This window comes from Rhizobium leguminosarum bv. viciae USDA 2370 (assembly GCF_002008365.1).
GTDB classification, from domain to species: domain Bacteria; phylum Pseudomonadota; class Alphaproteobacteria; order Rhizobiales; family Rhizobiaceae; genus Rhizobium; species Rhizobium leguminosarum.
This window is the reverse complement of the sequence record NZ_MRDL01000001.1, coordinates 283,773-340,325: the sequence shown is the minus strand read 5'-3', so window position 1 is coordinate 340,325 and position 56,553 is coordinate 283,773. Positions and strand designations below refer to the sequence as shown.

Sequence of the window (56,553 nt, the reverse complement as noted above, 5' to 3'; positions counted from 1 at the left end):
GCCAGGACACCTTCCTAACCGGCCAACAGGAGCAGACCGCCACCTCCGGCCAGCCGGCCGCCCCCTTTTTCAAGGCGCGGATCCTGCTTGCCGATACCCGGCTGAATGCCACAGATGTGCCGGTGCGACTGCTTCCCGGCATGACTGTGACCACCGAAATCAAGGTCGGCAACCGCACGGTGATCTCCTATTTCCTGTATCCGCTGCTGCGTGGCCTCGACAACGCAATACGCGAACCTTAGGACGTGATGGATCAGTCTCCCCGGACTGGGATCGCGAGTAAGATTCAAGGCAGAAATTTCGCGTCTCAAAGCCGCGGCCTGTCGCGCCCGCATGTTCGTGAAGTCGGATCTGCCCGGCTTTCGGCGTTAACTTCGATCGATTGGGAATGAGTGTCGCAATGATTCACGACGTCTGCATTATAGGCGGCGGCATAGTTGGTCTTGCCACCGCCATGGCCGTTCTGGAAAAGCGGCCCGGTGCAAGTGTAGTTCTCCTTGAAAAAGAGCCTGGCTTGGCCGTCCACCAGACAGGGCACAACAGCGGCGTCATCCACGCGGGAATCTACTATGCGCCAGGCAGCTTGAAAGCGCGCCTTTGTCGGGAGGGGGCCGATGCCATCAAGGCGTTCTGCAGGGAGAAGAGTGTACCTTATGAACAATGCGGAAAACTGGTGGTTGCCACCAACGAGCTCGAACACCGCCGCCTGAAGGACCTGGCCGAACGGGCAAAGATCAACAACATCGATATCGAATGGCTCGATCGGAATACGCTGAAACAACGCGAGCCCATGGTCGAAGGCGTCGCGGCAATTTTCGTTCGGGCGACGGGTATCGTCGACTACAAGGCTGTGTGCGTCGCCATGGGCGCTCATCTGACCGCTCAGGGCGTGGAAATCGAATTGAATACGCAGGTTTCCGCGATCCGAGAAACCTCGGATCTCGTCGAGATTGCAGCGGGTGAGCGTCAATGGCGGGCCAGACAGCTGATCGCCTGCGCCGGTCTGCAGTCCGACCGCATCGCCAAACTTGCGGGCCTCAAGATCGATCATCAGATCATACCGTTCAGGGGCGAATATTTCCGCCTGCCGCCGTCGCGGAATGGACTGGTCAGGCACCTGATCTATCCGGTGCCCGATCCGTCGCTTCCATTCCTTGGCATTCATGTCACCAAGATGATCGACGGCAGCCTTACCGTCGGACCCAATGCGGTTCTGGGAATGGCGCGCGAGGGGTATCCGAAATTCAGCATAAACATCTGGGATCTCCGCGAGTGTCTCTCGTTTCCGGGCCTATGGCGACTTCTCTGGAAAAACGCAGGCGCCTCCGTGCGTGAGTTCAGGGACTCGCTGTGGCGGACAAACTATCTGGAAGCGTGCCGCAAATACTGCCCGTCGCTGACACTCGAAGACCTTCAGCCGATGGAAGCGGGCATCAGGGCCCAGGCCGTGATGCGGGACGGGCGTCTGGAGCATGATTTTCTGTTCCTAAAGACGGGTCGCATGCTGCACGTCTGCAATGCGCCGTCGCCGGCAGCCACGTCGTCGATCCCGATCGGCCGGGATATCGCCGACAGGTGCTTTTCCGCCGGCTGAAGAAACCGTGAGGGAAACCGGATGACGTTCAAGACAAGATTTCTCGACATCGGGATGAACGATGCCGGTCGCTCCGACCGCGGAGCCAGCAGGAGGACGAACTCGTTCCAGGTCAGGACTGGATAGGGGGATCTTGCATTAGCTTCGATGCGACCGGCGCCATGCCGCTTGTCCGGCTCCGGGTGGCAGCCTCTTTCGTTTCTGCATTCTGCCGCCGGCGAAAGGGGCTGGTCCGGTCCGATGAAGTCGTTCTGCCAAGCCTTATGTCCTCGCCAGACGTTTGTCAGTTCTGCTCGATGGCCCGAGCGGTAGGGCATCCCTGCCTGTTGCCCCGATCCAGTAGGCTGGTGCCCACGCCAGTGACAACAACTATTCTCGCTTCCTTCCCTCGATGGCGTTCCTTACAATCTTGCCTGTTCTCCCGCCCTGGAAATGAGGTTTTCATGAGCACGCTTACCCGCTTCTCCGTTCAGCCGCTCTCGACCATGACCCGTCGTCTTGCCGATGTCGCCTCCGCTCGTCGCGAACCCGATCTGGTCATCCAGGGCGCGCGCGTCTTGTCCACCTATTCGGAGCGCTTTCTCGAAGGACGGGAAGTCTGGATTTCGGGTGGCCGCATTGCTGCCGTGAAGCCGGCTGGTAGCTACAGGGGCGGGAGCGCTAAGCTCTACGACGCCAAGGGCGGCATCATCGCCCCCGGCCTGGTCGATCCGCATATCCATATCGAATCCTCGATGGTGACGGCCTGCGCCTATGCCGAAGCGGCCCTCCTCAACGGCACGACGACGATCTTCTGCGACAGCCACGAGATCGGAAACGTCATGGACGTCGACGGCGTCGAGGCCATGCTCGAGGATGCACGGCAGGCGCCGCTATCCATCTTCCTGACCGTGCCGAGCACCGTGCCGGCGACGACGCCGGATCTGGAAACAGCCGGCGGCGACCTGACGCCGGACAAGATCGCCGCCCTGTTCGACAAATGGCCAGAAGCAGTGGCTCTTGGTGAGAAAATGGATTTCGTCCCGGTCGCGATGGGCGACGAGCGCAGCCATGCGATCCTGGCTGCGGCACTCGAGCGCGGCAGGCCGGTGTCGGGTCATGTCTACGGGCGAGAGTTCGTTGCCGCCTATGCGGCATCCGGTGTCACCGACACGCATGAAGCCATCGACCGCGACATTGCCGACGACCTCCTGGAAGCCGGCCTGTGGATCTTCCTGCGCGGCGGCCCACCGACGACGCCTTGGCATTCGCTACCGCAGGCGATCAAGACGATCACCGAGCTCGGCGCTTCCCACAAGCGCGTCGCCGTCTGCACCGACGATCGTGATGCGGAAGACCTGCTCGCCTTCGGCCTCGACTGGGTGACGCGCGAAGCCGTGAAATACGGCATGAGGCCGGAACAGGCCTGGGCGATGGGTTCGCTGCACGGTGCGACGCGGTTCGGCATGGAAGGCGAAATCGGCGGTCTGGGTGGCGGACGCCGCGCCGACCTGGTGCTTCTCAGCGACGACCTTACGCCGGTCAGTACCTGGTATGGTGGCGAGCTCGTCGTCGACGGCAAGAAGATCACGCCGATCCTCGACGAAACCCTGTCGAAACCATACCGCTATCCGGATACCGCCTACCACACGGTCAAGCTGCCAAAAAATCTCAAGCTGACACCGGACCTGCCGACGGAGACGGTCGTCGCTCATACGATCAAGACGGAGCTGCCTGGCATTACGCTGGGCCATGTCACCGTCACGCTGGAACCGGCCAATGACTGGCAGCCGCATTTCGACAGGCACGACCTCTGCTTCGTGACGGTGGTGGAGCGTCATGGCAAGTCTGCCGGCAATATCGCCCACGGACTGCTCAACGGCTTCGGGCTCAGACAAGGCGCGGTCGCATCCTCGGTCGGCCACGACAGCCACAACATTATCGTCGCCGGCACCAATGCAGCGGACATGCAGGTGGCGCTCGACGCGATCGAAGAAAAGCAAGGTGGCGTCTGTGTCGTGATGGACGGCAAGGTGACGGCCATGGTGCCACTGCCGATCGCCGGGCTTTTGTCCGACAAGCGCGTGCACCAGGTCGCGGACGAGGTAAAGGCCTTGAAGCTCGAATGGGAAAAGGCGGGCTGCACCATCGCCTATATGGGCTTCAACCTCATCCCGCTGTCGGTCATCCCGGAAATCCGGATAACCGACAAGGGTCTGGTGCTGGTGCCGGAAATGGTGATCTCGCCGCTCTTCGAAAAGACCTGAACGCCGGCAATCCAATGGCAAAAGAGGTGCGGATCCTTCGCTGCGACGGGGCAAGAAAACCTAACTCTTCGCTAGCAAACCGCCATCAGTAACGTTACGTATCGAGCGCACGTTGTTTGGCAGCAGAGATCAACTCCTTGAAGTGCGCAGCAATCCTACCTTCGCGGCTAGCGTCCTCCGCTTCCCAACCGAACTTCCACGCGTCGTGACGCGCAAGCCAATCCCCGAGGGCACTGGTATCACCAGTAGGCATCCTATCGGCGGCGAGATATGGGTTTTCGTGAGCCTTCAGGCCGAGCACCCGCGCCCTTGAGCCGGCTTCCTGTAAATCGATCAGCTCTTCAATCGTCATACGCGATCCCCCACGATGTCGGCGAGGGTAACATCGCAGTCCGCGCATGCAAGAGAATGCTAATTAATGGGTTAATTTGGGACAGTTGCCAGCTCGCGGCTGCGCCAGCACGTGGGCATCCGTGTGGGCAATGCCTATGCTGAAAATGCCATGTCGGTCGATCATTGTCATGACTTCGTCGGGCGTGGCGACGATCGCTCCGCGCTGAGCGGCAAGGAAATCCGCCGGAGCGGATCAAGCGACACGAGCGCATCCTGAAGAACAAAGCCGATCTTTTCGCCACGCAGGCGTCGCCAGTCCCTTTCGCCAAAATTGCCGCTACAGCCCTCCGACAACCTTTTATGGGACGCAACTCAGCGTGCGGAGTGGTCGTTCCAGTGGGCCACGGGCAGCAGCCAGAATGAGGTGTCCTGCTGGACGAATGTCAGGGGCCACATCAGCATATTAAGCAGAATGGCACCCGGGACGACGAGCGGTGTCGGTCCGTATCGGCCAAACAAGCTGCCAACCGCGGGGGTGCATAAGACCCATGATCAGCCTCCCGGGGGAAGCAGCCGACCGGTTTGCAGCGTGGTGGAACCCAGACGGGCATGGCGGGAGGGGGCCAACAGGTCGATGATCGATCGAGCATGCCTATAGATAAAACACCATGTCCTCCAGTTGACGCGAAACGCTTTTTGACGATACGGCAGGCGATAGCGTGAACGGCGGATGGTCGGTCGATGGCGCGGAGCTGCGGAGCATGGGTTTGAAACGGGCGGTGGATTTTTTGCTGGCTTTGATTGCGTCGGTGATCCTGCTCCTTCCAATCCTCATCGTCGCTCTGTGTGTTCGCCTTACCTCGCCGGGACCAATCCTCTATTGGTCAAAACGTGTCGGCCGTTTCAATCAGATCTTTCTGATGCCAAAGTTTCGCAGCATGCGCGTCGACACGCCGACGGTGGCCACGCATCTGCTTGAAAACCCGGATCGGTTTCTGACGCCCATCGGCTCGTTTCTACGCAAATCCAGCCTCGATGAACTGCCGCAGCTCTGGTGCATTCTCGAGGGGAAGATGAGTTTCGTCGGCCCACGGCCGGCACTCTACAATCAATACGACCTAATAGAATTGCGGACGGCCCATGGCGTCGACAAGCTCTTGCCCGGATTGACGGGATGGGCGCAGATCAACGGACGTGACGAATTGCCGATTCCGGAGAAGGTTAAATTCGATATCGAATATCTCGAACGTCGCTCGCTCGGCCTCGACATAAGCATCCTGTTTATGACGGCCGAGAAGGTAATCCGCCGTAAGGGAATAAGGCATTAAGCTACCTACTTCTGATAGATAAGCAGTGCGGAAGACCTTGGTTTCCGATTATTTCAGTTGCGCTCGTTGCAGAAAATGACAAGAAGGTGGTGTCGATCGATCTGCGAAACGCTGGTAAGCAATGCCTGAAAATACCCCCGCTGAGACATCGCGCTCAGGATGGTTCTTAAAGCCGATGCAAGCGCTCGTCGCCCCTCTGTTGGCGATGCCGCGGGTTGCCAAACGTGCTCTGGCTTTGCTGGTGGATTCCAGCTTTTGCGTTCTAACCATCTGGCTGGCCTATTGCTTCCGCCTCAACGAATGGACGGTGCTGACCGGCGTCCAGTGGTTGCCGGTCTTCGTTTCCTTGTGCATGGCACTTCCCATTTTCATCGTCATGGGTATGTATCGGGCGATCTTTCGTTATGCCAATATGGCTGCTTTCATTACTGTTCTGAAGGCGATTGCGATCTACGGCTTTGCCTTCATGACGATATTTACCGCCCTCAGTGTGCCGGGCGTTCCGAGAACCGTCGGCATCCTCCAGCCCTTCCTGCTGTTGATTGCGATCGGGCTGTCGAGGCTGGGTATCCGCTACTGGCTCGGGGATGCCTACCAGCGCATCCTTCACAAGAATATGCTCGCCAAGGTGTTGATCTATGGGGCGGGGAAGGCCGGGCGGCAACTGGCGGCTGCCTTGATGAACAGCGCCGAACTCAATGTCGTCGGCTATCTGGATGATGATCCGCGTCTCAAGGGCGGCGTCATGGGTGGTTTGCCGATCTATGACCCCTCGGATCTTCCGGTGCTTGCCGAAGCTCTTGGCGTCCACAATGTACTTCTTGCTCTTCCATCCGCATCGCGACAGCGTCGCAACGAAATCCTGGAGCACATCCGCAAAGCCAGGGTCAATGTTCGTACATTGCCCGATCTCACGGCCCTGGCTCAGGGACGCATCGCCGTCTCCGACATCCGTGAGCTGGAGATCGAAGATCTGCTGGGGAGAGAAGCGGTCGCGCCACGGCAGGAGTTGCTCGACAAGGCGATGCGTAAAAAGGTGGTTATGGTCACGGGTGCTGGTGGCTCGATCGGCGGCGAGTTGTGCCGCCAGATTCTACGCAACGAGCCTTCCACCCTGATCCTCCTCGATCAGAACGAGTTTGCGCTTTATAATATCCATGCCGAATTGCAGAAGCTGGCCGAGCTGTACAGACAAGAAGATCTGCAGATCGTCCCAATTCTTTGTTCCGTTCGCGACCAGGATCGCATGGAACATATCATGCAGAGCTGGCGACCTCACACGCTCTATCATGCAGCCGCTTACAAGCATGTGCCCCTTGTCGAACATAATGCCGTGGAAGGCATCAAGAACAATGTCATGGGTACGCTGGTCACGGCGCGCGCGGCCAATAAATGCGGCGTTTCGAATTTCGTGCTGATCAGTACAGACAAGGCCGTGCGTCCCACGAACGTGATGGGGGCCAGCAAGAGACTGGCGGAGATGGTTCTGCAGGCGCTCGCAGCGGAGTCTACAACCGACAGAATGCGAACCAATTTTTCCATGGTCCGCTTTGGGAATGTACTCGGTTCGTCCGGATCCGTCGTGCCGCTTTTCAGGCAGCAGATCAAGGAAGGCGGCCCCGTTACCCTGACACATCCTGAGATAACCCGCTACTTCATGACCATTTCGGAAGCCTCGCAACTCGTCATCCAGGCTGGCGCGATGGCCGAGGGCGGAGATGTTTTCCTGCTCGACATGGGAGAACCCGTGCGCATCGCCGATCTCGCCCGCAAGATGGTAGAGCTTTCCGGGCTGACCCTCCGCGACGATGACAATCCTGAAGGGGATATCGAGCTTTCCGTTACCGGCCTCAGGCCCGGCGAGAAGCTCTACGAAGAACTTTTGATCGGCGACAACCCTGAAACAACCGAACATCCTCGTATTATGAAGGCGCGCGAGGATTTCCTCTTCTGGCCGGAGCTTTCGAAAAAGCTCAACTCGCTCAATGCGGTATTGGATCGAAACGATATGGTCGCGGCACGCGCGATGTTGGCGGAGCTCGTCTCCGGCTACTCCTCAACCGGTGAAGTCTCGGATCTGGCCTTCACCGGCGCCGAAACCAATACGGCGGCCTGAGACGTCAGGGCCTGCAGACGTTAGCTCCGAACGACAGGCGCAAACCGTATGCTGCCTCGATCCGTGCAGATCAGGGCGACCATATAGGCGAAGATCGGATCCAGAGCCTTCTGGTTAAACATGATGCCAAAGCTGCCGGTAATGACGTAGCTGCTGAAGAGCAGAAGAGCGAGCGCAATGGCGAGGTCCCGGCCCGGCCCGGCTTCTTTTCTCCACGCCCCGATCACCGGTGTGAGCAGCATCAGCGAAAGCGCCGCGATGCCGAAAACGCCGGCATCGATTCCCGCGGTCAGAAAACCGTTGTGGACATGCGTGAAGGACAGTTGTGGCCTTATGTTTTCAGGCAACTCCGCCAGAACCGAAGCCATCCGGTTTTGCGGGCCGTAACCAGTCAACGGATCCTTACTGATTGCCGATAGTGCACCTTTGTACAAAGCGAACCTCGCGCTGAGCGAGGTGATCTCACCGTCGGTGCGTTCGACCGATGTCAGATTTTCCTGAAGCTCCTGAATGCGATGAAAAACCGGGCCGCTACCTAAGGCAACAAGGCCCACAAACAGCAAGGAGCCGGTAATGGCGAGGCTGCGCAAGCTCAGATGGAAGCCGCGTTTGCGAAAAAACCAGATAAAGATGAGGATATGGACGGGAATGACCAGCCAGGCCGAGCGCGTTCCGGAGAGCAGAACGCAGCCTAGACCGGCGGCATATCCCAATATCGCAATTCTTTGCTCCACGCTTCTTGGAGATTGAACGTTGAGAAGCGCAATGCCGCCGAAGAGAACGCCTATGATCCCCAGCAGTGCAGCGTTCGAAGTCCCAGCTTCTGCCCTGGACATCAGAAACATGATCTGCAGGAGACTGAAGACAAAGGTGACGATCATGCCAATCCCTGCGCCGAGGATGAAGAGCGGCACCAGACGGCCATCGGGAGATTGGCGCATCCGCGGCAGTACCAGCCAGATCGAAAAGAACGGCAGGAGCCGGAGTATCCAGTCCAGTTCTTCGGAGTAAGGCGGATTGATGAATATGCTGGCGATCATCACCAGCGGGTAGATGGACATACCGATGGCAACCAGCCGGTCGGATCTCGACAGGTTCAATGCAAGGCGGCCTGTCGCCAGAGAGTAGGCGCCCCACAGCATCGACGCGAGGAGGATGAAGGAGTTAAAATTCGGCGAAAGTCCTGGTAGGATTGCAAAGGCAAAGACCGCAATGCGGTTGTTTCGGTCGAGCGCACCTCCCGCCCCATTTCCGGGATCGAGAACCGCCATCTTGAGTTGTTTAAAATAATTCACTGTGCCGGCCCTGACCGTGTCGATACTGCCTCGCTAAGGATCGTGAAGACGGCTGTCAAGTCGCGATGAGGGCGCAATCCATGGCTTTATTCAACGTGGTATTCAGGCAACAGGCCGTTCGGGACAGATGTGGTTCTATTCGATGATCGGCGGCAAACGGATACGGCGGGAAAGCCGCCTTCAACGGAAAACACGTTTGAGGTGCGGCTTGATTTGAGGGTTTGATCGTGATCAACCGACCAGCGTACCGCGGGAAGAGAAGGCGGCAACATCGGGATCAGTAGAGCCAATCGAAGAACCGATGCTGCGTTTCGTTGACGTGAAGTGTCTGCCGCTATCGCCAATACACCCTTGTGGAGCTTTCCGCCGATGATCGACCGAGGACGTAGCCGAGCCCGAATGCCAGAATGCCGGTGGTGAGCAACAGTGCGCTTGCTGTGTACGGGTGCTCTCTAGCGCCGGAGGCGACGGCATAAGCCTCGCGCTGCACCTCTTTGGCTGCCGACTTCGCGGCCTTGGTCAATCCCTCCGGCTGCTCGGTGGGCGTTCCGGTGAATCCGGCGTTCAAGTTCTGTTTGTCGACCATTTCGGGGACCTTTCTGAGATTGGCGCGAGGCGGAAAGTTCAATCCTGCTCGCGTGTGCCGGGGGAGGCTTCGCGTTGATCCGCGTCTTCGAGATCCGTCTTGACGAGGAATGCATCCGTATGTTCGCGCGAGGCCTCTCGCAGGGCCGCGAGATTTAAAGGATTGTCGGCCTCGCCCTGCTGGGCGTCGAGTTCATGTTCGGCCAGGGTCCAGTGATGCCGGTGCTTGCCTTCCGGCCTCCCCTCCTTCTCCCACAGGGAATATGCCCTTCTTCGGATCTCCTCCTCGCGGGTGGCTGGCGGCAACCCGCCGCTCTTCCTGTCGATTTGGTTTGCGGCTCGCCGAGCCATCTTCTGTCCGCGTGCGTCCGCAGCGGGTGGAGCTTTCGGCCGCCCGTCGTCGGTCGTACTTTCGATTATCTTGCGTCGTGCTGGGTTTTTCATGACCATCTCCTTGGGGATTTCAACCAACTCGACGGATCTAAGTTCCAAACAAAGAGTGTCACGGCGCAAAGATGGGGCTTCTGATTTCGCAAGGCTCATGCCGTTCACCAGCGCTTTTGAAGCGCAATCATTGCTCGATCCCCAAGCCCAGACTGAAATGCTCAATTCGCGAAGCGCTGAATCACGAGATGCGGTGCCATACCGCACTCATCCGCAGCACGTCTTGGCAAGGCCATTTAACTGATATACTAGTATGCCAACAAGCACCGACGCCCGGTATCGTTATGTCGCAAGAATCAGAAACCGAAGTCTTGGTAGTCCCGACTTCGCAGGAGGTTGGCGGCAGGCTGCGCCGCGTCACCACGGCCGGCGCCATCTACGATCGTCTCTATGCCGACATCGTGTCGCTACGGATGCCGCCTGGCATGCTGCTGCAGGAAAAGCGGATTGCCGATGATTTCGGCGTCAGCCGCACACCGGTGCGTGAGGCGCTGCTCAGGCTTTCCGAAGGTGGACTGGTCGATATCTATCCGCAATCGGGCACGGTCGTGTCGCGGGTGCCGGTCTCGGCGATCCCCGAGGCGGTCGTTGTGCGCAAGGCGCTCGAAGGCACGACCGTCGAGACTGCGGCCCTGACCGCGACTACCGCAGACATCGCCCGTCTCGATACCATCATCGCCCGGCAGCGGTCGCACGCCGCGACCAACAATGCCTCGAGCTTCCATGAGGAGGATGAGGCCTTCCACGAGGCGATCGCGCAGATATCAGGTTATCCCGGCATCTGGGCAATCCTGAAAACGGTCAAGGTGCAGATCGATAGGGCACGGCGGCTGACGCTGCCGGTGCTTGGGCGCATGGACAACGTGGTGCACGAACACATCATTATCCGCGATGCGCTCGCCGCTCACGATGCGGCGGCGGCACGCAGCACAATGATCCATCACTTAAGCGCCGTCATTCCCGATGTCGACGAACTGCGCGCGCGTTACCCCGATTATTTTTGCTGACGGCAGGCCAACACGAAACGAAAGACCAGGGAAGGAAGAAGGATGCGACAAGGTTGGAGATGGTTCGGACCGGAAGCGCCGGTGACGTTGGATGACGTCCGTCAGACGGGCGCCACCAATATCGTCTCTTCGCTGCATCAGGTGCCGATCGGCCGGGCCTGGACGGAGAAGGAAGTGCGCGAACGCCAGTCTCTGATCGAGACGACGCCGGGCGACCGCTCGCCACTCGTCTGGTCGGTCGTTGAGAGCATCCCGATCCCCGACGCGGTCAAGCGCAAGGGCGGGGAGGCGAAGGCCGAAATCGAGGCGTGGGTCGCCAGCCTCGAAGCGGTCGCCGCCTGCGGCATTCCGATCGTCTGCTATAATTTCATGCCGGTGGTGGACTGGACCCGCACCGAACTCGATTTCGTGACACCGACGGGCGCCACCGCCATGCGTTTCGATCACGAGCGCTTCGCAGCCTTCGATCTCTTCATTCTGGAACGGCCAGATGCGGCGCAGCACTATTCCGCGGAAGACCGGGAAAGGGCGCGTATCGTCTTCGAGGCGATGACGGACGACGAGGTCGCCGACATCACCCGCATCATCACCTCGGCTCTACCGGGGTCGACCACCGAACCTCTGACCATACCGGCCTTCCGGGAAAAGCTGGTCGCTTATAGCGGTATCGATGCCGCAAGATTGCGTCGGCACCTGATCGAATTCCTGGAGGCGGTGACGCCGGCTGCTGAAGCGCGCGGCGTCAAGCTGACGCTGCATCCCGATGATCCGCCGCGCTCGCTGTTCGGCCTGCCGCGCATCGCCTCGACGGCCGATGATTATGCCGCGCTCTTCGATGCGGTGCCATCGGCGGCAAACGGCATGTGTTATTGCACCGGCAGTCTCGGCGTGCGCGCCGAGAACGACCTGCCGGCGATCGCACGGCGCTTCGCCTCGCGCATCCACTTTGCCCATCTGCGCGCCACGACACGCGAGGGCGACGGCCGAACGTTCCATGAAAGCGCGCATCTGGAAGGCGACGTCGACATGGTCGCGGTGCTTCGGGAACTGGTCGCGGAAGACCGCCACCGCGGCACACAAGACACCATCGTCTTCCGCTCGGATCATGGCCACCGCATGCTTGACGATCTCGACAAGGTCGTCACCCCAGGCTACCCCGCCATCGGCCGCATGCGCGGCCTCGCCGAACTGCGTGGTATCCTGCATGCTCTGGGCGCGCCGCCGACCTGAGGGTGTCCTCGAACGGCATCGACTGACCTTGGCGAATTGGGCTGCTGCGGAGCAAGCTTCTTCCCGCGCCCGCACCGGCTCGCTCGTAAGAAAAAATCATCGCGCTCTGAAGCCCGAGCGATGCTTCAGAGCGCGCAACCCTTCAAGAAAAGATCGGCGCACATCTTCGCCCGCGCCTGTATTGCTTCGATCGTCGGCGGTGGCTCCTGACGCAGGATCGCCGCGCGCTGCGGCTCCATGGCCATCATGCCGCGCAGCATGCCGCAGGCTAAATGCGGATCGTCGAGCGCAATGAGGCCGCGGTCGACCTGCCGGCGCAGCCAGTCCTCCATCAGCGCATTGGTGCGTAGGATCGCCTGTTCGTAGAAGGACGTGGCGATTTCAGGGAAGCGGTCCGACTCGCCGATGACGAGGCGCATGATGGTGACCGTATCTTCAGAGAGCGACAGTCTGCCGTAAGCCATCAGCATACGTTCCAGCCCATCTCTCAGATCGGCATTGGCGAGCATCGGGGGATCGAGCGCAAGCAGGAAACCGACGATACGCTCTGAGATCATGCTGGCAAAGAGATCGGCCTTGGTCGGAAACAGCCGGTAGAGGGTCTTTGTGGAAACACCGGCATCCTGGGCGATCGTGGCGATGCTTGCCGCCGCGTAACCATTCTCGTGAAACTGGGTATTTGCCGCCTTGATGATCAGGCCCCTGGTGTCGTCGTCACATCGCAACTGCGGCCTTCCGCGCGGCCTTCTCTCAATTTGTTGATTTTGGACCATAATGATTTTCCAAATTCCTATTGACATGTATTTTATAGTGCATATTTTGGAAATTATCAAGTTTCCTAAATAGGATTTCACTTGAATTCAGAGGCCGCAGCCCAAGAGACGGCGACCCGTCATCCGGAGAAAGACAATGACTACCAAGAAGCTGCGTGCCTTGAACAACAATAACGCCGTCGAAACTGTTGCCGAAGCCGCTCCCGCGAGCCTGGACGCCGGCAAGCCACCGCTCATCGCTGAGGCCGCTGCCCCCGTTGCCGAGGAAAAGCCCGCCCGCAAGCGTGGCGGCCGCTCCTTGCTTCTCGGCGCCACCGCCCTCGTGCTGATCGCCGCCGGCGCCTATTACGGCCATGATTACTGGACAGTCGGGCGTTTCCATATCTCGACCGACGACGCCTATGTGAAAGCCGACAGCAGCACCATCGCCCCCAAGGTTTCGGGCTATCTCGCCGAGGTCCTCGTCATGGACAACGAGACCGTCAAGGCCGGCCAGCCGCTCGCCCGCATCGATGACCGCGACTTCAAGGCAGCCCTTGATCAGGCAAAGGCCGATGTCGCAGCCGGGGAAGCCACCGTCAACGCCAAGCAGGCTTCGCTCGATATCCAGCAGTCCACGATTGCCGCCGCCCGCGCGACCGTCGACGTCGACCGCGCCAACGAGACCTTTGCCGAGCAGAACAACAAGCGCTATTCGAACCTTGCCACCAGCGGTTACGCCCCGGTCCAGACGGCGCAGCAGGCCGCCTCGCAGATCGCTGCCGCCCAGGCCTCGATCGTCCGCGACACCGCCTCGCTCGATGCCGCCGTCAAGCAGGTCGATCTTCTCAACGCCGAACTGGCCCAGGCAAAGGCGGCTCTTGCGCGCAGCCAGGCCGTCCAGCACCAGGCCGAGCTCAACCTCTCCTATGCGACGATCACAGCGCCCGTCGACGGCACCGTCGGCAACCGGACGCTGCGCATCGGCCAATATGTCCAGGCCGGCACCCAGCTGATGTCGGTCGTGCCGACGACGGCTGCCTATGTCATCGCCAACTACAAGGAAACCCAGCTCACCGACGTGAAGGCCGGCCAGCCAGTCGATATTGAGGTCGATATGTTCCCGGGGCGCACCTATCACGGCCATGTCGACAGCCTCGCTCCGGCAAGCGGCCAGGAATTCGCGCTGCTGCCGCCCGATAACGCCACCGGCAACTTCACCAAGGTCGTCCAACGCATTCCGGTCAGGATCGTGCTCGATGGCGACGCCGCCGCCAACGGCGACCTGCGACCCGGCATGTCCGTCCAGCCGAGCATCGACACCAAGAACGACCGCAGCTAGGCCGGGGGACGAGGAGTTTGTGTCATGTCCACCATCGCAGCAACATCAATCGCCGCTCCGCAGCCGAAAACCGGCGCCAGCACCAGGGAATGGATCGCCGTTCTCGCCGGCATGATCGGCGCCTTCATGGCGATCCTCAACATCCAGATCACCAATGCCTCGCTGCTCGACATCGAGGGCGGCATCGGAACGGGTGTCGACAACGGCGCCTGGATCTCCACCTCATACCTCATCGGCGAGATCGTCGTCATTCCGCTGACGGCCTATTTCAGCAACGTCTTCTCGTTCCGGCGCTTTATCCTCGTCAACTCCGTCCTCTTTCCACTGTTTTCGATCGCCTGTGCCTTCGCCCATGATCTCGGCACGATGATCGTGCTGCGCGGCCTGCAGGGTTTTGCCGGCGGCGTGCTGATCCCCATGGCCTTCACAATGGTGTTGACCAAACTGCCGAAATCGCAGCAGCCGCTCGGCCTGGCGATCTTCGCGCTCTCGGTCACCTTCGCACCGGCGATCGGCCCGACCATCGGCGGTTACCTCACCGAAAACTATGGCTGGCAGACCATCTTCTTCATCAACGCCATCCCGAGCGCCATCATGGCGGTCGCCCTTGCCCTGACGCTCGACAAGCAGCCGATGCAGCTTGGCCTACTCAGGGAGGGCGACTGGGCTGGCATCTTCACCATGGCGATCGGTCTTTCGGCGCTGCAGACGGTGCTTGAAGAGGGCAACAAGGAAGACTGGTTCTCCTCGCCCTTCATCGTCAAGCTCAGCATCGTCGCCTTCGTCTTCCTCGTCGCCTTCATCTGGATCGAGCTGACGGTGGAGAAGCCCCTGGTCAAGCTGCGGCTGCTCAAGCAGCGCAATTTCGGCATCGGCGTTGCCGTCAACGTGCTGGTCGGTGTGGCTCTCTTCGGCACCGTCTATATCCTGCCGCAATATCTCGGCCAGGTGCAGCGTTATAATGCCGAGCAGATCGGCAATGTCCTGGCCTGGACCGGCCTGCCGCAGCTGCTTTTGATCCCACTCGTGCCGATGATGATGAAGCGCTTCGATGCGCGTTACATCGGCTTCCTCGGCATCTCGATCTTTGCGATCAGCTGCTTCATGAACATCACGCTTTCGGCCGATACCGCCGGCGACCAGTTCTGGATTCCGAATATCGTCCGCGCCATCGGCCAGGCCCTGGTGCTGACGCCGATCACCGCCATCACCACTGCCGGCATCGCTCCATCAGATGCGGCCGCCGCCTCGGGCCTGACCAACATGCTGCGCAATCTCGGTGGCGCCGTCGGCACGGCGACACTCGGCACGGTGCTGACCAAACGTGAGCAGTTCCACTCTAATATCATCGGCCAGTCGGTGACGCTCGGCCGCGACGAAGTCCGCAACCGTCTCGACCAGATGACTGGCTACTTCCTACAGCATGGTGTTTCCGATCATGCCGTCGCAGCCCAGAAAGCCATCGTGGCGCTTGGCCAGATTGTCAGGCGCCAGGCCCTCATCCTGGGTTTTGCCGATACCTTCGCCGTCATCGGCGTTGTTCTTGCCATTGCAGCCGTTGCCCTGCTGCTCACCCAGAAACCGCGGGCCGGCGGTGGCGCCGGCGCTCACTGAACAAAATACCGGCGCTCGCCGGGCTTCCCGGCGAGCGCTTTCTATTGCGGGATTTCGACCGTAAAGGCGAAGCGGGCGACAGCACCCGGTTCCAGGATCGTGGTCGAATGCCTCTTCGACAGCTCGCTCGAACCTCCCGCTTCCGCGGCCGTTCCATGCCAGGGCTCGACACAGAGGAAGGGCGCCCCCGGCTTGGTCCACAGCGCAAGATTGGGCAGGTTTTCGAAATGGAAATGCATGGCCGGCCTGCCTTCTGCGCCATAGCGCAGCCCTTCGCCCGCACCGCTCGGGAAAATCATCGCATCCTGCTCGAACATGGCATGATCGAGCACCAGCCGGCCGGCATCGAACGGCGAGGGCAAGGCCGCAGGGTTGATGAGGCCGCCTCCCAGCCGCACAAGCGCCGGCTCGCCTTCATTGTCGAGCGTTACGATATGGTCGCGGCCGGAAGCGCCGGGCAATGGCCAGGCGAAGGCCGAATGGAAGCCGAGACCGAAGGGCATCGGCTTCTGGTCGCGATTGCTGACCTCCGCCGTGACAGTCAACGCCCGGCCCTCGACCGCATGCACCACGGCCAGCTGAAACTCGAAGGGATAGACCGCCCGAGTCGCCTCCGAGGCGGTCAGTTCGAACCGGCACATCGTCTCGGTGGATGCCGCAAGCGCGAATTCGCTGCGGCGGGCAAAACCATGCTGGGCCATCGGATAGACCGTGCCGTCGATCGTGATCTTGTCGTCAGGTGCCTTGCCGACGATCGGAAACAGGATCGGCGAACGCCCGGTCCAGAAGGCCGCGTCGCCCGTCCACAACCATGAGCGCCCATCGCTTGACGTGAGCGCCTGCATCTCGGCGCCGAGGGTGGAGACATCGACGGTGAGATCCTGATTGCCGATCCGGATGGAGGTTGGCATCGCGTTTCCCTTTCGCATTGGTTGGGCACCAAGCGATACCTTTCCGCACCGGGGATTTCCACCCAATAGAGAGAGGCAGGACGGCAGCCACGGCGACAATAGCAGAGCCGTCGCAGTGCGCTACTTCCGCACCGCGCCCAATCTGGCGATCACTTCGTTCGGAATGCCGTAGCGCTGGATGGCGTCGCGGTTGTTCCGCAACCCGCAGATCTCACGCTGGATGAAGAACGCCCAGACGGCGTCGGAGGCTTCATTGAGAAGCCTCTCGCGTTCCTCAGTGTTCTGGCCGTCGGGAGCCCAGGCCTTCAGGGCGGCAAGTGCCGCCTCCGCTTTCAGTCCGTGACGTCCAAGCGAATCCGCGCGTTCCGACATCAGCTCGTATTCGAGGACGTTGAAGCCGTTTTTATTCTGCTCGGATGGTCTGAAGGACTGCGGCGGACGAACGCTCATTGGCACAGGTCTCCGTTGGCGTGAGCCGCGATAATATCCAATCCGGTTCCAAATTAAAGAAGGCGAGCATGTTCGCCCGAAAACCGCTCACACCTTTCGGCATCATACTCTTGAGATCAAGACGGTCGGAAACAGGGCTATCCTGCGATTTCCCCGCATGGCATAAGCGCGCCAAAATCTCCTTCTCCAGGCTCCCGCGCAAATCATGATCCGTATTGAAAATATCAGCAAGCAGCTCAGTCACCGCATCCTCTTCATCGAGGCGTCCGCGGCTCTTAACAGAGGCGAGAAGATCGGCCTCGTCGGCCCGAACGGCGCCGGTAAGACGACCGTCTTCCGGATGATCAACGGCGAGGAGCAGCCAGACGAGGGGCAGGTCTCCGTCGAAAGGGGCGTCACCATCGGCTATTTCAATCAGGATGTCGGCGAGATGGCGGGCCACAGCGCCGTCGCCGAGGTGATGAACGGTGCCGGCCCGGTCAGCATCGTTGCCGGCGAATTGCGCGATCTCGAGGCCGCCATGGCCGATCCCGAGCAAGCCGATAACATGGAAGAGATCATCGAGCGTTACGGAGAGGTGCAGGCGCGCTACGAGGAGTTGGACGGTTACGCGCTCGAGGGCCGCGCACGCGAAGTGCTCGCGGGGCTCAGCTTCAGCCAGGAGATGATGGACGGCGATGTTGGCGCGTTGTCGGGCGGTTGGAAGATGCGCGTGGCGCTTGCTCGCATTCTCCTCATGCGCCCCGATGTCATGCTGCTCGACGAGCCGAGCAACCATCTGGATCTCGAAAGCTTGATCTGGCTGGAGGAATTCCTGAAAGGTTACGAGGGCGCGCTGATGATGACCTCGCATGATCGCGAGTTCATGAACCGCATCGTCACCAAGATCATCGAGATCGATGCGGGCACGCTGACGGCCTATTCCGGCGACTACGAATTCTACGAGCAGCAGCGGGCGCAGAACGAGAAGCAGCAACAGGCCCAGTTCGAGCGCCAGCAGGCCATGCTTGCCAAGGAAATCAAGTTCATCGAGCGGTTCAAGGCGCGCGCCTCGCATGCCTCGCAGGTGCAGAGCCGGGTGAAGAAGCTGGAGAAGATCGACCGGGTGGAACCGCCCAAGCGCCGCCAGATCGTTTCCTTCGAGTTCCAGCCGGCGCCGCGCTCCGGCGAGGACGTGGTCAACCTGAAGAACGTTCATAAGAAATACGGCAGCCGCAGCATCTACGAGGGACTCGACTTCGTCGTGCGCCGCCGGGAGCGCTGGTGCATCATGGGCATCAACGGTGCCGGCAAGTCGACGCTGCTGAAGCTGGTGACCGGCTCCACCGCGCCTGATCAGGGCAGCGTCGCCCTCGGCGCCAGCGTCAAGATGGGCTATTTCGCCCAGCACGCCATGGATATATTGGATGGCGAGCGCACTGTCTTCCAGATGCTGGAAGACCAGTTCCCGCAGGCAGGGCAGGGGCCGTTGCGCGCGCTGGCCGGCTGCTTCGGTTTCTCCGGCGACGATGTCGAGAAGCGGTGCCGGGTACTATCAGGCGGCGAGAAGGCCCGGTTGGTCATGGCGATCATGCTGTTCGACCCGCCGAACCTGCTCGTGCTCGACGAGCCGACGAACCATCTCGACCTCGACACCAAGGAAATGCTGATCAAGGCACTGTCGCAATATGAGGGCACCATGCTGTTTGTTTCGCACGATCGGCATTTTCTCGCCGCACTCTCCAACCGGGTGCTGGAACTGACGCCCGAGGGCGTCCACCAATATGGCGGCGGCTACACCGAATATGTGGCGCGCACCGGCCAGGAGGCGCCCGGCCTGCGAAGCTGACGGATTTTTTCGCGGGGCATGTCGAAATTGCCAGGCTCGAGGCGACCAGCAGACAGCCGGCCAGCGATATCGGCTGAGCGGTCGAAGCAACGGAGGAAGATATGTCCATGCTGTTAGACAGGATCGAGGTCGTCACCCTGTTCGTCGATGATATCGACGAGGCCAAAGCGTTCTACCAGAAGGTCTTTGCACCCGAGATCGTCTATGAGGATGCAGTATCCTCGGTGCTGAAATTCTCTGGGACGATGATCAACCTGCTGAAAGTGACGGAAGCGCCTCAACTGGTCGAGCCGTCGGCGGTGGCAGCACCGGGTTCCGGCGCGCGCGTCCTGCTGACGATCAAGGTCGATGCCGTCGATGCGGTTTGCGCGGAACTGCGCAAGCTCGGGGTCACGCTGCTCAATGGTCCGATCGATCGTCCATGGGGCCGCCGTACCGCGGCCTTTGCGGATCCGTCGGGCCATGTCTGGGAGGTTGCGCAGGAATTGCGCTAAATTGGTGTCGCCGAGTTCTGAGGTCGCCTTCAGATTTTGCGACCGTGACGCGCCTCGGTAATGCCAGTTCGTCCACGCGAAGAGCGGATTCCACGGCTATCGCCACGATGATGACCAAATTCCGTGGTGTTCGAAGGCCTCTTCATGCAATCGGGGACGGGCACAACGGCATGGACTGGATCAATCGCTATATCGATCAGCCGCTACTGCACGGCGCGGCGGGTTTGCTGCGGAGTTGGCATCTCCGCACGCGGCAACCGCCGGAACTGTTGGAGCCGACATGGAATCTCGTCGTGCTCTCCTTTCTGCTGATCGCGAGCGGGCAGGTCATGGCCGGCGAGACTTTCACGCTCAGCGTTGCCGCGCTGATCATGCTGGCGCTGCCGTCCGCGCGAAAACTGCTTTCGGCTGTGAAGGCAGGGGGAGGCGGTTACGGCGCTCGGGAATATAAATCGCTGAGAGCGCGGGCCATCGCCAAACGTGAGGCGGAGTGGTCGGTGCGGATCATCGTGTTGTTCGCATCCGCCTGCCTTCCGTTCATCGCCCGCATCGACGATCCGGTGGGAGCCTGTTTCATGCTCGGAGCCAGCATCTGGTTCGTGCTGACCGGGCCGCTCAAGGCCTATCTCGATGCGGCCGAACCTCCCGAGCCGAATGAAGGCGACCGGAGGTACAGCGGCGTTTTTCATTTCGGCTGAACAAGCCGATGCGCCGACCGTGACACGGACGGGAACCAAATGGGGCGGCCTCCGTTATCTCCGCAGCAACGTAAAAGGAGATTGCGATGCTTTACTACGCTCTGGTGTTTCTCGTTGTGGCCTTGATTGCCGGCGTCCTCGGATTTGGCGGCATCGCAGGTGCTTCAGCTTCCATTGCCCAGGTTCTGTTCTTCATTTTCCTGGTTCTGTTCGTCGTGTCGCTCGTCATGAGACTAATGCGAAAAGTATAGTGCGGACAGATCGAGTATAAAAACCCGGCGAACACATCGCCGGGTTTTTCTTTATTGCCACACTCGGTTTGACTTCTACGTCACTGAAGGTTTCCATCCCGGTCGTGGTCGGCTGTCGCGAAATCCGCCATCACCCGCTGCATGAATTCGCTTCGGCTGATGCGGCCGTTGTGGTTCGCGTCGGTCAAAGTGAATTGCTCGACCGTCAGGATCTGCACCGTCTCGTCGGACTGCAGGCTGCCGTCCTTGTTCTTGTCGAGACTTCCGAAAGCCGTGCCCATGAAGGTCTCGTATTCCGAACGGTCGACGGCCTTGCTGGCATTGCCGTCGAGCCGCTCCATCTGGCCCTGATACATCGATCCGGGCTGTTGCTGCTGTTGCGCCACTGCCCCAACACATTGGCACAGGATGAGTGTCGTCGCGAAAGCCAAGGTTTTCATCGCTTGATATCCCTCCCCAATTATCGGCAAGCCAGGCGGTTGCCTACGAAACCGCCACCGCCTATGCCGGCGCCGACAGCAAGCACCTGCCCGGTTCCGGCGCCGATCGTACTGCCGATCAAGCCACCGACAATCGCGCCGCCGACGGTTCCCGCGATGCAGCCGAATTCGGAATTACGATCCGAGACGGCCTGTGACGTCGGCCCGGACTGGCAGGCGGAGACGGCAAGGCATCCCGCCAGTATGATGTTTGTCCTGCGTATGCGCATCTTTCCCTCCCGATAAATTACCCGCTATCTCCAATAGAGATGAGCGGGCGTACGATTGTCCGGCCCCCGCGAAAATATCGCCTGATTATATCTCTCAAATTCAGACTTAGTTTCCGTTCGAACGGAAGCATAATTCCGGAAAACAAGCGGAAATTCTGCGGCAATGCCAAGCAATCATGCCGATTCCTCTCCAGTTACAGCGCTGTATGGAGAGTATTTTCAAATAGTACAGCTATCTATACGGCATGGCAACCTGCGCGATCATCGATCGCCTATCCAAATAGGGCGCCTGCAATTTGCATGATACCGCTCGTTAAGATTGACGGCGATCAGGATCGTGCCTTTCCGGCAACCATCGCTGACAACATCGTAAAATAACCGGATGACGCGAAATGATGCCTTCGAAATGTCCCAATGGGGGCTGAACCGTAGCCGTGTTTGTCGGTTGCGCCCTCCCATGCGCTTTGACATGCGATGCGTAAATGATGCCGGGTCGGGATCGTTTTGCGGTTCCGTCCGTTATCTGTTGCCGAATCTGGTGGCGAGTAGCCGGGTATGCTCCCGTCACGATTTGAGAAGGAGAGACTTATGAATAAAACTTTTGCGACAGCGTTTGCCGCGGTATCGTTGACGCTGGTCGGCGCTGGGGCGGTTAATGCCGCCGACCTCGTCACCAGGACGTATGAAGAGCCGGACCTGCGCAATGGCGTGAAGATCGGCTACCTCACCTGCGATATCGGCGGCGGCACGGGTTACGTGCTCGGCTCCTCCAAAGAGGCCGACTGCATCTTCCAGTCGACCGTCGGCAACGAACTTTCGGATCGTTATACGGGCGAAGTGAGAAAGCTCGGCATCGACCTTGGCTTCACCACGCGCAGCCGCCTGATCTGGGCCGTGTTCGCGCCGACGGCCGGCTATCACCGCGGTTCGCTCGCCGGCCTCTATGTCGGCGCTAGCGCTGAAGCGACGCTCGGTGCCGGTGTCGGCGCCAATCTCCTGGTTGGCGGCACGTCCGGCTCGATCCATCTGCAGACGGTCAGCCTGACCGGTCAGCTCGGCCTCAACGTTGCGGCCGGCAGCGCCTCGATGACGCTCACGGCAGCGAATTGATGTAGCCTTTTGGCGTCCCCTGCCGCATCGCGGCAGGGGACGCCACCTCGTCTGAGGAGCGATTTCGCGCCCTCGTATGCCCAAGCCGGATCACGACACGATGGATATTCGAATGGCAAAGCCCAGCGAGGACGAGATCCTGGTTGGGCACTATCTGAAGATCTGGGACAGCTACGGCACACCACCGGAACACTACAGGTCTGATGCGGCGGCGCGGATATTGTCCTTTATCAGAAGCGGTCGCGAAGAGCGCCGCCTGACCTCGTCCCTTGCGGTCGTCGACGGTGACATCGCCGGTTCTGCATCCTGCCAGCTGCACCAATCGCCGTTTCCGGAGGTCATCCGGCCGGAACAGCGGCTGCACGGTTACATCTGGTCCGTCTATGTCGCCGACGCCTTCCGCCGGCGCGGCATCGCATCGGCGCTGACCGACAAGGCTGTCGACTATCTGAAATCGATCGGCTGCACGACGGCCGTCATCCATGCTTCAGATGCCGGCGAGCCCGTCTATCGAGCCGCTGGTTTCGAGCTGGCGAAGGAAATGCGCCTGAAGTTTTCGGCGGAGTAGCGACCGGCGATCGCCGGAGCCGCCACCGAGCGTTCCACTTACGCTTTCGCTCGGCCGGGCGCGATAAAAGTGGCAATCGTCGCCTCGTCATGGCCGGCCTCGCGCAGGAAGCGGCTGGCGAATTCGATGGCAGGGCTTCTAAGCGCATCGTCCGGCCGGATCAGGTGAAAGGCCACATGATAATCGAGCGTCCGCTCCGACAAGGCGACGACGCGTCCGGCCGCCAGCGCAGCATCCGATAGCGGCGGCCGCGCGAGTGCGATCCCGAGCCCCTGCGCACAGGCATCGATCACCAGATTGTAGTCCTCGAAGCGCCGGTCGTGGCCGCGCGGTATATAGTCGACACCCTCGCGGGAGAGCCAGCGGCGCCAGCCTTCGATGTTCGAATCATGCAGAATCGGCAGATCGAGCAGCGAAAGGGCATCGGAACGCTGCCCGAGCCGGTCCGCCAGCGCCGGGGCGGCGATCGGGAACGATTTCTCCTGCCAGAGCGGCAGGGCGCGTACGCCGGCCCACGGCCCCTTGCCGCAGCGAATGGCCAGATCCGTGCCTTCGCCGAAATCCGCCAGCCGGTGTTCGAGCGTGAGCTCGACATGCAACTCGTTTCCTTCGAGCTTCGGCAGGCGTTGAAACAGCCATAGGGAGGCGACAGAGGGCGTCACCGAAAGGCGCACCACCGCCTTGTTACGGCGAGGCAGCCAGCGTTCGCCGCTATTGCCGAGCAGCGCAAGTGCTTCCTCCGCCCGCGCGAAAAACCGCATACCTTCCGGCGTCAGGCGCACGCCGCGGGCTTCGCGCGCAAACAGGCGCACGCCCATCCAGCGCTCCAGGCGCGAGACCTGCCGCGACACCGCCCCATGGGTGATGCCGCTTTCCTCGGCTGCGGCCGAAAACGATCCGAGCCGGGCGGCGCGGGCAAAGGTCTCGAGCGTATCGAGTGGCGGAAGCACTGGTGAGCTGTGAACCATACGCACATTTGATCATCGATTGCGATGCTTTTCAAGCACGTATCGAGGGCCTAATCCATTGTCGCAGGAACATATGGAGGCGAAAATGAGCATGGCGGCAAGCGCATCGATTTCGACGAAACAGCAAGGCGGGTTCGATCTGGTGGCCTTTGCGGCGATCCTCGTCACCATCCTCTTCTGGGCTTCCTCTTTCGTGGTGATCCGCATCTGCCTCGGACCGCTGACGCCGATCGAACTGGCAACGGCGCGTTATGTGGCAGCCGGCGTCATTGCTCTCGTCTATCTCGTCATCTACCGGCCGATGCCGGAAAAACGCGACTTCGTCCGCCTCTCCGTTGCCGCCGTGCTTTTTATCGCCGCCTATGCGGTGCTGCTGAACACTGGCGAGCAGACCGTTGCGGCAGGACCGGCGAGTTTCATCATCAACACCATGCCCGTCTTCACCGCCCTGATCGCCACATTCGCGCTTGGCGAGCGCTTCGGCCGCTGGGGCTGGGCGGGGACCGCGGTTTCCTTCGGGGGCGTGGCGCTGATTGCGGTCGCCTCCGACGACGGTTTCAAGCTCGATCCGAATGCCGTCCTCATCCTGGGCGCAGCGCTTTGCTCGGCGATCGCCAGCGTGCTGCAGAAGCCGCTGCTCGGACGGCTGCCGGCGCTTGCCGTCACCGCCTGGATCCTGCTCATCGGTTCCGTGCCGCTGGTTCCGGCCGTTCCGGCGACGATCCAGGCGCTGGCCGCCGCACCGGCGGAGGTGAACTGGGGCGTTGCCTATCTCGTCATCTTCCCCACAGCGATCGGCTACCTCACCTGGGCGATCGCGCTGAAGCGGCTGACGGCCGCCCGCGCCTCGAATTTCCTTTACGGCGTTCCGCCGGTCGCCACGCTGATCGGTTTTGTCTGGCTGGGCGAAACGCCGACGGCGCTCGGCGCAATCGGTGGCACCATGGCAATTCTCGGTGTGCTGGTCGTCAACGTGATGCGGAAGCGGTAGCGTCAAATTCGGGCCGTGAAGGCGGCCTGGTAACAGTTAGGCATTGCGCCGCCGTTCGCTTTCTTTAAAACGAAAGCAAATCGAAAGGCGTCCCATGTTCTTGACCGACCGACAAACTGAAATCGTCGCGATTGCAAAATCGAGCGGCAGGGTTCTGGTCGAGGAGCTCGCTTCCCGCTTTTCGGTGACGCCGCAGACGATCCGCAAGGACCTGAACGATCTCTGCGACGCGCAGGTACTGACACGCATCCATGGCGGCGCAACATTTCCGAGCGGGACAGAGAACGTCAAATACGAGGCGCGGCGGCAGATCGCCGCTTCCGAGAAACAGGCAATCGGCATTGCGGCCGTCGAGCTCATCCCAAGCGGTGCCTCGCTGTTCATCAATATCGGAACGACGACAGAGGCGGTAGGCGAGGCGCTCGCCAACCATCACGAGCTGATGGTGATCACAAATAATATAAACGTTGCCAATAGGTTACGTCTTTTTCCGGCAATCGAGGTCGTCATTGCCGGCGGGGTCGTACGCGGTTCGGATGGCGGGATCGTCGGCGAGGCGGCCGTCGATTTCATCCGCCAGTTCAAGGTCGATTACGCCGTGATCGGTGCTTCGGCGATCGACATAGACGGCGCGCTTCTCGATTATGATTTTCGGGAAGTGAAGGTCGCTCAAGCAATCATCGCCAATGCCCGACATGTCATTCTCGTAGCCGATTCGACGAAGTTCGAACGTACCGCCCCGGTCAGGATCGGCCAGCTGTCCCAGGTTCATACCTTCATCACCGATCACTGTCCGGTGCCGTCGATCCGCAATCTCTGCCTGGAAAACAATGTGAAACTGATCGAAACGAATGGCCGATCCCGTTAGACGGGGATCTGCGGAAACATTCGTTTGACATTCGGATCTCTTTCGTTTTAACTGGTGTTACTTTCGCAATTGCGCAAATTTTGTGCGATGCGAAATCGACAGCGGGCTCGGAGGGGGAATTGGGCCGAAATATTCACGACATATTCGTCATCGGGGGCGGCATCAACGGCTGCGGCATCGCGCGCGACGCTGTTGGGCGTGGCTATTCGGTGGCGCTGGCGGAGATGAACGATTTCGCCTCGGGTACGTCGTCGGGCGCCACCAAGCTGATCCATGGCGGCCTGCGTTACCTTGAGCATTACGAGTTTCGTCTGGTGCGTGAATCGCTGATGGAGCGCGAGATCCTCTGGGCGATGGCGCCGCACATCATCTGGCCGCTGCGTTTCGTGTTGCCCTACCACAAGGGCGGGATCCGTCCGGCCTGGCTGATCCGGCTCGGCCTGTTCCTCTACGACCATCTCGGCGGCCGCAAGCTGCTGCCGCCGACCTCCGTTCTCGACATGCGCAGCGATCCGGCCGGCAAACCGCTGAAAGCGCTTTTTGCCAAGGCCTTCGAATATTCCGACGGCTGGGTCGACGATGCCCGCATGGTGGTACTGAACGCCCGCGACGCCGCCGACAAAGGGGCAACCATCATGCCGCGCACCAAAGTGGTGTCGGCGAGGCGCGAGAATGGCCTGTGGCATATCGAAACCACCGATACCGTCACCGGCCGCAATGACAGCCATCAGGCCAGGATGCTGGTCAATGCCGCCGGTCCCTGGGTCGATCATGTCATTCGTTCCGCCTTCGGCCAGAACGAAGCCCATCATGTCCGCCTCGTCCAGGGCAGCCATATCGTCGTGAAGAAGAAATTCGACGATGTGAGAGCCTATTTCTTCCAGAACCCCGATAACCGCATCATCTTCGCCATCCCCTACGAGGGCGACTTCACGCTGATCGGCACCACGGATCGCGATTATACCGCCGATCCGCGGGATGTCCGGATCTCCGAGGAGGAGACCGTCTACCTCTGCAATGCGGCGTCGGAATATTTCAAGGAGCCCGTCAGGCCGGAGGATATCGTCTGGACCTATTCAGCGGTCAGGCCGCTTTATGACGACGGCGCCTCGAAGGCGCAGGAGGCGACGCGCGACTATGTACTGAAGCTGGAAGGCGAAGGTGCCGCCGCGCCGCTACTCAACGTCTTCGGCGGTAAACTCACCACTTATCGCCGGCTTTCCGAACACGCGCTGGAGAAGATCGGCGCTGCGATCGGCGTCAAGGGTGCCCCATGGACGGGCAAAAGCCATCTGCCGGGCGGCGACTTCCCGGTTCGGGGCTATGAGGCACAAGTTGACAAGCTGAAGCGGCGTTATCAGTTCCTCGCCGATCAGCATGCCCGCCGCCTGGTGCGCCGCTATGGCACCAGGGCCGAGGCGCTGCTCGGCGATGCCCGCGGCATCGACGATCTCGGACGGCTGTTCGGCGGCGATCTCTACGAGGTCGAGGTTACCTATCTCGTTGAACATGAATGGGCCCGGCACGCCGAAGACGTGCTGTGGAGGAGAACAAAGGATGGTCTGCGCCTTTCGAAGGAGCAGGCTCAGTCACTGGAGGAGTACATGGCTGCCATACCGGCGATGGTCGGATAGGCGGCGTGTGGTCCCCGCTGCGTGGAGGCACGGGAACAGGAATGCTGGAACTGCGGAAGGCCGCAAAGATGGTGGGAGGAGACTATCATATCCACCCGACCGATCTTGCTTTTGAAAGAGGAACGCTGAACGTTCTGCTTGGGCCGACCTTGTCGGGCAAGACCTCGTTGATGCGTCTGATGGCCGGCCTTGATCGGCCGACAACCGGTACGATCCATTTTGATGGCGCTGACGTGACAGGTATGCCTGTCCAGAAGCGCAACATCGCTATGGTCTACCAGCAATTCATCAATTATCCGGCATTGACGGTCTACGAGAATATTGCCTCGCCGCTGCGGATTGCCGGCAAGGATGCCAAGACCATCGATCTGGAGGTGCGCAAGGCTGCCGAACTTCTGAAGCTCGGTCCTTATCTCGATCGCACGCCGCTCAACCTCTCGGGCGGCCAGCAGCAGCGCACGGCGCTTGCCCGTGCGCTCGTGAAGAATGCGAGCCTAGTTTTGATGGACGAGCCGCTTGCCAACCTCGACTACAAGCTGCGTGAGGAACTGCGGCAGGAATTGCCGCGGATCTTCGCGCAGTCCGGCGCAATCTTCGTCTATGCCACGACGGAACCTTCCGAAGCCTTGTTGCTGGGCGGCAATACGGCAGCGCTCAGCGAGGGCCGGATCACGCAGTTCGGCCCGACGGTCGAGGTCTATCGCCATCCGGTCGATCTAACGACGGCGAAAACCTTTGCCGATCCGCCGCTGAATTTTATCGATCTGGTCAAATCGGAAGGCAACTTCCTGCGCGATGGCATTCTGATTTTTGCCGTGCCGCCGCATCTTCAGAATGTGCCGAACGGGCCGGCAACCATAGCGTTTCACCCCCATCATCTTGCACCAACCGCCCAGACGGCTGATTCGGCGCGGCTGACAGCACGGACACAGATTTCGGAGATCACCGGGTCGGAAAGTTTCGTGCATCTGCAATTTGCCGACACCCGCTGGGTGATGCTTGCGCACGGCATCCACAATGTCGACCCGGACACGGATCTCTCCGTATTCATCGATACGCGCCACCTGATGGCGTTCGGCGCGGACGGCCGGGCAATCACCACTGCCAGGCAGAGGGGCTAGGAGAAAATCATGGCACGTATCACCCTCGATCATATTCGACATGCCTATGGGCCGAACCCGAAGAGCGAGAAGGACTACGCTCTCAAGGAAGTGCACCACGAGTGGAACGATGGCGGCGCCTATGCGCTGCTCGGACCTTCAGGCTGCGGAAAGACCTCACTGCTCAATATCATTTCCGGCCTTATTCAGCCGTCCGAAGGGCGAATTCTCTTCGACGGACAGGATGTTACGAACCTGCCGACGCAGCAGCGAAATATTGCGCAGGTATTCCAGTTTCCGGTGATCTACGACACGATGACCGTCTATGACAACCTGGCTTTCCCCTTGCGCAACCGCGGAGTCGCGGAGCCTGATGTTGATCGTCGTGTCCGCGAAATATTGGAGATGATTGATCTTGCAGACTGGGCCAAGCGTCGCGCGCGCGGTTTGACGGCGGACCAAAAGCAGAAGATTTCGCTCGGCCGCGGCCTCGTGCGCTCGGATGTGAACGCGATTCTCTTCGACGAGCCGCTCACTGTTATCGATCCACATATGAAATGGGTGCTGCGGTCGCAGCTGAAGCGGCTGCATAAGCAGTTCGGTTTTACGATGGTCTATGTCACGCATGACCAGACGGAGGCGCTGACCTTCGCCGACAAAGTCGTGGTGATGTACGATGGCGAGATCGTGCAGATCGGCACGCCGGCCGAGCTCTTCGAGCGTCCGAGCCATACCTTCGTCGGCTACTTCATCGGTTCTCCAGGCATGAACTTCATGCCAGCCAAGGTGGAAGGCCGCACGGTTCGGGTCGGCGAGCACGCTCTGACTCTCGACTATGCGCCAAAGACTTCGGCAGCGGCCAAGGTAGAGCTTGGAATCCGGCCCGAGTTTATCCGGGTCGGCCGCGAGGGCATGCCTGTGACCGTGAGCAAGGTGGAAGATATCGGCCGGCAGAAGATCGTCCGCGCGCAGTTTGCCGGCCAGCCGATCGCGATCGTCGTCCCTGAAGACGGGGACATTCCGGCTGATCCCCGGGTAACCTTCGAGCCGTCGGGTATCAGTATCTATGCCGACTCTTGGCGCGCCGGACCGGAGGCTTGATCATGGAAAAAACCTGGAACAACAAAGCGTGGTTTCTGGTCCTGCCGGTCCTCGTGCTGGTGGCATTCTCGGCCGTCATCCCCTTGATGACGGTTGTGAACTATTCCGTTCAGGACACTTTCGGAAACAACCAGTTCTTCTGGAACGGAACGGACTGGTTTACCGAAATCCTGCATTCCGACCGTTTCTGGGCCGCCCTGCAGCGAAATCTAATTTTTTCGTTGATCATTCTCGCTCTTGAGATCCCGCTCGGCATCTTCATTGCGCTCAACATGCCGAAATCGGGCATCGGCGTGCCGGTGTGCCTGGTTCTGATGGCGCTACCACTGCTGATCCCGTGGAACGTTGTCGGCACGATCTGGCAGGTGTTCGGCCGCAACGACATTGGTTTGTTCGGCTATTCCCTCAATGCCATCGGCATCGACTACAACTATGTGCAGGATCCGCTCGACGCCTGGGTGACGATCATCATCATGGACGTCTGGCACTGGACGAGCCTGGTCGTCTTGCTCTGCTATGCAGGCCTCGTTTCCATTCCGGATGCTTTCTATCAGGCAGCCAAGATCGACGGTGCGTCTCGTTGGGCCGTATTCCGCTATATCCAGCTGCCAAAGATGAAACGCGTTCTTCTGATCGCCGTGCTGCTGCGTTTCATGGATAGTTTCATGATCTACACCGAGCCTTTTGTCGTCACGGGCGGCGGTCCCGGCAACGCGACCACTTTCCTGTCGATCGATCTGGTCAAGACCGCCCTCGGACAGTTTGACCTCGGTCCGGCCGCTGCCATGTCGCTGATCTATTTCCTGATCATCCTGCTGCTTTCGTGGGTGTTCTACACCGTCATGACAAGCCACGACGCGGAGAATTGAAATGAGCGCCTCCAACGAAACGACAGCGAGCCGAAAAATCTCAGGCGTTACCAGTGTCGCAAGCGGTCTCTCCTCCGATGAAGTCAGCCATCTGATGCGCCGGCGCGGCGAGGAATCGCGCTGGTGGTGGCTGGTTCCGACGATCTATATCATCGTGCTCCTGCTGCCGATCTATTGGCTCGTCAACATGAGCTTCAAGACCAATGCGGAAATCGTCAATTCTCTGACGCTTTATCCTCATAACCCGACGATCGCCAATTACGTGACGATCTTCACGGAGAAGGCGTGGTATTCCGGCTACATCAATTCAATCACCTATGTCGTGATCAACATGGTGATCTCGGTGGCAGCCGCGCTGCCGGCGGCCTATGCCTTCTCCCGTTATCGGTTCCTTGGTGACAAGCATCTTTTCTTCTGGTTGCTGACGAACCGGATGGCGCCGCCGGCGGTTTTTGCCCTGCCGTTCTTCCAGCTCTACTCAGCCTTTGGACTGATCGATACGCACATTGCCGTGGCATTGGCGCATTGCCTCTTCAACGTGCCGCTGGCGGTCTGGATCCTTGAAGGCTTCATGTCCGGCGTACCGAAGGAAATCGACGAAACGGCCTATATCGATGGCTATTCGTTCCCGCGCTTTTTCCTGAAGATCTTCACGCCGCTGATTGCGAGCGGCATAGGTGTCGCCTGCTTTTTCTGCTTCATGTTCTCTTGGGTCGAGTTGCTGATCGCACGAACGCTGACGACGACCGACGCGAAGCCGATCGCTGCCACCATGACCCGTACCGTCTCCGCATCCGGCATGGATTGGGGCTTGCTCGCCGCCGCGGGTGTTCTGACCTTGATCCCAGGGGCGCTGGTGATCTGGTTTGTGCGCAATTACATCGCCAAGGGCTTCGCCCTGGGGAGGGTTTGATGGGCTTTTCGCTTCCCGATTTTTCATGGATGGCATGGACCTGGCCGACGGCCGCGTTCTTCATCGTTATCGCATTGCTGCTGATCGGCATGGGGGTCTGGGAGTATGCCGTGCCGGGCGGCAACCCGCGGATCGGAATCCTGCGCTTCGAGACGACGCGCGGTGATCGGCTTTTCCTTTCGCTGCTCGGCAGCGCCTTTATCCATCTTGCCTGGCTTGGTCTCGCGGGATCAAGCCTCTGGTGGGCTCTCGCTCTCTCCGTTGTCTACGCCGTCGGCGTATTCCGTTACGTGTGAGGCAAACTGATGCAGATGGCCGGGGTTTTTCTGGCCGCCTGAGACGTGAAGACTGCAATCGCAAAACCCTGGGAGGATATCATGCGAAGGCATTTATTGACGACGACAGCAGCCGTGCTGCTGGCCATGACCGGGTCGGCCTATGCCGGCATGGACGAGGCAAAGACTTTTCTGGATAAAGAGATCGGCGACGTGTCGACGCTCTCTCGCGCCGACCAGGAAAAGGAAATGCAATGGTTCATCGATGCTGCGAAGCCTTTCCAGGGGATGGACATCAAGGTTGTTTCGGAAACCTTGACCACCCACAAGTATGAGTCCGAGGTTCTGGCTCCGGCCTTTACTGCGATTACCGGGATCAAGGTCACGCACGACGTCATTCAAGAGGGTGACGTTGTCGAGAAGATCCAGACACAGATGCAGACCGGACAGAACCTGTATGACGGCTGGGTCAACGACTCCGACTTGATCGGTACCCACTGGCGTTATCAGCAGGTGCGTAACCTGACCGACTGGATGGCCGGCGAAGGCAAGGACGTTACCAACCCCGGCCTCGATATCGACGACTTCATCGGCACCAAGTTCACGACCGCGCCGGACAAGAAGCTCTACCAGCTTCCCGACCAGCAGTTCGCCAACCTCTATTGGTTCCGTTACGACTGGTTCAACGACGAGAAGAACAAGGCCGATTTCAAGGCGAAATACGGCTACGATCTGGGCGTTCCGGTCAACTGGTCGGCCTATGAGGACATTGCCGAATTCTTTACCGGCCGTGACGTCAACGGCAAGAAGGTCTTCGGCCATATGGATTACGGCAAGAAGGACCCGTCGCTCGGTTGGCGCTTCACCGATGCCTGGCTGTCGATGGCTGGCAACGGCGACAAGGGCCTGCCGAACGGTCTTCCGGTCGACGAATGGGGTATCAAGGTCGACGAGAACTCGCGTCCGGTCGGTTCGTGCGTCGCGCGTGGCGGCGATACCAACGGCCCGGCATCGGTCTATTCGATCCAGAAGTATCTCGATTGGTTGAAGGCGTACGCACCGCCGGAAGCTCAGGGCATGACCTTCTCGGAATCCGGTCCGGTGCCGGCACAGGGTAACGTCGCGCAGCAGATCTTCTGGTACACGGCGTTTACCGCAGACATGGTCAAGCCTGGCCTGCCTGTTATGAATGAGGACGGCACGCCGAAATGGCGCATGGCACCGAGCCCACATGGCGTTTACTGGAAAGACGGCATGAAGCTTGGTTATCAGGACGTCGGCTCGTGGACGCTGATGAAATCGACCCCGACGGACCGCGCGAAAGCTGCCTGGCTCTATGCACAGTTCGTGACCTCCAAGACGATCGACGTGAAGAAGAGCCAGCTCGGTCTCACGTTCATCCGCGAATCCACCATTCGCGACAAGAGCTTTACGGAGCGTGCTCCGAAGCTCGGCGGTCTGATCGAGTTCTATCGTTCGCCGGCCCGCGTTCAGTGGTCGCCAACCGGCACCAACGTTCCCGACTATCCGAAGCTGGCTCAGCTTTGGTGGCAGGCTATCGGTGACGCCGCTGCCGGCGCCAAGACACCGCAGGAAGCCATGGATTCTCTTTGCGGCGAGCAGGAGAAGGTCATGGGCCGTATCGAGAAATCGGGCGTCCAGGGCGATATCGGCCCGAAACTGGCCGAAGAGCATGATCTCGCTTACTGGAACGCGGATGCGGTGAAGAAGGGCAACCTTGCACCGCAGCTGAAGATCGAGAACGAGAAGGAAAAGCCGGTCACGGTCAACTACGACGAACTCGTCAAGAGCTGGCAGTCGAAGTAAGGCGGACCCGGCCGGAAGCGACGGGGCTTCCGGCCATCACTTCCCGCCACCGGCAACAAGCCGGTGGCACCCACAATCTTTCTCTCATGAAACCTCCGCGTCCTGCTGTCCTCGGCAGGAGCGGTTTCGTGCGAGCCGGAGACGGATATGAGCGGCTATATTCTTTCAATCGACCAGGGCACGACGTCGTCGCGCGCGATCACCTTCGATGGCGACATGAAAATGGCCGGCTCGGCGCAGGCGGAGATCACCCAATATTATCCGCAGCCTGGATGGGTGGAGCACGACGCCGCCGAAATCTGGCGATCGGTCGTCGATACTGTGCGCAAGGCGATCGTCGATGCCGGTATTGATGCCGCCGACATTGCCGCGATCGGCATTACTAATCAGCGAGAGACCGCGGTCGTCTGGGATCGCAGGTCCGGGACACCGCTTCACCGGGCGATCGTCTGGCAGGACAGGCGCACGGCCGAAATGTGCGAGAGCCTGAAGGCCGATGGATATGAGAAGCTGTTCAGCGCCAAGACCGGCCTGCTGCTCGACCCCTATTTCTCCGGAACGAAGCTGCGCTGGCTGCTCGACAATGTCGACGGCCTGCGTGAGAAGGCGGAGGCGGGCGACGTCTGCTTCGGCACGATCGACAGCTGGCTAATCTACAATCTGACGGGTGGCCGCGTGCATGCCACCGAGGCGACAAATGCATCGAGGACGCTGCTCTATAATATCGACGACGGTGCCTGGGACGAGGAGCTTCTCGGCATTCTCCGCATTCCGGCCGCCATGCTTCCTGAAGTCAGGGAATGTGCCGATGATTTCGGCCGCGTCGACAAGACGCTGTTCGGTGTGGAGCTTCCCATTCTCGGGGTCGCCGGCGACCAGCAGGCGGCGGCGATGGGCAATGCCTGCTTCGAGCCAGGCATGATGAAATCCACCTACGGCACCGGCTGTTTTGCCCTGTTGAACACCGGCAGGGATCGTGTTTCCTCCTCCAACCGGATGCTGACGACGATCGCCTATCGGCTTGACGGCGAAACGACCTATGCGCTCGAAGGCTCGATCTTCATCGCCGGTGCCGCCGTGCAATGGCTGCGCGACGGCCTCGGCGTCATCGGTCAGGCATCCGAGGCAGGGGTGCTTGCGGCCAAGGCCGATCCCGGACAGCAGGTCTATATCGTCCCAGCCTTCACCGGCCTCGGCGCGCCCTATTGGGATCCGGCTGCGCGCGGCGCCATCTTCGGTCTGACGCGAAACAGTGGGCCGGCAGAATTCGCCCGCGCCGTGCTTGAATCCGTCGCCTACCAGACGCTCGACCTGCTGGTGGCGATGAAGAAGGACTGGGGCGTCAACCAGCTGGAAACGGTGCTGCGCGTCGATGGCGGCATGGCGGCTTCGGATTGGACGATGCAGTGCCTGGCCGACATGACCGGAAACCCCGTCGACCGCTCGGCGATCCGCGAGACGACGGCGCTGGGCGCAGCCTGGCTTGCCGGCTCGAAAGCCGGCATCTGGCCAGGCATGCGGGATTTTGCGCAGGCCTGGGCCTGCGACCGCCGCTTCAGCCCTTCGATGGATGAGACCGAGCGGCAGACCAAGATCATCGGCTGGAAGAATGCCGTATCGCGAATGATTTCCGACGCCTCAGTGGGGTAGAACAGCTTCCCCAAATACGACCGCAGTGGCGGCTTCTCTTAAGCGCCGTCGGCAGCTTTTCTGTTGATAAAGCTCAGGGCGAGCACGGCGAAGATCAGCGTTCCCGTGCCGACCTGCTGCCAATAGAAGTTCAGATCGGTCAGCAGTAGCCCATTGGCGACGATGCTGAGCAGCAGCGCGCCGAGTACGGTTCCGCCGACATTCGGCCGTCCGAGTGGGCTGAGCGTCGTGCCGATGAAGGTCGCGCCGATCGCATTCAGCAGAAAGGCATTGCCCGAGGAGGGGATGTAGGTGGTGACGGTTGCCGTCAGGATCAGGCCGGCGATTGCCGCGATCAATCCGACCAGGATGAAAGTCACAGCGACATGGGCCGGCGCGGCGATGCCGGAGTAGCGCACGACGCCCGGCTGGATGCCGATCGACAGGATGACGCGGCCGAAACGCGTGCGGGCAAAAACAACGGCCGCGGCCGCAATGACGACGATGGCAGCGGCAAGCGGCACCGGGAAGCCGGCGACCGTGCCGTGGCCGAGGAAACGGAAGGCTTCCGGCACGCCGTTCGGCGGCAGATAGACCGGATTGCCGCCATTGGTCAGCAGCTGCTGAACGCTGCGGCCGATGAACAGCGTGCCGAGCGTGGCGAGGAACGGCGACACGCCGATCCCTGAAATCAGCAGCGCGTTGAAGGCACCGACGAATGCTCCGGCGGCCAGTCCCGCGAGTGCGGCGACTGCCACCGGCTGTCCGGCGAGGACGAGCGAAACGAAGGCGAAACTGGCGAAATCCATCGCCGTTCCCACCGAAAGATCGATGCCGCCCGACGCGACGGCGAAGGTCATAGCGATGGAGACGATGGCAAGCAGCGTGAAATTGTTGACGAGGATGCTCTGCAGGTTCGCAGGCGTCAGGAATGTCGGCGTTGCCACGGAAAAGGCGGCAAACACCGCAACCAGGGCGAGGATCAAGCCATAGCGCACCAAGCCGCCGACGATAAGACGCGGCAGGCCGATGGCGGCGAGGGGAGGGGTCTGGAGCGACATAGTCAGGCCTCCTGTCGGCGCAGCAGCGTGGTCGCGGAAACGACGATGAGAATGAGGACGCCCTGGACGCCGCTGACCAGCGTGCTCGAAATGTTCAGCAGCTGGAAACCGTTGACCAGGAAGCCGACCAAAAGGGCCGAAAGCAGCGTTCCGGTGACCGTTGGAACCAGCCGGCGCGAAAAGACCGAGCCGAGCAGGGCTGTCACTACGACGGGCAACAGCATCTCACCGGCACCGGTCGTGCTGCCGCTCAGATAGGAAACCGACAGGATACCAGCGATGCCGCCGGAGACGCCGCTGGCGACGAAGGCGCCAGCCAGCAGCCGGCGAAGCGGCAGACCGGCGGCACGCGCCGCATCCGGGAACTCACCGACGGCGTAGAGACGCAGGCCGAGCGGCGTATATTGCACGATCGCCGTGGTGACGGCCGTGAAGCCGAGAAGCACATAGGCAAGAACCGGGATGCCGAAAGGATCCGAGGCGGAAAGCGCCGATAGGAAAGGTGTCGAGGCCGGCAGGACGGTATTGCCGGTCAGTACCAACTCCAGACCGGCGACGACGTTCATGACGGCAAGCGTGGCCAGCAGCGGCACGATGCCGGCATAGACGACGGCAATGGCATTGACCGTGCCGATCAGGGCGCCGGTCAAGATTGTCGCGGCAATCGCCGTCGCATCGCCGTAGCCGAGTTGCGTCAGGCTCGCATAGACGGCGGCGCTGAGACCCATATTGGCAGCGAGCGACAGGTCGATGCCACCGGTGACGACATTGGAGCCGCCGGCGATCAGCACGATCGTCAATCCAATGGCAAGCACACCAGAGATGGCCGATTGACCAAGCACATTGCCGATATTGCCGATGCTGAGGAAATAGGGTGCAGTCAGCGAGAAGATGATCAGGATGGCGGCGAAAGCGATCAGCGATCCGAAGCGCAATGCCGCAGCCGCAATATTGCCGGCCGGGCGGGGAGGCGGTTCAGCAGCGGAAAAACCGGAAGGCGCGAATTCCACTTCAGTCGACATGGCGATGTCCCTCAGATGATCCGGTCGATTGAGCCAGCACCGCATCCGCCGTGGTCTCCGACGATATGAATTCCCGCACCACGCGGCCGCGGAAGAGCACCAGGATGCGATCGGTAATGCCGATGAGTTCGGGCAGATCCGAAGACAGCACGATGACGCCGGCGCCGCGCGACGCGAGTTCGCCGATCAGCGTATAGATCTCGACCTTGGAGCCGATATCGACGCCAACCGTCGGCTCATCGAGGAGATAGACCTCGGAACGGCGGCTCAGCCACTTGGCGATGGCGATCTTCTGCTGGTTGCCGCCCGAAAGCGTGCGCAGCAGGGCATCACGCCCGTTGGTCTTCACCTGCAGCCGCGTAATCAGAGCGTCCACTTCTCTCTGTTCGCGTCTGCGATCGAGAAAGCCGAAACGCGTAAAGCGGCCAAGGCTCGAAAGGCTGATATTTTCCTCGACGCTGAGGTCGAGCGCGACGCCGTGGCGACGCCGGTCTTCCGGCACCAGTGCGATCTCGCGACCGGCTGCCTGGGTGGGATTGGTGAAACGGGTGGTCTTGCCGCTGATCTCGATATGGCCGGAAGCCGGGGTCTCCAGACCGAAGAGAGTGCGGACCAATTCCTTTGCGCCGGAGCCGAGCAGGCCTGTGAGGCCGAGCACCTCGCCGCGGCGAAGCGTAAAACTCACGTCGCTATATTTCCCTGGCGCCGACAGCTGCTCGAGCTTGAGGATTTCCTCGCCCGGCGTCACCTGCGGCTTCGGGAACATCTCCTTGATGTCGCGCTCGACCATCAGCCGGGCAATTGCACCGGCCGAAGTGTCGCCGATCGGCAGGGAGGCGACGTCGAGGCCATTGCGCAGCACGGTGACGTGGTCGCAGAGCTCTTCGATTTCGTTCAGGTAATGCGAGATATAGATGATGGTGACGCCTTCGTCGCGCAGACGGCGGATCAACCGGAAGAGGATATCGGCCTCGCGGCGCACCAAGGCGGCCGTCGGCTCATCGAAGACGAGCACTTTCGGCTGATTGAGGAGGGCGCGGGTGATTTGCACGATCTGTTTTTCGGCAGTCGACAATTCGCTGATCAAGGCGGCGTTCGGCAAGCGGATACCGAAATAGTCGTTGAGAATATCAGACGCGCGGCGCTGCATCAGTCGGCGGTCGAGGAACGGCGTGCCTGATATCCGCGGCTCCCGGCCGAGGAACAGGGCTTCGCCGACGGTGAAGGTCGGCACCAGCAGTCGATCCTGGTGAATGAAGTGGATGCCAAGCTCTTCGGCAACATGTGGTGTCAGCCTGTCGAATGTTTGCCCTTCGATCTCGATCCGGCCGCCATCGGGCTGATGGAGACCGGCCAGCAGCTTGATCAGTGTCGACTTGCCGGCTCCGTTCTGACCGACGAGACCGTGGATGGTGCCGCGCCTGACGATCAGCGACGCACCGGCAAGCGCCTGCGCGCCGCCAAAATGCTTGACGATGCCTTCAAAGCGGATGATGTCGTCGCGTGCCGTCACCGGCTGCTTCAATGAAATGGCCGTCATGTCGATCTCTCCCGGCGGGCAGATTCCGAGCGATCCGGCGACGACCGGATCGCTCGGGTTCAATGTCAGCCGATGCCGAGCTTCTTGGTGACTTCGCCGACATTGGTCTTGTTGGCGAGCAGTGCTGGAACATAGGTCTCGCGCGGCAGCGTCTGGCCGGCGAGCAGCTTGGCGACGTTGCGGATGGCGGTGCGGCCGATTTCTGCCGGCTGCTGGGCGACATCGGCGCCGGCCGGGGAATTCGGATCGGCGATGAGCTGGAGTACCTCAGGGCTGCCGTCAACGCCGTAGGTGCGGATCTCGGTGCGCCCGGCAGCCGCCAAAGCCTGGGTCGCGCCAAGCTGCGGAATGTCCCAGGCTGACCAGATCGCCTTGATCGAGCCCTTTTCCGGATATTTGTTGAGGATTGCCGTGATCTGAGTGAAGGCGTCCTGCACGGTGTTCGGGATGACGTCGCGCAGTTCCGGCTGAAGGATTTTCACCTTCGGGAAATATTTGACGACATTGACCAACTGGTCGTAGCGGATCGCGCAGGGAGTTACGCCGTAGAAGCCGTTGAAGACGACGATATTACCTTCGCCGCCGATATCGGAGACGAGCTGCAGCGCCAGGTCCTTGCCGATGCCCCAGTTGTCGGAGGTGGTGTTGTTGATCGAATTGGTCGAACCGACGTCGACGGTCAGAACCGGGATCCCCGCATCACGTGCCTTCTTCAGCCAGGGATCGATGACGCTGAGCGTGCCGAGGATTTGAACGATCGCATCCGGCTTCTGGGCAATCAGCGTCTGCAGCTGCGAGACCAGCTTGCCGTCATTGCGTCCGGCATCGACGGCAATCGGCTCGCCACCGAGGCGCTTTACCTCTTCGATCTGGGCATTATAGGCTTGCAGGTCGAAGAAGTGATCGGTGCCGGTCGCGCTGATGGCGATGCGTTTGCCTTTCAGCGACTGCTCTTCGGCTGCAAGAACCGGCTTCCGCCCGACCAGCGAAGCACCGGCGACGGCAACCCCGGCCGCGGCAGACAGTTTCAACAGATCTCGTCTTCCGAGACCGCTTCCGGACTTTTCAATGCTCATTACCATTCTCTCCAATTCAGTTATGTCTATAAATTAAGTAGACTAATGAGAATAGGGAGAAAGGAATTTCCAAAAAGACGCTTTCCGATGAAAAGAGTGGACGGAGCGAACGCTCATTTCCGGCCGCGGTTTCCCGCGAGCGGGCCGATCAAGAAGAAACATGCACTGCATAATTCTTGCGCATGCGACCAAATTTGCCGAGGGTGAACTCCTGCCAGGCCGTGGTGCCGTGTGGGCGACGGCAGGCGGAAAATCAGGATTTAACGGGCACCGTCGGGTTTTATGCTGCGACGTTGATATCCAGCGCGAAGCTTGGCTCCACTTGGCGCGCAACTTGCCTCTCCCCTGCTAGGGAGAATGAAACAATGCCCGACATCGACCCGCAGATTTTCTCAATAAGCCGGCCATCCCTCGGAGGCTACAAGGCCTTCGTTCAACGCGACATGATCGTCGAGACCTATCGCAGCGCCGCGGGGCAAATGATTTCGAGGGGCTCCCTTCATAGAATTTCGATCAACCGCACGGCGCACGGCAAATATGCCTATCGGCTTGGAAGCGGGGCATTCCGCAAAGTTGAGAGGCCGCCGTTCACCCTGGGATTTCAACCGGCCGCCACCGTCCTTGAAGTCGATGGCGATGCGGCGGACTATATCTCGATCTTCCAGTCACCTGCGCTCTACAGCAGCATCGGCGGCTCTCGCTTCGATCCCGAGCATTGGGATAGTGATGCGCTGAGCGCGACGACTGATCCGACAACGCTGCAGGTGGCGCTCTCCCTTGCGTTTGCCGCCGAGAAGACCGGGCGCGACGACCCGCTTTTGATGCAGCATCTGGGGATGGCGCTCGCCTGCTGCGTTGTAAAGCTGCTAGGCGCCAAACCCGAAGTCGGCGATCGTCCGCTGACATCGGACAATCTCCGGCGTGTGATTGACTACATCGAGGACCTGCTTGGCAAATCCGATCTGAGTGTGGAGGAGCTGGCCGGGGTGGCCCATATGAGCCCCTTTCACTTCAGCAGGGAATTCAAACGGGCGGCCGGCATGGCACCGCATCGCTTCGTTCTCGAACGCAGGATCGAGCGGGCGCGACTTTACCTCGCCGATGGCAAGGAGACGCTCGCAAACATCGCTTATGCCACAGGCTTTTCCAGCCAGGCGCATTTCTCCAGCGTCTTTCGCCGCCTGATGGGGGCGACCCCGAAGGAATACCAGCGTTCGGTCCGTCTTTGAGCTAGCACCCGCCGATGGCAAATCAGCAATTTTGCGAAAGATAACCGCACGAATTTGAAATCTCTTGAGGCTGCGGTCTGCGAGGCTTTTCCGATCAGGAGGCCCCATATGACCGCTTTTGCGCAAACCAATCCGATTACCGACATCTGCTTTTTGGTCGAGGATATCGACAAAGCATCGTCCTTCTATGTCGACCGGCTTGGCTTCAAACCTCGCCGCCGGGCTCCGGGCTTTGCCGATTTCAAAGGAGCGGGCGTGACGCTGGCGCTGTGGGAGATCGAACATATCGCCGAGAATACCGGCGTCTCAAGCCGCCGCGCCCCTCCAGGTGCGCACAAGGCCTGCGCGGCCATTGAGCTCGCCTCGCCAGAGCAGGTCGATGCCGCCTATGCGGAGCTGAAAGCGGCGGGCGTGCTCTTCCACGCACCGCCGCAGGACTATGTCTGGAACGCGCGATGCGTCTATTTCGCCGATCCTGACGACAATCTCTGGGAAATTTATGCGTGGTCCGCAGGCGGCCCGATTGGTGACATCGACCCGCAATAGCAAGCGCAATCGGCCGGTCGTCCAACAATCCAACAAGGGGAAGGCAAGCAATATGAACGGGGATGACAAACAATTCGTGGTCGGCAGGCGTACCGTCCTGAAGGGCGGAGCCTTTGCCCTTGCTGCAGCAACGGCAGGGATCAGCGTGTTCGTGCCGCGTCAATCGAATGCCGCCGCATCCAAGGTCGTCATCAAATATGACTGGCTGATGAGCAACGGACAGATAGGCGATATCGTCGCAGTCAAGCAAGGCCTGTTCGAGGCCGAGGGTCTCGACGTCGAGTTTTCCCCTGGCGGTCCCAATTCGGCAACGGTGCCGCCTGTGATCACGGGTGATGCGCAGCTCGGTCAATTCTCGGATTCGGCGCAGCTCCTTCTTGCCCGGTCATCCGGCGTGCCGATCAAGATCTTCGCCTGCGGTTTCCGCATGGCGCCCTTCGCCTTCTATTCGCTGCCCAAGGCGCCGATCCGCACCGTCAAGGATATGGTCGGCAAGCGCATCGGCATCCAGCCGACGGCCCGTTATGTCCTTGATGCCATTCTGCTGAAGAACAATATCGATCCCTCGAGCCTGACCATCACCAATATCGGCTTCGACATGACGCCGCTGATGACCGGCCAGGTCGATGCCGTGACCGGATGGATCACCAACACGCAGGCCCTTTCCATCATCGGCCCCGACCGCATCGATCTGATGATGAAGGACACGGGCCTTCCGTCCTATGCCAACGTCTATTTCGCCACCGACGATGCCGTAACCGGCCATGCCGAGACACTGGCAAAGGTGCTGCGTGCCGTCGCCAAGGGCTGGGCCTGGACGCATGAACATCCTGAAGAGGCAGTCAAATTGACGGTAGAGGCCTATCCGCAACTCGATCTTGCCGTGGAGCTGCAGACGGTGCCGCGTATATTGTCGCTGAGCTTCGACGCAGCGACCGGCAAGGATGGCTGGGGCAGCTTCGATCCGGCCGCTCTTGCCGAGCAGATTTCCGTCTACGACAAGATCGGCCAATTCAAGAGCGGCGCGCCGAAGCTGGAGGATTGCTATACGACTGCGATACTCGACATGACGGCGGGCGACCGTCCGAAGATTGCGTGAGAGCGGATTTGCCTGAAGCAGCGGCCATCGAAACCAGGGATTTGGCTGTCGGTTATGCCGGCGCTGTCGAGACGACCCGCATTCTGTCCGGCGTCGACCTCAGCGTCGGCAAGGGTGAGTTTCTGACCATTCTCGGTCCTTCCGGCTGCGGCAAGTCGACCTTGCTGCGTGCGGTGGCGGATCTTCTTCCGCCGCTTGACGGGCAGTTGTCGGTGCTCGGCAGGACGGCGTCGGAGGCGCGCCGCAGGCGCGAGGTCGCCTTCGTCTTTCAGGATGCAACGCTGTTGCCCTGGCGGACCGTGAGGGAGAATGTCGCGCTGCCGCTGCAGGTGGGGAAGAAGAGCGTCCCGCGATCGGTCGACCCGCGGCCCGACCATTGGATCGAACTGGTCGGCCTGTCGCATCTGGCCGACCGCTATCCGCATCAACTGTCCGGGGGCCAGCGCCAGCGCGTCGCCATAGCGCGCGCGCTTCAATGCGAGCCGGATATCCTGCTCATGGATGAGCCTTTCGGTGCGCTCGACGAGATCACCCGCGAACGACTGAACGACGAGCTTCTGGACGTCTGGCGCCGGACCGGCACGACCATCCTGTTCGTGACCCACAGCGTCATCGAGGCGATCTATCTCGGCGGACGCGTGCTGGTCCTGGCGGCCAATCCCGGCCGTGTCCAGGCGCTGATCGATCTTACGCCGCTGAAAGACGAGCGTGGCCTCTGTCGGCGCGAGAGCCTCGATGTCCAGGAGACCGCAGCCCATCTGCGCCAATTGCTGCAGCAGGGGAGTTCGGCTGCATGAGGCACCGTCCGTTGTCATTCACCGAGGCGATCGGCCTTCCTGTTATCGGCGCCCTTTCGCTGGTACTTGCCTGGCAATGGCTGGTGCCGGCGCTCGGTATTCCCGGTTATATCGTTCCAACGCCGCTGGCGATCCTGCGCACGCTTGGCATCGAATGGCGCTTCCTTTTGTCGAATGCGATCCCGACATGGGGCGAGGCGGGCCTCGGCTTCCTCCTGGGCAATAGTCTCGCCGTGATCCTGGCGGTTGCCTTTGTCTATAATCCGCGGTTCCAGGCCGCCTATTTTCCCGTTGTCCTGCTCTTCAACACCATCCCGGTGCTGGCGCTCGCACCGATCATCATCCTGATCTTCGGCCTCGGCATGCTGCCAAAGGTCATCATCGCCGCTCTCATCTGCTTCTTCCCAACCCTGGTGAATACCGCCCGGGGCCTCAATCTGGCGACTGCGAGCGAGCTTGACCTGATGCACGTGCTTTCGGCGAGCGGGTGGGAGACCTTCTGGCGCTTGCGCGCCCCACGGTCTGCCCCCTTACTCTTTGCGTCGCTGCGCATTTCGGCAACCACCTGTGTGATCGGCGCGATTGTCGGGGAGTGGATCGGTTCGAACCAGGGGCTGGGTGCCGTCATCATCCAGTCGACATTCAACTATCAGGCGGAAAGGCTTTTTGCCGCCGTCGTGCTCGCCTCTTTCTCGGGCATCGTCTTTTTTGCCGCTGTCACCCAGATCGAGCGGATTTTCCGTCGGCTGCATCAGGGGCAAGGCTGAAACCTCGGCGCGAACGAACGCGGCCTGGGCAAACTGGAGGCGGCCGAAACGCTGACGCTTTCCAGGATATGGCAAGGCCTCCCGCTGTTCTCTGCGGGAGGCCTTGCGCCTTGCTACTCGTCCGCGGTCTCCCGGATGTCGGAGAGATCGATGCCGTGGGTGTCGAACCACCAGTCGGGACTCATCTCTGGATGCCGGTCACGCAGACGCAGATATTTGGCGCGCAGCCGCTTCTGGCGCTCGACCTCTTCTGTGAAGAAAGGATGATCGAGCGTGCCGCCCATCTTGTGGATGCGACGGAGCAGTTTTCGCAAGACGTATCCCTGCTCCTTGTTGCCCGGCCGGTAGCCGCTTTCCACGATTGTCATGACCGTCTCGCACAGCGTTCCGAGCGCATCGTCTTGCGGCGTGCCGTTGACGATCATGTCGAGACGCTCGAGGCCGAAGCCGACGTCGATGCAGCTTCCAAGCGGATTGACGATGTTTCCGATCTCGACGCCGTCCTTATAGAACTCGGTGCAGTATCCGCCGATGCTGCCATCGCTCCACATGCATTCCGGATCCGGCACGATGGGCACACGCCCGCCATAGAGCGGCGTCCATTCCACCAGACGATCCGGATGGATCGTCACATGATCCGGCACGAGCCCGAGCGTTCCCAGAAACTCGAGCCAGAAATCGATGGCGCTGCCGACGGTCATTTCCCTGAACGAGAAAAGGCCGAGCATGGTGAAATGGAGAAGATGAGTTCCGTCGCCGATCTCGTCGAGGTCGCCCATGCGCAGGCAGGCCTGGCTGTTTGCGACGGTTCCACTATGGGAGGGATCGGAGAAGAGGGGCTTGTACTGCTGCATTCCAGCGCTGCAGAAGAGCGTGGTATCGTCATGCGGCCGTACGGATTCGATGCGTATGAAATCAATGCCCTTGGAAAGGCAGAAGTCTTGATATTGCTGGATCAGGCGTCCCGCGGTGACATAGGCAACCTCCTTCGTTGTTCGTGCCTTCGGAAAATATAGAGGTCTCCGGCGCGCAGGGCAATCCGCTGCTATCGGAGATAAGCCGGATCGGCGCTATTGATCATAGTCTCACTTGAGACTAAATATAACATCAAGTGAAAAGGACCATGACCATGATGGGATTTGCAGTTATCGCCGATGTTCTCGGATTGCCCGCCAGGGAGCCGGCGTCGCGTTCGGCCTTCGGCCTGCTCTCAAGCATCGAGGAAGGTTTGCCGGTCAAGGCGCTTGATCGCATGGCGCTGCTCCTGGCGCCTGATGATACCCAGTTCAAATACCGGCTCGTTCCAAAGGCCACCTATGAGCGGCGCAAGTCCAAGCATCGGCTCTCTTCCGACGAGGGCATAAAGCTCGCGCGTCTGGCGCGCGTCTGGGGATCGGCGCTCGATGTCTGGCAGACCGAGACCGAGGCACGTGATTTCCTGTTTCGTCCGCATGCGATGCTGGAGGACAGGCGGCCGATCGACGTGGTCATCCAGAGCGAGATCGGCGGCGAACTCGTGCTCGATATCCTCGGAAGCCTGAAATACGGCAGTGCTGCGTGAACGCACAGCATCTCGACCGCACGCTGACATCCGTCCGCATCGGAGATCCCAGTGGAACCTATCCGATCTTCGACGCCACCGGCTCGACCATCGCGCCGGGGCGGTGGAACACTTCGGGCAGCCCGATCATCTACACGAGCGAACACTATTCGACCGCGCTGCTGGAAAAGCTCGTCCATGGCAGCGGGCGGCTGCCGCCCAACCAGCACTATGTCACGATCACCCTGCCGCGTGGGCTAAGCTACGAGGTCTTCTCCGAGCCCGCGCTGCCCGGCTGGGACAGCATGCCGGCAAACGTCAGCAAGGCTTTCGGCGAACGCTGGTACCAGGAAAAACGCAGCGTCATCCTGCTGGTGCCAAGCGTCGTCGCCCGCGTCGACCGCAACATATTGATCAACCCGGCCCACCCGGAATTCCCCTCGATCACCGCGAGCCTCCACCAACCCGTCTTCTGGGATCGTCGCTTGTTCGGCATTTGATGGGGTTGGTGGTTCACACCTCCCGCCGCGGCGAGCGGGCCATCAGCCTGGCATAGGCGATGGCCGAGAGCATGTTGACGTGGTTGGCCTTGCCGGTGCCGGCAATGTCGAAGGCGGTGCCGTGGTCGACCGAGACGCGGTCGATCGGCAGGCCGAGCGAGACGTTGACCGCGGTGTCGAAGGCGACGAGCTTGATCGGGATATGGCCCTGGTCGTGATACTGGGCGATGACAAGATCGAAGGCGCCGTTATAGGCGCGGGCGAACACCGTATCGGCCGAGATCGGCCCGACGACGTCGATGCCTTTTGCCTGCGCCTGCTCAACGGCGGGCGCCAGGAATTCCATGTCTTCGGTGCCGAACAGGCCGTTTTCGCCGCAATGCGGATTGAGGCCGGCGACGGCGATGCGCGCCTTGCGACCGAGCCGCAGGAAGTGCTTGTGGCCGGCTTCGATGGTGGCGAGCACCCGTTCGGTCTTGGCGCGCTCGATCGCACCCTTCAGCGAGATATGGGTGGAGACGTGGATGGTGTTCAGCCGCTCGGAGGCAAGCAGCATGAAGGAGCTCTTCGAGCCGGTGAGATGCGCGAGAAGCCCGGTGTGGCCGTCATGGTGATGGCCGGCAAGGTTCATCGCCTCCTTGTTGATCGGCGCGGTGACGATGACATCCGCTTGCCCCGACATGGCGAGATCGACGGCGCGGGTGATATAGCGCACCGAGGCATCGCCGGCGACGGGGCTGACCTTGCCGATCTCGGGTAGGGCCGCGCCGAGCGCGACCTCGTCGACGGCGATCCTGTCGTCACTGGGTGCATCGGCGGGCCCAAAACGCAGCCCGGCGCCGGTGACGCGGTCGGCGCGCTCCAGCGCTTCGACATTGCCGACGATCACGAAATCGCGGCGCTCTTCCCTCGGAAGGGCTGCCAAGGCCTTGACGATCACCTCGGGGCCGACGCCGGCCGGATCGCCGAGCGTCACGGCGACTTTCGCATTCCTGTCCATCGATCGAGTTCCTTCTAAAAAACCTTACCGCTTAAAAGGCAGCCGCGTAAATCGCGCGAATGTCGGCGCGAGACAGATCTCGCGGATTGTTATCGAGCAGACGGCGAATGGCAAAGGCGTCGTCGGCCATGGCGTCGAGATCGGTTTCCGGCACGCCGAGGCCGGAAAGCTTCATCTCGATGCCGAGTTCGGCGCAGAAGGCGTAAGCCGCATCGAAGACGGAGGTGATGTTCTCGGAGGTTTCACGCCCAAGCGCTTCCATCACCGCCTTGGTTTTCTCAGGCGCGGACGGTGTATTGAAGGCGAGAACATGCGGAAAAATCAGCGCATTGGCCGCGCCATGGGCCACATGCCAGCGCGTGCCGAGGGGATAGGCAAGCGCATGGCCGCCGGCGGTGTTGACCGGGCCGAGGCAGAAACCGCCGTAGAGCGAGGCGAGCGAGAGGCCGGCACGCGCCTCGGCATCGTTGCCGTCCTTGACGGCGCGGGCGAGATATTTGCCGACGAGGCGCGTTCCCTCGATCGCATAGATGTCGACCATCGGATGGGCCTTGCGGTTGGTGAAGGCCTCGACGCAATGGGCCATGGCATCGACGCCGGTTGCCGCCGTCGTGCGGGCAGGGACGCTGAAGGTCAGGGCCGGATCGATGACGGCGATGTCGGCCAACATATGCAGGCTTTCCACCGCAAGCTTTGCCATCGTCGCGGGGTCGGTGACGAGCGCGCGAATGCCGGCCTCGCTGCCGGTGCCCGATGTCGTTGGCACCTGGGCAAGCGCTACCTTGCGCGGCCCATGCACCTTGTTCGGACCGACGACCTCGTGCAGCGTCTGGGTGGAGCCGGCAAGCACTGCCGCAAGTTTTGCCAGATCCATGGCGCTGCCACCGCCGAAGCCGACGATCAGCTCGGCATCGGCGGCGTTTGCCGCCGCCAGGACTTTTTCGAGATTGGCTGTATCCGGTTCGGGCGTCACGTCGGCAAAGACTGTAACCTCGCCCTTCAGCTCCAGCACGTCGATGCGCGAAGCGTTGAAGGCATCGGAGATGACGATCGTGCGCCGATAGCCCTTTTCATCAGCCCATTTGCCGAGCTTTCCCGCCGTGCCGACGCCGAATTCGATCAGATGCGGCCGAACTATCGTGATTGGCGAATCCAAGCTGGCCATGAACCAGTCCTCCCTGCAAGATCTTGCGGCAATATCCTCGCCCTCTTTAATGTAAAGTTGTAAGATCAATGTCAAGCCAGCATTCCAAAAGGCGGAATTTTTTATCTTTCGATGCGCAATCTGTCGCGCTTCAGGCTAGCGTAGCCGTGCAACTATCGATAAAAATATCAATGTGTTATAAGAACTGCATTGCTGAAAACAGCATTTCAGGCACAGCTGGTCATCATCTTTGCCACGGCGGCGAATAATCCGATCCTGTTGTCAATTTCTGCCGCCAGTAAACCCACAGCCGTTGGCATCTTGCATCTTTTCGCAAGCGATCGGACGCAGGTTTACAATTTCCCGGCTACCGCTGTGCTTACGGCAGGAATTGCGGAGCGAGGCTGATATATTTGATGGCGCGCCGGTAATAGGTGTAGGCGATATGAACTGTGCCGTCGCCGCCCTGGACAATCGAGGGATAGGAGAATTCGCGGTTCAGCGAATCCTTCGAATTGTTGCTCAGGCAGAGACCGTCGCCGGTATCGAGATCCACGCGATGCGGAAAGCTCTTGCCGCCATCCCTTGATATCGCAAGGCTCAGCGGCGCACGCGGAACACCCCAGACGGCCTTGCGTCGGTTGCCCGCAACAACAGCGGTCTCTTCAGCTTCGCCGCCCTCGATTTCGTCATAGAGGGACTGGCGCCGCGCATCCGACATGGCGGCATTCGAATGGTTGTAAACCATTGCGATTGCTCCGTCATTCAGGATTTCGGCCTGGATCGAGGAGTTGTTGTTCGGCAGGTCAGCGGCCTCGGGTGCGCTCCAGGTCTCGCCGCCGTCGGATGATCGGCTGGACAGGATGTTTTCGGCGAAACGATTGCGGTAGAAGGCGATCATCTCGTCGCCGCCAAGCGGCAGGATGTTCATGTGCACGGCGCCGAGACTGTCCGGAATATCCCGCATCCGCCAGCTCGCGCCGCTATCACGCGACATCAGCACGGCTGCCGTATCGGCATCGCCGCTCCAGCGCTGGCCGTTCAGGCCGACGCAGCGGAAGACCGGAAGCAGCCAGTCGCCCCGACCGTTCACGACGATCTGCTGGCGAACGAAGGTGCCAGGGCTGTCGCAGAGGATTTGGACCGGGCCGAAGGTCTGGCCGCCATCGCTTGAAATCCGGCATTTGACAACAGAACCGTCCTGATTTCCGGAAGTCTGCGAGGTATAGAGCAGCCATACTTTTCCGTCCGGAGCGTTGAAAATCAACGGGTTCTGCTCGGATTTCTCAGGGTCGTCGCTCAACTTTTCAGGTTCCGACCAGCGCTCGGAGCCAAGTGTCAGCCGCGACATGTAAATCGAAATGTCGCCCATGCCCTCCATCGTGCCGCCGAACCACACGCAGGTCAGCGTGCCGTCGGGCAGAAAGGCGAGATTTGCGGCATGGTTCTGGATGCAGGGGGAGGGCAGATAGGCCTCCGCGCGACCCTCGACAATGGGGTGCGGGGTGATGGCCCCGGTCATCAAGGCCGGAACGGCTTCCGGAGGCAGGCCGGTGAAACTCATGGCGGAGATCTCCTCAAGGCAGCTTGGCATAGCTTTCGGCGAGTGCGGCATAGTCGGCATCGCCGAGCGGCATCAGCGGCGCGCGCGTGCGCTTCCACACGGGATTGCCGGTCTTCAGCCCCACCATCGCCTTGATGGTCGGGATCTGGACGTAGGAATTGGAAAGCGTGCGATAGGCATTGATGCGGGCCTGTGCCGCCTCGACGTCGGCGGCGCGCGCCTCGTCATGGACGTGGTCGTAGACGGTGCGCAACGAATTCGCCACGAGATTGGAGGTTGCGGTGATGCAGCCGGCGCCGCCCGCTTTCAGCAGCGGCAGCAACAGCGGGTCGGCGCCCGCCAGCACCGAAAAACCGGGATAGGCGGCGATGATCGCCTGCATGTTGTTGAAATCGCCGGCAGATTCCTTGACGCCGACGACCGTTTCCGGGAACGCCGCAATCAGCCGTCCGATCAGCGGAATGGACAGCGGCACGCCTGAGACCTGCGGAATATGATAGAGGATGACCTGGAGCCGCGTGTCGGCCACCTTTTCCAGCACCTGCGAATAGGCGGCGAAGAGACCGTCGTCAGAGACGCCCTTGTAGTAGAAGGGCGGCAGCATCACCACCTTGGTGACGCCAAGCGACAGCGCGTGCCGGGTCAGTTCCACGGTCTCGGGAATGGCGACGACGCCCGTGCCTGGCAGAAGCCTGTCAGCAGGAATGCCGGCCTCAAGTGCTGCTTCCAGAATGGCGCGGCGCTCGGCTCCGGAGAAGGAATTGGCCTCGCCCGTGGTTCCGAGCAGCGCCACGCCGTGGCATCCCTCGGCCAGCAACTGCCGGCAATGATCGGTGAATAGTGCGAAATCCGGCCTGTTGTCCGCCGTCAGTGGCGTTGCGGAGGCGCTGAAAACGCCTGTAATCCTGTGATGGCTCATTTCGCCCTCCTCGGCGCGTCCTGTCTGGGGATCCGTGTTCGAACCGGCCGGCTGCGCATTCCAATTGTCATTCGTCTGTCGCGATGGAGTGCAAAGAACTTTTCCATCGCCGCGCTTTTGTCAAGAAGACAAACTGCTGTGATGCAGCTTCGAAAAGTTATCTATCTGTTATAACTTATATATTTTTAGAGGAAAATTTTGTTCGGATCGAAATTGCGATTTTTTGTTGACATATTTACAATAACGAGAGAACGATACGGAACGGATTGTGCTGCGCCTGGCAGGTGCAGGGAGAGCGCTGCCGAATTCACTCTGGGAGGAATGCCATGTCTGATCAATCGGATAAAACCAATATATCACGTCGCAACGCGCTGAAGCTCGGCCTTGCAGCCGGCGTCGGCCTCACCGTATTCGGGATGAATGCCCGCATCGTTATGGCCGATGAAGGCCAGGTCCTGAAGGTCGCAAATCCGGCCTTCGACCAGGACTGGTCGCCGCTGCGCGGCGGCGGCAGGACGTTCCGCTGGAATTCGATCTGGTGGGCATCGCCGATGTATTTCGACAGCCAAGGCAATATCAAGCCCTACGTCTTCACCAGCTGGGAATCGGCCGACAACACTGTCTGGACCTTCAAGCTCGACCCGAAGGCTGTCTTCTCCGACGGCAGCAAGATCACCTCGGCCGATGTCAAGGGGTCGTGGGAAGTCTCCTCGATGCCGAACACCAAGAACCAGCGCGCCGACCAGGTGCTGAGCAGGGTCAAGGGTTACGCCGAAATCGCCGCCGGCTCCGGCAACGAGCTCACAGGTGTCGCGACACCCGACGAGGGAACGGTCGTCGTGACGCTGGCTGCTGCAGACCCGATCTTCTTCATGCGCCTGGCAAACCACATCGCGCCGATCACCAAGGCGTCCCAGTCGCGCGGCAGCGACGGCGAGGAGATCATCGACTGGTACAAGCCTGACAGTAAGCCGGTCTTCTCCGGACCCTTCAAGTTGACGAGCCTCGATATCGATGCCGGCAAGCTTTCTTTCGAGCCGAATGAGAACTTCTTCGGACCGAAGCCAAAGCTTGCCCGTATTGATATCACCTCGATCGAGGACAATGTCACCGCGACCTCGCTCATCAAGTCGGGCGAGTTCAACGCCCATACCGAACTGATCACCTCGACCATCATTCAGGATCTCGGCCCGGAATTTTCCGCCGGCCCGCTGATCCCGACCAGCCAGCACTTCTGGTTCAACATCTCTCGTGCGCCGATGGACGATCCGAAGGTTCGCCAGGCACTGATCATGGCCGTCGATCGCGATGGCCTGTTCAAGGCTTCCTATCCCGACGGGCCGCATAAGAAGGCCGATCAGATCCTCAACTCGGTTCCTGGTGCGGAGAATTCCGGCTTCGAGCCTTATCCCTATGATCCGGCGGCTGCCAAGAAACTGCTTGCGGAATCGACCTACGGCGGTCCGGAGCGTCTGCCGAAGATCCTCTTCGTCGGCATCTCGGGGCCAGCCATTCAGGCTGCCGCCCAGTTCATTGCCGAGCAGTGGCGCCAGAATCTCGGCATCACTGCCGTCGACATGAAGCCGCAGCAGGACTCCTACGCCGGTCCGGATCAGAACTCGGTCCAGATCTTCCGCGACGACGTCGGCACACGCGTGCCGGATGCCGTCTCCTATCTGGCAGGCAGCATCGCCTCGACCTCGTCGAACGCCCAGAACAAGCTCGGCGGATACAAGAACGACAAGGTCGACAGTGCCCTTGCCGAAGCGACGACCAAGGCTGCGGATGATCCGCAGCGCATTGCTCTCGCGCAGGAAGCTCAGAAGGCGTTCCGCGAGGATTGGGCCTTCATTCCATGGTATTCTCAGGCGATGTCGCGCTGGGCCACCAAGGACGTCAAGGGCCTGGAAAAGAACCTTGACTGGCAGGTCGTCGAACCCTGGAATATTTCCATCGGTTGATCGGCGGAAACCGTCCCTGTCGGCGATAAACCGCGCGAAGGCCGCAAGGCCTTCGCGCAAGTTTCAAGAAGAAGAGATGCGATCGCAGGCAAAAGCGGGAACGCATCGAACAACAGGTGGGAGGTGGCCTTGCTGCGCTACGTGCTAACCCGATTTGCCATCTGGATTCCGTCCGTTCTCGTGGTGATGCTGGCGGTTTACGCGCTGGCCTTCTATGGCGCCGGCGATCCGATCAAGCTGATCTTCCTGCGCGCGCCGGGCGACGTTGCCTATAATCCGCAGCGCATCGAAGCCATTCGCGAAAGTGCTGGCCTCAACAAACCCTTCATCGTCCAGTTCGGCCTTTACATCTGGAACCTGCTACACGGCCAATTCGGCAACTCGCTGACATCGGGCCGTTCCGTCTGGGCGATGGTCTCGGCCGCCGCACCCGTCTCCTTCCAGCTTGCCCTCTGTTCCATCATCCTGACCGCCGTCGTCGCGATCCCGCTCGGCATGATCGCCGCGCTGAACCAGAATTCGCGCATCGACTATGCGATTTTAGGCTCCGCACTCTTCCTCTGGGCGATCCCGGCCTATGTCGCCGGTCCGCTGCTGATGGTCGGCCTCATCGTGCTGCTGCCGGGTGCGAGCGTGCCCTACGGCTGGGGCGGCATCCTCGATGTCCGTATCCTGCTGCCGCTGCTCGTTCTTTCCTTCCAGCCGATCGCGTTGATCGTTCGCCAGACGCGTGCCGCGGTCATCGAGGTGCTGTCGGAGGATTTCGTCCGGACCGCCCGCGCCAAGGGCGTGCCCGAGATCATCGTGGCGTTACGCCATATCCTGCGGCCGGTGCTGACGCCCGTCGTCACGCAGCTCGGCCTGATCATGATCACCATCGTCAACGGCGCAATCTTCGTCGAACTCGTCTTCGGCCTGCCGGGCCTCGGCCGGTTGACGGTGCAGGCGCTGATCAATTCCGATTATCCCGTCATTCTGGCGATCACGCTGATCGGATCGTTCCTGGTGATGGTCTCGAACCTCCTGGTGGATGTGCTCCATCCGCTGCTCGATCCACGCGCCAATGATTCAAGAAGGAGCCGCTGACCATGTCCGCCATCCCTCTTTCCACCATCGAAACCGTCGAAGAGCCGGTCAGCCTGTGGCGCGACGCCTGGTATCGGTTGAAGCGCAACCGGCTCGCCATCTTCGGCCTTGTCGTCGTCGTGATCCTCGCCTTCACGGCGATCTTCGGGCCTTACCTCACGCCCTATGATTATCTGAGCCAGGATCTCAACGCCCGCAACGTCCTGCCGTCGATGAGCCACCTCTTCGGAACCGACGATCTCGGCCGCGACGTCTTCAGCCGTGTGGTCTTCGGCACGCGCACCGCTTTCCTCGTCGCCGTCATCGTCACCGTCTTTGCCGTGCTGATCGGTCTCGTGCTCGGTGCCGTCGCCGGTTTCTTCGGCAATCCGTTCGATCGCGCCATCATGTGGCTAACCGACGTGACGATGTCGGTTCCCAACCTGCTGCTCGTCGTCGTCATCAACGCGTCGTTGAAGTCACCAATCAGCAAATGGATGGAGGCGCGTTACCTCGCGACCCTCAATCCCTTCTACCGCGAAACTATGTGGGTGGATTTCATTCTCGTCTTCGGGTCGATGGCGCTGATCTCCTGGCCGCCTTACGCCCGTCTCGTCCGCGCCCAGGTGCTGTCGATCCGCAGCCGGCCCTATATCACCGCGGCCCAGGCGCTCGGCCTATCGAACTGGATCATCATCAAGCGTTATGTCATTCCGAACGCGCTGGGGCCCTTGATCGTCTCGGTCAGCGCCGGTCTCGGCACGGCGATGGTGCTGGAAAGTGCTTTCAGCTTCCTTGGCGTCGGGGTCAATCCGCCGACGCCGAGCTGGGGCAACATGATCTCGGACGGCCTGCGTGTTTGGCAACACTATCCCCACCTTCTCGCCGCTCCGGCGGCCGTGCTCGGCCTTGCCTCGGTTGCCTTCAGCTTCCTTGGCGACGGTCTCAACGACGCGCTCAATCCGCGGGGCAGCAAATGATGGACACGAAAAACACCAACCGCCTGCTCGATGTCAGGGGCCTCACAGTCGAAATCGATGGCCGCAACGGCCCCGCCATCGTCGTCGACGGCATCGATCTCCATGTCGACAGGGGCGAGACCCTTGGCGTCGTCGGTGAGTCCGGCTGCGGCAAGAGCCTGACGATGCTCAGCCTGATGCGGCTCCTGCCAAACAAGATCAAAGTCACCAAGGGATCGGCCACATTCGACGGCCGCGACCTGCAGACGATGTCGAATAGAGAGCTGCGCAAGGTGCGCGGCGGCGAGATCGGCTTCGTCTTCCAGGATCCGATGACCTCGCTCAATCCGGTGATGCGCGTCGGTGACCAAATCTGCGAGCCGCTGATCTATCACCGCGGAATGAAAAAGGCGGAGGCCCGCAGACGTGCCGTTGAGCTTCTGCGCCTTGTCGGTATTCCTGGCCCGGAAGAGCGCCTGCAGGCCTATCCGCACGAACTTTCCGGCGGCATGCGCCAGCGCGTGATGATCGCAATCGGCCTTGCCTGCAATCCGAAGCTTTTGATTGCCGACGAGCCGACGACGGCGCTCGACGTCACCATTCAGGCCCAGATCGTCGATCTGGTGAAGGATCTCAGGACCAAGCTCGGCATGTCGGTCGTCTGGATCACCCATGACCTGGCGCTGATCGCCGGCCTCGTCGATCGCGTCGCCGTGCTTTATGCCGGCACGGTGGTCGAAGATGCGCCGGTCGACGAGCTCTATGCCCGGCCGAGCCATCCCTATACGCGCGGCTTGCTGTCCTCGATCCCGAAGCTCTCGGACCCGCCGGCAAGCCGGCTGAGCTCGATCGGCGGTACGCCGCCGGAACCTGGCCGCCGGCCGAAGGGCTGTCCGTTTGCGCCGCGCTGCCCGCTTGCCGAAAACATCTGCCACGAGAAGGTGCCGCAGCTCGAACCGCTGAGCGGCAGCAGCAATCACCGCGCTGCCTGTTTCGTCGTCCAGAGAATGCAGGAGGCCGCATGATGGGTGCTCAACCGCTGCTCAAGGTCGAAAACCTGGTCAAGCATTTCCACGTCAAGCTCGGCGCCTTTGGTGAGCGTTCGGCGACCGTCTATGCGCTCGACAATGTCAATCTCGACATCATGGAAGGCGAGACGCTGAGCCTGGTCGGCGAATCCGGCTGCGGCAAGTCGACGACCGGTTTTACCATTCTCAACCTCTACAAGGCGACCAGCGGCAAGGTCGTCTACAAGGGCCAGGATCTTGCGACGCTCGATGAAAAACAGATGCGGCCCTTCCGCCGTGACCTCCAAATCGTCTTCCAGGACCCGTATTCGACACTCAATCCGCGCATGACGGTGGGCGAGGCGATCGGCGAGCCGATCCTCTTCCACAAGCTTTGCACCAAGACGGAACTGAAGGAGAGGGTGGCGACGCTGCTCACCGATGTCGGCCTGTCCACGCGGTTTGCCCAGCGTTACCCGCACGAGCTTTCCGGCGGACAGCGCCAGCGCGTCGTCATTGCCCGCGCGCTCGCCTGCCAGCCGAAATTCATCGTCTGCGACGAGGCGATTTCGGCGCTCGACGTGTCGATCCAGGCACAGATCATCAACTTGCTGCTCGATCTGCAGGAAAAATACGGGCTGACCTATCTCTTCATCGCCCATGATCTCGCCGTCGTG

General features: G+C 60.7%; 57 protein-coding genes (2 of these 57 running past the window's edge). 38 read left to right on the top strand and 19 right to left on the bottom strand.

Going from position 1 to position 56,553, the window contains the following annotated elements:
• From BS629_RS01645 to BS629_RS01635, 3 genes are all read left to right on the top strand, one after another.
• Positions 1-242 carry the 3' end of an HlyD family type I secretion periplasmic adaptor subunit gene (locus BS629_RS01645; RefSeq protein WP_018246622.1) on the top strand. The gene continues 1,201 nt to the left of window position 1, outside the view, so the window shows 242 of its 1,443 coding nt (coding positions 1,202-1,443); the start codon falls outside the window, past its left edge; the stop codon is at positions 240-242.
• A gap of 146 nt (positions 243-388) precedes the next feature.
• Complete coding sequence (gene lhgO / locus BS629_RS01640; protein WP_018246623.1) at positions 389-1,594, top strand: L-2-hydroxyglutarate oxidase; 1,206 nt, start codon at positions 389-391, stop codon at positions 1,592-1,594.
• A gap of 443 nt (positions 1,595-2,037) precedes the next feature.
• On the top strand, positions 2,038-3,840 hold the full coding sequence (locus BS629_RS01635; RefSeq protein ID WP_018246625.1) for an adenine deaminase: 1,803 nt from the start codon (positions 2,038-2,040) through the stop codon (positions 3,838-3,840).
• Positions 3,841-3,934: 94 nt separating this feature from the next.
• Here BS629_RS01635 and BS629_RS01630 read toward each other — a convergent pair whose 3' ends face one another.
• Complete coding sequence (locus BS629_RS01630) at positions 3,935-4,192, bottom strand: CrpP-related protein (protein WP_018246626.1); 258 nt, start codon at positions 4,190-4,192, stop codon at positions 3,935-3,937.
• Positions 4,193-4,315: 123 nt separating this feature from the next.
• On the opposite strand from BS629_RS01630, the gene BS629_RS40430 reads away from it, so the two are divergent.
• From BS629_RS40430 to BS629_RS01610, 3 genes are all read left to right on the top strand, one after another.
• A complete protein-coding gene (locus BS629_RS40430; RefSeq protein WP_371316907.1) occupies positions 4,316-4,450 on the top strand; it encodes a hypothetical protein in 135 nt (44 codons plus the stop codon).
• A gap of 484 nt (positions 4,451-4,934) precedes the next feature.
• Entirely contained in the window at positions 4,935-5,501 is a 567-nt protein-coding gene (locus BS629_RS01615) for a sugar transferase (RefSeq protein ID WP_026188787.1), read from the top strand.
• A 121-nt stretch (positions 5,502-5,622) separates the two neighbouring features.
• Positions 5,623-7,617: a polysaccharide biosynthesis protein gene (locus BS629_RS01610; RefSeq protein WP_018246629.1), complete on the top strand. Its 1,995-nt coding sequence runs from the start codon at positions 5,623-5,625 to the stop codon at positions 7,615-7,617.
• 20 nt (positions 7,618-7,637) lie between these two features.
• On the opposite strand, the gene BS629_RS01605 is transcribed toward BS629_RS01610, so the two are convergent.
• The 3 genes from BS629_RS01605 to BS629_RS01595 all read right to left on the bottom strand — a co-directional run bounded on the left by BS629_RS01605 (position 7,638) and on the right by BS629_RS01595 (position 9,941).
• On the bottom strand, positions 7,638-8,912 hold the full coding sequence (locus BS629_RS01605; RefSeq protein WP_018246630.1) for an O-antigen ligase family protein: 1,275 nt from the start codon (positions 8,910-8,912) through the stop codon (positions 7,638-7,640).
• Positions 8,913-9,246: 334 nt separating this feature from the next.
• Positions 9,247-9,498: a hypothetical protein gene (locus BS629_RS01600; RefSeq protein ID WP_018246631.1), complete on the bottom strand. Its 252-nt coding sequence runs from the start codon at positions 9,496-9,498 to the stop codon at positions 9,247-9,249.
• A 38-nt stretch (positions 9,499-9,536) separates the two neighbouring features.
• A complete protein-coding gene (locus BS629_RS01595) occupies positions 9,537-9,941 on the bottom strand; it encodes a DUF2934 domain-containing protein (protein ID WP_026188788.1) in 405 nt (134 codons plus the stop codon).
• Between the two features lie 284 nt (positions 9,942-10,225).
• On the opposite strand from BS629_RS01595, the gene BS629_RS01590 reads away from it, so the two are divergent.
• Together BS629_RS01590 and uxuA are read left to right on the top strand one after the other, a co-directional pair.
• Positions 10,226-10,948: a GntR family transcriptional regulator gene (locus tag BS629_RS01590; RefSeq protein WP_018246633.1), complete on the top strand. Its 723-nt coding sequence runs from the start codon at positions 10,226-10,228 to the stop codon at positions 10,946-10,948.
• Positions 10,949-10,990: 42 nt separating this feature from the next.
• On the top strand, positions 10,991-12,178 hold the full coding sequence (gene uxuA / locus BS629_RS01585; protein ID WP_018246634.1) for a mannonate dehydratase: 1,188 nt from the start codon (positions 10,991-10,993) through the stop codon (positions 12,176-12,178).
• Between the two features lie 125 nt (positions 12,179-12,303).
• On the opposite strand, the gene BS629_RS01580 is transcribed toward uxuA, so the two are convergent.
• On the bottom strand, positions 12,304-12,951 hold the full coding sequence (locus BS629_RS01580; RefSeq protein ID WP_018246635.1) for a TetR/AcrR family transcriptional regulator: 648 nt from the start codon (positions 12,949-12,951) through the stop codon (positions 12,304-12,306).
• A 136-nt stretch (positions 12,952-13,087) separates the two neighbouring features.
• On the opposite strand from BS629_RS01580, the gene BS629_RS01575 reads away from it, so the two are divergent.
• Together BS629_RS01575 and BS629_RS01570 are read left to right on the top strand one after the other, a co-directional pair.
• The gene (locus BS629_RS01575) at positions 13,088-14,272 is read left to right on the top strand and encodes an HlyD family secretion protein (protein ID WP_018246636.1); all 1,185 of its coding nucleotides are present in this window, start codon (positions 13,088-13,090) and stop codon (positions 14,270-14,272) included.
• 24 nt (positions 14,273-14,296) lie between these two features.
• On the top strand, positions 14,297-15,886 hold the full coding sequence (locus tag BS629_RS01570) for a DHA2 family efflux MFS transporter permease subunit (RefSeq protein ID WP_018246637.1): 1,590 nt from the start codon (positions 14,297-14,299) through the stop codon (positions 15,884-15,886).
• Positions 15,887-15,927: 41 nt separating this feature from the next.
• Here BS629_RS01570 and BS629_RS01565 read toward each other — a convergent pair whose 3' ends face one another.
• A complete protein-coding gene (locus BS629_RS01565; protein WP_026188789.1) occupies positions 15,928-16,797 on the bottom strand; it encodes an aldose 1-epimerase family protein in 870 nt (289 codons plus the stop codon).
• 120 nt (positions 16,798-16,917) lie between these two features.
• Positions 16,918-17,247: a DUF6665 family protein gene (locus tag BS629_RS01560; protein WP_032980219.1), complete on the bottom strand. Its 330-nt coding sequence runs from the start codon at positions 17,245-17,247 to the stop codon at positions 16,918-16,920.
• Between the two features lie 205 nt (positions 17,248-17,452).
• On the opposite strand from BS629_RS01560, the gene BS629_RS01555 reads away from it, so the two are divergent.
• From BS629_RS01555 to BS629_RS01540, 4 genes are all read left to right on the top strand, one after another.
• Positions 17,453-19,075: an ABC-F family ATP-binding cassette domain-containing protein gene (locus BS629_RS01555; protein WP_018517729.1), complete on the top strand. Its 1,623-nt coding sequence runs from the start codon at positions 17,453-17,455 to the stop codon at positions 19,073-19,075.
• 101 nt (positions 19,076-19,176) lie between these two features.
• Positions 19,177-19,569: a VOC family protein gene (locus tag BS629_RS01550; protein ID WP_018246641.1), complete on the top strand. Its 393-nt coding sequence runs from the start codon at positions 19,177-19,179 to the stop codon at positions 19,567-19,569.
• Positions 19,570-19,676: 107 nt separating this feature from the next.
• On the top strand, positions 19,677-20,267 hold the full coding sequence (locus BS629_RS01545) for a hypothetical protein (protein ID WP_018246642.1): 591 nt from the start codon (positions 19,677-19,679) through the stop codon (positions 20,265-20,267).
• Positions 20,268-20,353: 86 nt separating this feature from the next.
• Positions 20,354-20,518 carry a DUF1328 domain-containing protein gene (locus BS629_RS01540; protein WP_003549551.1) on the top strand — a complete coding sequence of 55 codons (165 nt, stop codon included), beginning with the start codon at positions 20,354-20,356 and terminating at the stop codon, positions 20,516-20,518.
• Positions 20,519-20,598: 80 nt separating this feature from the next.
• On the opposite strand, the gene BS629_RS01535 is transcribed toward BS629_RS01540, so the two are convergent.
• Together BS629_RS01535 and BS629_RS01530 are read right to left on the bottom strand one after the other, a co-directional pair.
• Positions 20,599-20,958, bottom strand: coding sequence for an EF-hand domain-containing protein (locus tag BS629_RS01535; RefSeq protein ID WP_018246643.1), 360 nt, complete (start codon positions 20,956-20,958; stop codon positions 20,599-20,601).
• A 20-nt stretch (positions 20,959-20,978) separates the two neighbouring features.
• A complete protein-coding gene (locus BS629_RS01530) occupies positions 20,979-21,227 on the bottom strand; it encodes a glycine zipper 2TM domain-containing protein (RefSeq protein ID WP_012759902.1) in 249 nt (82 codons plus the stop codon).
• 588 nt (positions 21,228-21,815) lie between these two features.
• Here BS629_RS01530 and BS629_RS01525 point away from each other — a divergent pair.
• Positions 21,816-22,337, top strand: coding sequence for a DUF992 domain-containing protein (locus BS629_RS01525; protein ID WP_018246644.1), 522 nt, complete (start codon positions 21,816-21,818; stop codon positions 22,335-22,337).
• A gap of 76 nt (positions 22,338-22,413) precedes the next feature.
• Complete coding sequence (locus tag BS629_RS01520; RefSeq protein WP_018246645.1) at positions 22,414-22,905, top strand: GNAT family N-acetyltransferase; 492 nt, start codon at positions 22,414-22,416, stop codon at positions 22,903-22,905.
• Positions 22,906-22,943: 38 nt separating this feature from the next.
• On the opposite strand, the gene BS629_RS01515 is transcribed toward BS629_RS01520, so the two are convergent.
• Entirely contained in the window at positions 22,944-23,873 is a 930-nt protein-coding gene (locus tag BS629_RS01515) for a LysR family transcriptional regulator (RefSeq protein WP_018246646.1), read from the bottom strand.
• A 73-nt stretch (positions 23,874-23,946) separates the two neighbouring features.
• Here BS629_RS01515 and BS629_RS01510 point away from each other — a divergent pair, with 73 nt between their 5' ends.
• From BS629_RS01510 to glpK, 10 genes are all read left to right on the top strand, one after another.
• A complete protein-coding gene (locus BS629_RS01510; RefSeq protein WP_018246647.1) occupies positions 23,947-24,864 on the top strand; it encodes a DMT family transporter in 918 nt (305 codons plus the stop codon).
• Positions 24,865-24,958: 94 nt separating this feature from the next.
• A complete protein-coding gene (locus tag BS629_RS01505) occupies positions 24,959-25,732 on the top strand; it encodes a DeoR/GlpR family DNA-binding transcription regulator (protein ID WP_018246648.1) in 774 nt (257 codons plus the stop codon).
• 119 nt (positions 25,733-25,851) lie between these two features.
• Positions 25,852-27,366 (top strand): glycerol-3-phosphate dehydrogenase, encoded by a 1,515-nt coding sequence (glpD, locus tag BS629_RS01500; RefSeq protein ID WP_020493452.1) that lies wholly within the window; start codon positions 25,852-25,854, stop codon positions 27,364-27,366.
• Positions 27,367-27,407: 41 nt separating this feature from the next.
• Positions 27,408-28,487 carry an ABC transporter ATP-binding protein gene (locus BS629_RS01495; RefSeq protein ID WP_018246650.1) on the top strand — a complete coding sequence of 360 codons (1,080 nt, stop codon included), beginning with the start codon at positions 27,408-27,410 and terminating at the stop codon, positions 28,485-28,487.
• A gap of 9 nt (positions 28,488-28,496) precedes the next feature.
• Positions 28,497-29,567, top strand: coding sequence for an ABC transporter ATP-binding protein (locus BS629_RS01490; RefSeq protein ID WP_018246651.1), 1,071 nt, complete (start codon positions 28,497-28,499; stop codon positions 29,565-29,567).
• Positions 29,568-29,569: 2 nt separating this feature from the next.
• Positions 29,570-30,436: a carbohydrate ABC transporter permease gene (locus tag BS629_RS01485; protein WP_003552206.1), complete on the top strand. Its 867-nt coding sequence runs from the start codon at positions 29,570-29,572 to the stop codon at positions 30,434-30,436.
• A gap of 1 nt (position 30,437) precedes the next feature.
• Positions 30,438-31,349, top strand: coding sequence for a carbohydrate ABC transporter permease (locus BS629_RS01480; RefSeq protein WP_018246652.1), 912 nt, complete (start codon positions 30,438-30,440; stop codon positions 31,347-31,349).
• The gene (locus tag BS629_RS01475; RefSeq protein WP_018246653.1) at positions 31,349-31,645 is read left to right on the top strand and encodes a DUF2160 domain-containing protein; all 297 of its coding nucleotides are present in this window, start codon (positions 31,349-31,351) and stop codon (positions 31,643-31,645) included. Before BS629_RS01480 ends, BS629_RS01475 begins: the two co-directional genes overlap by 1 nt.
• Before the next feature lie 81 nt (positions 31,646-31,726).
• Positions 31,727-33,451: an ABC transporter substrate-binding protein gene (locus BS629_RS01470; RefSeq protein ID WP_018517728.1), complete on the top strand. Its 1,725-nt coding sequence runs from the start codon at positions 31,727-31,729 to the stop codon at positions 33,449-33,451.
• Positions 33,452-33,598: 147 nt separating this feature from the next.
• Positions 33,599-35,101 (top strand): glycerol kinase GlpK, encoded by a 1,503-nt coding sequence (gene glpK, locus BS629_RS01465; RefSeq protein WP_018246655.1) that lies wholly within the window; start codon positions 33,599-33,601, stop codon positions 35,099-35,101.
• 38 nt (positions 35,102-35,139) lie between these two features.
• Here the strand turns inward: glpK and BS629_RS01460 are convergent, their stop codons facing one another.
• The 4 genes from BS629_RS01460 to BS629_RS01445 form a co-directional block, all read right to left on the bottom strand.
• Entirely contained in the window at positions 35,140-36,141 is a 1,002-nt protein-coding gene (locus BS629_RS01460; protein WP_018246656.1) for an ABC transporter permease, read from the bottom strand.
• Between the two features lie 2 nt (positions 36,142-36,143).
• Positions 36,144-37,163, bottom strand: a complete 1,020-nt coding sequence (locus tag BS629_RS01455) for an ABC transporter permease (RefSeq protein WP_018246657.1) — start codon at positions 37,161-37,163, stop codon at positions 36,144-36,146.
• Positions 37,153-38,703, bottom strand: coding sequence for a sugar ABC transporter ATP-binding protein (locus BS629_RS01450; RefSeq protein ID WP_026188791.1), 1,551 nt, complete (start codon positions 38,701-38,703; stop codon positions 37,153-37,155). Before BS629_RS01450 ends, BS629_RS01455 begins: the two co-directional genes overlap by 11 nt.
• A 65-nt stretch (positions 38,704-38,768) precedes the next feature.
• Positions 38,769-39,779 carry a sugar ABC transporter substrate-binding protein gene (locus BS629_RS01445; RefSeq protein WP_018246659.1) on the bottom strand — a complete coding sequence of 337 codons (1,011 nt, stop codon included), beginning with the start codon at positions 39,777-39,779 and terminating at the stop codon, positions 38,769-38,771.
• A 365-nt stretch (positions 39,780-40,144) separates the two neighbouring features.
• Here BS629_RS01445 and BS629_RS01440 point away from each other — a divergent pair, with 365 nt between their 5' ends.
• From BS629_RS01440 to BS629_RS01420, 5 genes are all read left to right on the top strand, one after another.
• Positions 40,145-41,008 carry a helix-turn-helix transcriptional regulator gene (locus tag BS629_RS01440; protein ID WP_026188792.1) on the top strand — a complete coding sequence of 288 codons (864 nt, stop codon included), beginning with the start codon at positions 40,145-40,147 and terminating at the stop codon, positions 41,006-41,008.
• A gap of 108 nt (positions 41,009-41,116) precedes the next feature.
• Positions 41,117-41,554, top strand: coding sequence for a VOC family protein (locus BS629_RS01435; protein WP_018246661.1), 438 nt, complete (start codon positions 41,117-41,119; stop codon positions 41,552-41,554).
• Between the two features lie 52 nt (positions 41,555-41,606).
• A complete protein-coding gene (locus tag BS629_RS01430; RefSeq protein ID WP_026188793.1) occupies positions 41,607-42,653 on the top strand; it encodes an ABC transporter substrate-binding protein in 1,047 nt (348 codons plus the stop codon).
• An 8-nt stretch (positions 42,654-42,661) separates the two neighbouring features.
• A complete protein-coding gene (locus BS629_RS01425; protein WP_018446148.1) occupies positions 42,662-43,450 on the top strand; it encodes an ABC transporter ATP-binding protein in 789 nt (262 codons plus the stop codon).
• Complete coding sequence (locus tag BS629_RS01420) at positions 43,447-44,217, top strand: ABC transporter permease (RefSeq protein WP_018246664.1); 771 nt, start codon at positions 43,447-43,449, stop codon at positions 44,215-44,217. The genes BS629_RS01425 and BS629_RS01420 overlap by 4 nt, the downstream gene beginning before the upstream one ends.
• A 113-nt stretch (positions 44,218-44,330) precedes the next feature.
• Here BS629_RS01420 and BS629_RS01415 read toward each other — a convergent pair whose 3' ends face one another.
• Positions 44,331-45,176: an alanine--tRNA ligase-related protein gene (locus tag BS629_RS01415; RefSeq protein ID WP_204339490.1), complete on the bottom strand. Its 846-nt coding sequence runs from the start codon at positions 45,174-45,176 to the stop codon at positions 44,331-44,333.
• 170 nt (positions 45,177-45,346) lie between these two features.
• On the opposite strand from BS629_RS01415, the gene BS629_RS01410 reads away from it, so the two are divergent.
• Positions 45,347-45,778, top strand: a complete 432-nt coding sequence (locus tag BS629_RS01410; protein ID WP_018070805.1) for an antitoxin Xre-like helix-turn-helix domain-containing protein — start codon at positions 45,347-45,349, stop codon at positions 45,776-45,778.
• Entirely contained in the window at positions 45,775-46,257 is a 483-nt protein-coding gene (locus BS629_RS01405) for an RES family NAD+ phosphorylase (protein WP_018246667.1), read from the top strand. The genes BS629_RS01410 and BS629_RS01405 overlap by 4 nt, the downstream gene beginning before the upstream one ends.
• A 13-nt stretch (positions 46,258-46,270) precedes the next feature.
• Here BS629_RS01405 and pdxA read toward each other — a convergent pair whose 3' ends face one another.
• The 4 genes from pdxA to BS629_RS01385 all read right to left on the bottom strand — a co-directional run bounded on the left by pdxA (position 46,271) and on the right by BS629_RS01385 (position 50,884).
• Entirely contained in the window at positions 46,271-47,257 is a 987-nt protein-coding gene (gene pdxA / locus BS629_RS01400) for a 4-hydroxythreonine-4-phosphate dehydrogenase PdxA (RefSeq protein ID WP_018246668.1), read from the bottom strand.
• A gap of 31 nt (positions 47,258-47,288) precedes the next feature.
• Positions 47,289-48,422, bottom strand: a complete 1,134-nt coding sequence (locus tag BS629_RS01395; RefSeq protein ID WP_018246669.1) for an iron-containing alcohol dehydrogenase — start codon at positions 48,420-48,422, stop codon at positions 47,289-47,291.
• 358 nt (positions 48,423-48,780) lie between these two features.
• Positions 48,781-49,965 carry a sialidase family protein gene (locus tag BS629_RS01390; RefSeq protein ID WP_018246670.1) on the bottom strand — a complete coding sequence of 395 codons (1,185 nt, stop codon included), beginning with the start codon at positions 49,963-49,965 and terminating at the stop codon, positions 48,781-48,783.
• 13 nt (positions 49,966-49,978) lie between these two features.
• Positions 49,979-50,884, bottom strand: coding sequence for a dihydrodipicolinate synthase family protein (locus BS629_RS01385; protein ID WP_018246671.1), 906 nt, complete (start codon positions 50,882-50,884; stop codon positions 49,979-49,981).
• A gap of 326 nt (positions 50,885-51,210) precedes the next feature.
• On the opposite strand from BS629_RS01385, the gene BS629_RS01380 reads away from it, so the two are divergent.
• The 5 genes from BS629_RS01380 to BS629_RS01360 form a co-directional block, all read left to right on the top strand.
• Positions 51,211-52,845 carry an ABC transporter substrate-binding protein gene (locus BS629_RS01380; RefSeq protein WP_018246672.1) on the top strand — a complete coding sequence of 545 codons (1,635 nt, stop codon included), beginning with the start codon at positions 51,211-51,213 and terminating at the stop codon, positions 52,843-52,845.
• 129 nt (positions 52,846-52,974) lie between these two features.
• Entirely contained in the window at positions 52,975-53,931 is a 957-nt protein-coding gene (locus tag BS629_RS01375) for an ABC transporter permease (protein WP_020572938.1), read from the top strand.
• 2 nt (positions 53,932-53,933) lie between these two features.
• The gene (locus BS629_RS01370; RefSeq protein WP_018246674.1) at positions 53,934-54,890 is read left to right on the top strand and encodes an ABC transporter permease; all 957 of its coding nucleotides are present in this window, start codon (positions 53,934-53,936) and stop codon (positions 54,888-54,890) included.
• Positions 54,887-55,894, top strand: a complete 1,008-nt coding sequence (locus tag BS629_RS01365) for an ABC transporter ATP-binding protein (RefSeq protein ID WP_018246675.1) — start codon at positions 54,887-54,889, stop codon at positions 55,892-55,894. The genes BS629_RS01370 and BS629_RS01365 overlap by 4 nt, the downstream gene beginning before the upstream one ends.
• Positions 55,894-56,553, top strand: partial view of an ABC transporter ATP-binding protein gene (locus BS629_RS01360; RefSeq protein ID WP_026188794.1) — the 5' portion only. Its footprint extends 333 nt past the window's final position; only the first 660 of its 993 coding nucleotides appear in the window; its start codon is at positions 55,894-55,896; the stop codon falls past the right edge of the window. The genes BS629_RS01365 and BS629_RS01360 overlap by 1 nt, the downstream gene beginning before the upstream one ends.

Bases quoted from the DNA above. Each gene is read 5' to 3' on its own strand.
- lhgO (WP_018246623.1), top strand. From the start codon at position 389: ATGAGTGTCGCAATGATTCACGACGTCTGCATTATAGGCGGCGGCATA.
- BS629_RS01635 (WP_018246625.1), top strand. From the start codon at position 2,038: ATGAGCACGCTTACCCGCTTCTCCGTTCAGCCGCTCTCGACCATGACC.
- BS629_RS01630 (WP_018246626.1), bottom strand. From the start codon at position 4,192: ATGACGATTGAAGAGCTGATCGATTTACAGGAAGCCGGCTCAAGGGCG.
- BS629_RS01615 (WP_026188787.1), top strand. From the start codon at position 4,935: ATGGGTTTGAAACGGGCGGTGGATTTTTTGCTGGCTTTGATTGCGTCG.
- BS629_RS01610 (WP_018246629.1), top strand. From the start codon at position 5,623: ATGCCTGAAAATACCCCCGCTGAGACATCGCGCTCAGGATGGTTCTTA.
- BS629_RS01600 (WP_018246631.1), bottom strand. From the start codon at position 9,498: ATGGTCGACAAACAGAACTTGAACGCCGGATTCACCGGAACGCCCACC.
- BS629_RS01595 (WP_026188788.1), bottom strand. From the start codon at position 9,941: ATGAAAAACCCAGCACGACGCAAGATAATCGAAAGTACGACCGACGAC.
- BS629_RS01590 (WP_018246633.1), top strand. From the start codon at position 10,226: ATGTCGCAAGAATCAGAAACCGAAGTCTTGGTAGTCCCGACTTCGCAG.
- uxuA (WP_018246634.1), top strand. From the start codon at position 10,991: ATGCGACAAGGTTGGAGATGGTTCGGACCGGAAGCGCCGGTGACGTTG.
- BS629_RS01580 (WP_018246635.1), bottom strand. From the start codon at position 12,951: ATGGTCCAAAATCAACAAATTGAGAGAAGGCCGCGCGGAAGGCCGCAG.
- BS629_RS01575 (WP_018246636.1), top strand. From the start codon at position 13,088: ATGACTACCAAGAAGCTGCGTGCCTTGAACAACAATAACGCCGTCGAA.
- BS629_RS01570 (WP_018246637.1), top strand. From the start codon at position 14,297: ATGTCCACCATCGCAGCAACATCAATCGCCGCTCCGCAGCCGAAAACC.
- BS629_RS01565 (WP_026188789.1), bottom strand. From the start codon at position 16,797: ATGCCAACCTCCATCCGGATCGGCAATCAGGATCTCACCGTCGATGTC.
- BS629_RS01560 (WP_032980219.1), bottom strand. From the start codon at position 17,247: ATGAGCGTTCGTCCGCCGCAGTCCTTCAGACCATCCGAGCAGAATAAA.
- BS629_RS01555 (WP_018517729.1), top strand. From the start codon at position 17,453: ATGATCCGTATTGAAAATATCAGCAAGCAGCTCAGTCACCGCATCCTC.
- BS629_RS01550 (WP_018246641.1), top strand. From the start codon at position 19,177: ATGTCCATGCTGTTAGACAGGATCGAGGTCGTCACCCTGTTCGTCGAT.
- BS629_RS01545 (WP_018246642.1), top strand. From the start codon at position 19,677: ATGATGACCAAATTCCGTGGTGTTCGAAGGCCTCTTCATGCAATCGGG.
- BS629_RS01540 (WP_003549551.1), top strand. From the start codon at position 20,354: ATGCTTTACTACGCTCTGGTGTTTCTCGTTGTGGCCTTGATTGCCGGC.
- BS629_RS01535 (WP_018246643.1), bottom strand. From the start codon at position 20,958: ATGAAAACCTTGGCTTTCGCGACGACACTCATCCTGTGCCAATGTGTT.
- BS629_RS01530 (WP_012759902.1), bottom strand. From the start codon at position 21,227: ATGCGCATACGCAGGACAAACATCATACTGGCGGGATGCCTTGCCGTC.
- BS629_RS01525 (WP_018246644.1), top strand. From the start codon at position 21,816: ATGAATAAAACTTTTGCGACAGCGTTTGCCGCGGTATCGTTGACGCTG.
- BS629_RS01520 (WP_018246645.1), top strand. From the start codon at position 22,414: ATGCCCAAGCCGGATCACGACACGATGGATATTCGAATGGCAAAGCCC.
- BS629_RS01515 (WP_018246646.1), bottom strand. From the start codon at position 23,873: ATGGTTCACAGCTCACCAGTGCTTCCGCCACTCGATACGCTCGAGACC.
- BS629_RS01510 (WP_018246647.1), top strand. From the start codon at position 23,947: ATGGAGGCGAAAATGAGCATGGCGGCAAGCGCATCGATTTCGACGAAA.
- BS629_RS01505 (WP_018246648.1), top strand. From the start codon at position 24,959: ATGTTCTTGACCGACCGACAAACTGAAATCGTCGCGATTGCAAAATCG.
- BS629_RS01495 (WP_018246650.1), top strand. From the start codon at position 27,408: ATGCTGGAACTGCGGAAGGCCGCAAAGATGGTGGGAGGAGACTATCAT.
- BS629_RS01490 (WP_018246651.1), top strand. From the start codon at position 28,497: ATGGCACGTATCACCCTCGATCATATTCGACATGCCTATGGGCCGAAC.
- BS629_RS01485 (WP_003552206.1), top strand. From the start codon at position 29,570: ATGGAAAAAACCTGGAACAACAAAGCGTGGTTTCTGGTCCTGCCGGTC.
- BS629_RS01480 (WP_018246652.1), top strand. From the start codon at position 30,438: ATGAGCGCCTCCAACGAAACGACAGCGAGCCGAAAAATCTCAGGCGTT.
- BS629_RS01475 (WP_018246653.1), top strand. From the start codon at position 31,349: ATGGGCTTTTCGCTTCCCGATTTTTCATGGATGGCATGGACCTGGCCG.
- BS629_RS01470 (WP_018517728.1), top strand. From the start codon at position 31,727: ATGCGAAGGCATTTATTGACGACGACAGCAGCCGTGCTGCTGGCCATG.
- glpK (WP_018246655.1), top strand. From the start codon at position 33,599: ATGAGCGGCTATATTCTTTCAATCGACCAGGGCACGACGTCGTCGCGC.
- BS629_RS01460 (WP_018246656.1), bottom strand. From the start codon at position 36,141: ATGTCGCTCCAGACCCCTCCCCTCGCCGCCATCGGCCTGCCGCGTCTT.
- BS629_RS01455 (WP_018246657.1), bottom strand. From the start codon at position 37,163: ATGTCGACTGAAGTGGAATTCGCGCCTTCCGGTTTTTCCGCTGCTGAA.
- BS629_RS01450 (WP_026188791.1), bottom strand. From the start codon at position 38,703: ATGACGGCCATTTCATTGAAGCAGCCGGTGACGGCACGCGACGACATC.
- BS629_RS01445 (WP_018246659.1), bottom strand. From the start codon at position 39,779: ATGAGCATTGAAAAGTCCGGAAGCGGTCTCGGAAGACGAGATCTGTTG.
- BS629_RS01440 (WP_026188792.1), top strand. From the start codon at position 40,145: ATGCCCGACATCGACCCGCAGATTTTCTCAATAAGCCGGCCATCCCTC.
- BS629_RS01435 (WP_018246661.1), top strand. From the start codon at position 41,117: ATGACCGCTTTTGCGCAAACCAATCCGATTACCGACATCTGCTTTTTG.
- BS629_RS01430 (WP_026188793.1), top strand. From the start codon at position 41,607: ATGAACGGGGATGACAAACAATTCGTGGTCGGCAGGCGTACCGTCCTG.
- BS629_RS01420 (WP_018246664.1), top strand. From the start codon at position 43,447: ATGAGGCACCGTCCGTTGTCATTCACCGAGGCGATCGGCCTTCCTGTT.
- BS629_RS01410 (WP_018070805.1), top strand. From the start codon at position 45,347: ATGATGGGATTTGCAGTTATCGCCGATGTTCTCGGATTGCCCGCCAGG.
- pdxA (WP_018246668.1), bottom strand. From the start codon at position 47,257: ATGGACAGGAATGCGAAAGTCGCCGTGACGCTCGGCGATCCGGCCGGC.
- BS629_RS01395 (WP_018246669.1), bottom strand. From the start codon at position 48,422: ATGGCCAGCTTGGATTCGCCAATCACGATAGTTCGGCCGCATCTGATC.
- BS629_RS01390 (WP_018246670.1), bottom strand. From the start codon at position 49,965: ATGAGTTTCACCGGCCTGCCTCCGGAAGCCGTTCCGGCCTTGATGACC.
- BS629_RS01385 (WP_018246671.1), bottom strand. From the start codon at position 50,884: ATGAGCCATCACAGGATTACAGGCGTTTTCAGCGCCTCCGCAACGCCA.
- BS629_RS01380 (WP_018246672.1), top strand. From the start codon at position 51,211: ATGTCTGATCAATCGGATAAAACCAATATATCACGTCGCAACGCGCTG.
- BS629_RS01370 (WP_018246674.1), top strand. From the start codon at position 53,934: ATGTCCGCCATCCCTCTTTCCACCATCGAAACCGTCGAAGAGCCGGTC.
- BS629_RS01365 (WP_018246675.1), top strand. From the start codon at position 54,887: ATGATGGACACGAAAAACACCAACCGCCTGCTCGATGTCAGGGGCCTC.